Here is a 42,289-nt window from a genome sequence, read left to right on the forward strand (position 1 = left end):
TCCAACCAATATAGATCGCTCATATCACCGCTCGATTTTCGACCGGTGAATCACGCCGACATACAGAAATCAATGGGTCCTGACCCTAAGCAACCGATATTTGTAAACTCTTCTCTTCTTGTACAATATGTTGAGTAGGCATTGCGGAGAACGTTGAACTCACAACAACTCGGCAAGGCCACCAGCCGAATTTATTGCCTTTACTTAGTTTTTTGTGGTAGCACTGACCTAAGCCACGAAGTTGCATTTTCTGTCGTGTCTCTCACACTCAGGAAAGTGTCCCACCGCGTCGACCAGTTGTGACCCACCTCACATCCTCAACCCCTCCCACCTGCTATTGTTGACGCAATGGAAACACTCCTTCGGAGGCTCCAATGTCCGCGTCCATGATCCCCTTCATCGCCCTCGGATCGGCTGGTCTTTATTCCGTTGCCATGATCGCGATGAAGTTCTGGTGGAAAATCCCCGGTATCGGCCTCGGGCTGCTGATCGTCGCAGCTCTGCTGGCAGCCGCGACGCTGGAACTGGCCGCGCTGCGCGAGGAGCGGTTGGGGATCATCTATACCGGCATTCTGGGGGCCGAGGTCATCCTGATCGCCATCGCCTCGTACTTTCTGTTCGGCGAGAATTTCTCGTACCGTGAGGTTTTGGGCATCGCTCTGGTCCTTGTTGGCACCGCGCTGGCATGGGCCTGACCGCGATCTAACGCGTAGCTGAACCCAAGATGAAGTCTGCTTTAGATATGTTGTAAGCGGCTCGGTGCCTCCCGATCTGTTCAGCAGGCCAGCAAGGCCCAGACCTTTGGAGGAGAGAGCCAATGACCAGATACATGACTGCCGGAGCAGCCGCTCTGGCCGCGTCCCTCACCCTTGGAACGGCCGCGCTGGCCGATGCTTCGCCCGATCTGCGCGGCACATGGGCGGGCGCGTATACCACCGTGTCGCCCTCGAACCTGACCACCGGCGATGCGCCCCGCTTCAACAGCGCGGAATGGGTGCTTCAGATCGAAAAGCAGCAGGACAATGTGTTCTGGGGGCCCAGCATGTGGCGCCGCAATGCTGCCGATGACTGGACCGTGTACGAGGCCACCGGCACCGTCAGTCTGGACGGGTCGGGCAGCATCGGGATCGTCGAAAGCTCGCCCGAACCGGCGATCGGAGTGAACGCGCTGATCGATGCGCGGTACGAGGATGGCAAGATTTACGCCGATTTCCGTAGCCTGCGGTCCGGAACGACCTACAGCACCGTTCTGGAACGTCAGGTGAACTGAAGCGTCTCTGGCCCGACCGGCTGTAGGGGGTACAGACTGCCGTTGATCCAAGACTGCGGCAGAACGTAGTAGGTAATCCCGGTCGGGTCGGGGCGCTTCTCAAAACACAGTGTCTCCAAGGGGAGGAGACGGGCCGGGCGGCCAGTGCACCGTCCGCGAAAAGGTTCGGATGGCCTTGTGCAAGAATGCGGCGTTCCTTGGCACGGGGCATCTAGATCTCGCGAACCTTCAGCGCGGCTTCGCGCGGTGGTGTGTCTGCTGCCCGGCCCCGATTTCGACATGCGATTCGAGTCGTCAGGGGGCCGTGCAACACGTTAGTCCCGCAAATCCGGCCCAACGCACTGTTTGCACCCGCAGCATCGGTGGATTTCGAGGCGCGAAAACCGCTTTGGAACTTTTCCCTCACCAAACCCGTCTGGTGCCAGAACTTCTCGGCTTATCCACAAAGCTATCCCGGCGGATACCAACATCTTATCCCCGTCTAATTCTCATGCTGCAGTGCTATTTTCTTGCCGGTTGCCGGGCGTAATGTAACAGTCCCGTTACCGCACAGGTTCTTCGGAGCCAAAGGTGGAACGCAAAGGCCAGGGGGTCTTGGTCGAAGAGGTTGGATCTTAGGATTTTTCTTGTTCGGCAGAGGCTTACCGGTAGTTGGTTGTTCGGATAGGGGGCTGGCCCCGTGTTCGAGTGATCAGCTTCTCAGACGGCCTGAGCATGCCGCGATGACCCTCGGGTTCACAGCGGCGGCTGCAGTCCTTTCGGGGGCTGGGGCGACTGGATCGGGGTGTCCTTCGGGGCTCGTCGGCCCGGTAAGGCGTCAGGAGTGTCCGAAAGGATGCATGCAAAGACCGCGTCTGCGCACCTGACGCCTTTTCTTTTGCCGGTTCCACGGCTTCATACAGGCTACCCCTCACCCCCTTCGGAATGGGAACGGGGCTCTTCTGCGTGTGCAAAAGAGCCCCGATTTAGCGTCAGATGATGCAATGCCGCGTCTATGCACCTGTATGGATAGAATTAGCGGGTTTGCGGCCATGAAGCAACCATATATCGCGGGCTTGTTTTCTGACCCCGCAATATATGGGCTTTGATCAGATGTTTTCCTGAACGTCCGTGGCGGCGTCCTGGATCGCGTCGCCGGCTTTCTCGATATCCTTGCCGGCACCTTTTGCGGTTTCGCAGGCGGTCAGGGCAAACAGGCTCAGGCCAATCAGAATTGCGCGGATCATACTCGTCTCCTCAGTGCTCGATCTTCTTTTCGGTAGCACCTTTTTTTGCGGGGAACCAGTATTTTGGAGACGCTGCTGCCTTGGGTGAATATTGAATTGCCGGAGTGGCAGACGGGCCTGCGGTGTCCCACAGTTTGGCAGCAATCGAGGTCAAAGCCCCCGGGCCCCCAAGTCTCAGTCCTTGCCGTCGTTGCAAAACAGTTCGTAGACCACTTCCAGCATGCGGCGGGGGCGGTCGTCTGCAAGCCGGTAGTAGATCGCCTTGCCTTCGCGGCGCGGTGTGACCAGCCCTTCGAGCCTCAGGCGCGACAATTGCTGGGAAACGGCGGCCTGCCGGGCGGACAGCAGTTCCTCGAGTTCGGTTACGGATTTTTCGCCGGATACAAGGTGGCACAAGATCATCAGCCGTCCTTCATGGCTGATCGCCTTCAGGAAATTCGATGCGCGGGTTGCGTTGCCGACCATACGGTCAAGGTCGTGTTTGGACATGTCCGGGGACAACTGTGGCAGTGCCATCTTCTTCTGTTCCTTCGAGCCCGCCTTGCGCGGGCGTTGTTTCCTTAACCCAAGTCGCGTTGGACGGGCCACCTAAGTACAAGTTTCGTACATTTAATTCCATATGCATGAATCAAAATACCGTGATGAGAGAACGGAAGCTGGCTGGAACTTGCCGATGCCCGATCTTGTACAGCGGGGCTGCCGCTGCCCCCGGACCACCGATTTCAGTGCCCGGCGGGAAGGATAACCACAATAGGCAAGCGAAACCGGCGGCCCCCCTTGCAGCCCCCCGGTGGCGACACTAAGACTCGGGTAACTCTTGTTGGGGTAACGTCCCGATCCATAGCAAAGCAGGCAGGTTCCGAATGTTCGATCCAGTAGACACTTACATGAATACGCTCGTCCCCATGGTGGTCGAACAGACCAGCCGGGGCGAACGCGCCTACGACATTTTCTCGCGTCTGCTGAAAGAGCGGATCATTTTCATCAACGGTCCGATTCACGACGGGATGAGCCATCTGGTCGTCGCCCAGCTGCTGCATCTTGAGGCAGAGAATCCGAACAAGGAAATCTCGATCTACATCAACTCGCCCGGCGGGGTCGTGACCAGCGGTTTGTCGATTTACGACACAATGCAGTACATCAAGCCGAAATGTTCGACACTGGTGATCGGTCAGGCGGCCTCGATGGGGTCGGTTCTGTTGGCCGGTGGCGAAACCGGGATGCGTTTTTCGCTGCCCAACAGCCGGATCATGGTGCACCAGCCAAGCGGCGGCTATCAGGGTCAGGCCAGCGACATCATGATCCACGCGGCCGAGACGCAGAAGTTGAAAGATCGCCTGTATGACATTTACGTGCGCCATACCGGTCAGACTAAAAAGGCGGTTGAAAAAGCGCTGGACCGCGACAATTTCATGAGCCCGGAAGAGGCCAAGGAATGGGGCCACATCGACGAAATCGTCGAAAACCGTGCGAAAATCGATACGGACGAGGCCTGAGTTCAAATCCTCGCGCCACCGGCGCGAGGTGCGATTTTGAGATTGTAGCCGCCCCGGTGCTGCCCTAAGCTGCACCAACAGGCGGCAAGCGGCCCGAATTAGGGCGGCTAAGGATGGAGCCCGAAAGGTAGATCATGGCGACGAATTCAGGCGGCGACGGCAAGAACACGCTCTACTGCAGCTTCTGCGGCAAAAGCCAGCACGAGGTCCGCAAGCTGATCGCGGGACCGACCGTGTTCATCTGCGATGAGTGTGTCGAGCTGTGCATGGATATCATCCGGGAAGAGACCAAGGCCAGCGGGCTGAAATCCTCGGACGGTGTGCCGACGCCCAAGGATATCTGCGAGGTTCTGGACGACTACGTCATCGGTCAGGCCACCGCCAAGCGGGTTCTGTCGGTTGCGGTGCACAACCACTACAAACGCCTGAACCATGCGCAGAAAGCGGGCAGCGATATTGAACTGGCCAAGTCGAACATCCTGCTGATCGGTCCGACCGGCTGCGGCAAGACCCTGCTGGCCCAGACGCTGGCGCGCATACTGGATGTGCCGTTCACAATGGCGGATGCAACCACGCTGACCGAAGCTGGTTACGTGGGTGAGGATGTCGAGAACATCATTCTGAAACTTCTGCAAGCCAGCGAATATAACGTCGAACGCGCGCAGCGCGGCATCGTCTATATCGACGAGGTCGACAAGATCACGCGCAAGTCCGAAAACCCCTCGATCACGCGTGACGTATCGGGCGAGGGTGTACAGCAGGCGCTGCTGAAGCTGATGGAAGGCACCGTGGCATCGGTTCCGCCTCAGGGCGGGCGCAAGCATCCGCAGCAGGAATTCCTGCAGGTGGACACCACCAACATCCTGTTCATCTGCGGCGGCGCCTTTGCAGGTCTCGACAAGATCATCGCGCAGCGTGGCAAGGGCTCGGCCATGGGCTTCGGTGCTGACGTTCGCGACAATGACGAGCGTGGCGTGGGTGAGATCTTCAAGGATTTGGAACCCGAAGACCTGCTGAAATTCGGTCTGATCCCGGAATTTGTCGGCCGTCTGCCGGTTCTGGCAACGCTCGAAGACCTGGACGAAGACGCTCTGGTCACGATCCTGACGAAGCCCAAGAACGCTCTGGTCAAGCAATACCAGCGCCTGTTCGAACTGGAAGATGCAGAACTGGCCTTTACCGACGACGCGCTGAAAGCCATCGCCAAGAAGGCGATCGAACGCAAAACCGGCGCGCGCGGGTTGAGGTCGATCCTCGAGGATATTCTGCTGGACACGATGTTCGAACTGCCCGGCATGAAAAACGTGACCGAGGTTGTGGTGAACGAAGAGGCGGTGACGTCCGACAAGCAGCCCCTGATCATCTACGAGGACTCGGCGGAATCGGCCTCGGCGGGTTAATCCGACTGGGTTGTTTCTTAAAAATGCCCGGGTCAGGGGGGCGCTGCCCCCGCCGCGGCAAGCCGCGCCTCCCCCGGGATATTTGTGGACAGATGAAGCAGGGGATCCGGACTTCATCTGTCCACAAATATCCCGGAGCGCGAGGCAGAGCCTCGCTTTTGTACAGCCTTCTCGGCGCGGGCGAAGGGACGTAACAGAGAGAACCAGATGATCAGACGCATTCACTCCGGCGGCGAATACGAAGAGAAGGTTGGCTATTGTCGCGCGGTTGTCGCCAATGGGTTCGTTTTTGTGGCTGGAACATGCGCGCAAGGCGATGACCGGCCCCGGGATATCGTTGGTCAATGCAAATCCGCTCTGGACGCAATCGAACGCGCCCTGTCCGAGGCTGGCGCGTCGATGGCAGAGGTCGTGCGGGTGAATTACTATCTGCCGAATATGTCTGAGTTCGAGCTCTGCTGGCCTTTGCTACGGGACGCGTTCGGCTCCAATCCGCCAGCGGCAACAGTGATCGAATGCAACCTGATTACGCCCGAAGACCGGATCGAGATCGAAGTGACCGCCGCTTTGCCGGAGTGACGCAGCCGCCCCCGTTGCACTGGACCTTGGCGAGCCTTTGGTCCATACCTTCACTCAACCGAAATGCCGGAGTCAGATGATGGGAATCGTTAACACTCTTTTGCGGGCCGTGACCTGGTGGAACGGGGCCACCCTGAACACGCAGATATTCACTGCACGCAAGGGCGTCAAAGTCGGCGAAGACGATGAAGGCAATGTCTTTTATCGCACCGCCGATGACAGCAAGCGCTGGGTGATTTTCAATGGCGAGGCCGAGGCCAGCCGGATCGATCCCGATTGGCATGGCTGGCTGCACCGGACCTGGGATGAGCCGCCGACGGACAAGCCGCTAAAGCACAAAGCCTGGGAAAAACCGCATCAGGAAAACCTGACGGGCACTGCGCTGGCCTATGCGCCCGCAGGCTCGCTGCGCCGGGCCGACCCGATTGAGCGTAAAGATTACGAGGCCTGGAGCCCGGAATAAACGAGGCGAGTATGTCGACCCACAACTGGACCGAAGTCGTTGTCGGCGGTGCCGTATTGGCGTGCGCCGTCGCATTTGGCGTTTACGCCAGTCAATCCACCGGCCTGTCGCAAAGCAGCGCCGGGTATGAGCTGGGCGCGTCATTCCGTTCGCTCGAAGGGGTTGGGGTCGGCACCGATGTGCGTCTGGCCGGTGTCAAAATCGGCACCGTGACCAATGTCAGCCTGAACCCGGACACCTATCGCGCCGATACAACGTTCTCGATTGCCGACAGCATCCTTGTGCCGGACGACAGCGCCATCGTGATCTCGTCCGAAGGGCTGCTGGGCGGCAATTTCGTCGAGGTGATGCCCGGCGGATCGCCGTTCTTCTTTGAACCCGGCGACCAGATCGAGGACACGCAGGGCGCGGTCAGCCTGATTTCACTGTTGGTCAAATTTGTGGCCGGAAGCGGCGACGAATGATGCGTTGTGCGTTGATAGCTCTGGCGCTGATGGCGACCGGCGCGGCGGCGCAGCAGAAGGTGCAATCCGGCCCCGGCGCGATATTGCGGGGGCTGGACAAGGTCAATGGCCAGACCATCGATGTGGAAATGCAGAATGGCGCAACGCAGCCCATCTTTGGTCTGGATGTGGCTTTGGGCGATTGCCGGTATCCGGTGGACAACCCGACCGGTGACGCCTTTGCCTATTTGACGGTCTGGGAAACGGGCAAGGCGGATCAGCTGTTTGACGGCTGGATGATCGCAACCTCTCCGGCGCTGAACGCGCTGGATCACTCCCGTTACGATGTCTGGGTGATCCGCTGTATCACCCCGTCGGCTGACTGAGCCACGGTGGCCGAAAAGTCGGCGCCGGCGCTGATGGCCTCATCCAGTTCTTGCCGGTATTGGCTGCGCGGGATCTCGATTGCCCCGAGCGTGGCAAGATGGGCCGTCAGGAACTGGGTGTCGAACAGTTGAAAACCGGTCTGCCGCAGGCGATCGACCAGATAGGCCAAGGCGATCTTGGACGCATCCGCGCGCCGTGAAAACATGCTTTCGCCAAAGAACGCGGCACCGAGCACCACGCCATAGACGCCTCCGACCAGCCGGTCATCCTCCCACACTTCCAGAGAATGCGCATGGCCCGCGCGGTGGAGTTGTTCGTACAGGTCACGCAATTCGGTGTTGATCCAAGTATCCGCCCGGTCGGCGCAGCCATCCACGACGCCGGTGAAATCGGTATCGATGGTGATCGTGAACCCGCAGTTTCGGATGCGGCGCGCAAGGCTACGCGACATGTGGAATCCGTCCAGCGGAATGACCCCCCGAAACTTCGGGTCGACCCAGAACAGCTCGGGGTCGTCGCGATGTTCTGCCATCGGGAAGATGCCGATGGAATACCCATGCATCAACAGTTCGGGGGACAGGCTCATACGGAACGCCCAAGGACCGGCCGGGGGGCCGGTCCTGTGTTCTTAATCGGCCATATTCTCCGCAAGCCAGTGCTCCAGCCAGTGGATGTTGTAGTCGCCGCTGTGGATGTCAGGTTCCTGCAGCAGGGCATGGAACAGGGGCACGGTGGTGTCGATGCCGTCCACGATCAACTCACCCAACGCGCGTTCCAGCCGGGCCAGAGCCTCGGCCCGGTCGCGGCCCTGCACGATCAGCTTGGCAATGAGCGAGTCGTAGTAGGGCGGGATCGAATACCCGTCATACAGAGCCGAATCCATCCGCACGCCAAGACCGCCGGGCGCGTGATACGCCGTGATCTTGCCGGGGCAGGGTGAGAAGTTGGGCAGCTTTTCAGCGTTGATCCGAACCTCGATGGCGTGGCCGTTGATCTCAAGATCGTCCTGACCGAACGACATGTCCTCGCCTGCGGCGACGCGGATTTGTTCCCGCACCAGATCGACGCCGAAGATGCCTTCGGTCACCGGGTGTTCCACCTGCAGGCGGGTGTTCATCTCGATGAAGTAGAACTCGCCATTCTCATACAGGAATTCGATGGTGCCCGCGCCGATATAGTTGATCTTGGCCACGGCGTCGGCGCAGATCTTGCCGATCCTGGCGCGCTCATCGGGGGTGATGCAGGGGCCGGGGGCCTCTTCGAACACTTTCTGGTGGCGGCGCTGCAGGGAACAGTCGCGTTCGCCCAGATGCACCGCCTTGCCCTTGCCGTCGCCAAAAACCTGAATTTCGATATGGCGGGGCGTGGTCAGGTATTTCTCGATATAAACCTCGTCATTGCCAAAGGCGGCCTTGCCCTCGGCGCGCGCGGTCATGAAGGCGCTTTCCATCTCATCGGCGCTGTGCGCGACTTTCATGCCGCGACCGCCGCCACCAGCGGTGGCCTTGATGATGACGGGATAGCCGAATTCTTCGCCGATCCGCTTGGCATCGGCCAGCGTGGGAACGCCACCGTCAGAGCCCGGAACGCAAGGCACGCCCAGTTCCTTCATCGTGTCCTTGGCGGTGATCTTGTCGCCCATGACGCGGATGTGCTCGGCAGTTGGGCCGATGAAGGTGATGCCGTGATCTTCGACGATCTGCACAAACTCGGCGTTTTCGGACAGGAACCCATAGCCGGGGTGGATTGCCTGTGCGCCGGTGATCTCGCAGGCCGAGATGATGGCGGGTACGGACAGATAGCTTTGCGGGCTGGGCGGAGGGCCGATGCACACCGATTCGTCCGCCATGCGCACATGCATCGCGTCGCTGTCAGCGGTCGAATGCACGGCGACCGTCTTGATCCCCATCTCACGCGCGGCGCGGATGACGCGCAGGGCGATCTCGCCTCGGTTGGCAATCAGGATTTTATCGAACATCCGCCCGCCTTACTCGATGATGACCAGAGGGGTGCCGAATTCCACCGCATCGCCATCGCCCACGAGAATGCGCTTGATGGTGCCCGATTTGGGTGCGTGGATATGGTTCATGGTTTTCATCGCTTCGACGATCAGCAGCGTTTCACCCTCGGACACGGATGCACCGACCGAGATGAAAGCGGGCGCGCCGGGTTCGGGCTGCATGTAGACAGTTCCCACCATGGGCGAGGTCACGGCACCCGGATGGCTGGCCGGATCATCGACCGCGGCAGGGGCTTCCGCGGGGGCCGCTGGTGCGGCTGCAGGCGCAGCAACCGGTGCGGCAGTGGGAACAGCCACCTGAACCGGAGCGGCCACGGTTTGCGACATACGGCTGACGCGGACGTTCAGGCTGTCTTCCTCACCGTATTCACGCTTGACCTGCAATTCGGTCAGGTCGTTTTCGCGCAGCAGTTCGGCCAGTGCCTTGATGAACGCCACATCCGCTTCGTGTTTGGTATCTGTCATGAGTGTCCTCGACGGTTCCCCTTTGGCCCGTCTGTCCTTCGCGGGCTTTGGTCTGATTACGCGGCGTTATAAGCTATGCGCCCGGTCATGAAAAGCGCAGTCTGGACTTGGCAAACCGCGTTTCAGACAGTTTGCGGCCCGTCCCGGGCGCTACAGGGGCATGCCCGACAGTTTTGCCACCAGTTCCGGCAGTTTGCGCGCGCCGAATTTTTCCAGAAGCCGGGCGCGGTAGGCCTCGATCGTTCGGTAACTAAGCCCCAGTTCCACGCCGATTTCCTTGGCCGACAGGCCCCGGCAGGACAGGATCGCGACCTCGCGTTCGCGCACGGTCAGTTCGACCAGAGGGCGTTCTTCGGAAATGTCCGAAAAGCTCCAGATACCGTGCCGGAACGGGTCGTCGGGCGTCAGGGATCGTCCGCGCGCCCGGCACCAGAACAGATCGCCATTGCGGCGGCGCATGACCCGTTCATCGGTGTAATAACCGGTGTCGCGCATCACTTGCAGGCTGCGCTGGCCGATCCTCTCCCAATCCGCGACCGAGGGGTAGAGGTGCAGCAGCGGCATGTTGCGATAGTCGCCCTCCTCTCCGCCGAAGGTCCGGGCAAACTGTAGATTGCAGCGCCGGATGATCCGGTTTTCCAGTTCCACCAGTCCAATCGGGGCGTATTCGAATGCGGGATCGCTCATCTATTCATCGTGCCGGGAAACGGGGCGGAAATGAAGGGGCGATTGGAAACTTGTTTACTTTGGGTCGGGGTCATCGGGAACAATATGGGTGCAGGGGTGGTTCGGTTTGTGTAAACTATGTAAATCCCGATTGAAAAATTCGTCATAACCAATAGAAAAATAGGGATGGTTGTGAAAACTCTCGGGCAAACCCGGACGGGAGAAAGCGAAAATGCCAACCGCGCTGACAGGAAGCCGGATACGGGAACGCAGGCTGATCGCGGGTTTGCGGCAGGCCGAGCTTGCGCGGCAGGTTGGAATCTCGGCGTCCTATCTGAACCTGATCGAGCATAACCGCCGCCGGATCGGGGGCAAATTACTGGTCGATATCGCCGGGGCGCTATTGGTCGAGCCCTCTCTTTTGACGCAGGGGATCGAGGCGACGCTGATTTCCGCCCTGCGCGAAGCGGCGGTCGATGCGGTCGGCCAGCAGGCCGAGGTGGACGGACTGGAAGAGTTCGCGGGCCGCTTTCCGGGCTGGGCCGGTGTTCTGGCCCATATGCACCGCCGGGTCGTGTCGCTGGAGCGCACAGTTGCAACCTTGTCCAACAGGCTGACCCACGATCCGCATCTGGCGGCGTCCATGCACGAGGTCTTGTCCACCGCAGCCGCAATCCGGTCGACTGCCGCCATTCTTGCGGATACGCAGGACATCGATGCGGAATGGCAGGATCGGTTCCACAAGAACCTGCATCAGGACGCCGAACGCCTTGCCGACAGCTCCAAAGCGCTGGTCACCTATCTGGATGACAGTGACTCGGCCACCGATCCGCGCGGCGTGCCACTGGAAGAGGTCGAGGCTTTTCTGAGCGCGCAGGGGCATCACTTTCCTGAAATCGAGGCGCAAGGGGATTGGTCCTCGGTCGCGCTCGAGGCGCTGGAAACCACTGCCGCGCGCGCCGTCGCCGAGGATGCGCTTCGGACCTATGCGGCGGATGCGCGGGCGATACCCTTGGGCGCGCTTACAGACGCGCTGGACGGGGTCGACCCTGACCCGATGGCACTGGCGGCCCGCTTCTCGGTCGATCTGGCAACGGTTTTGCGGCGTCTGGCCTCTTTGCCCGAGGGGGTATTGGCGCGCCCGGTGGGGTTGGTTCTGTGCGATGCGTCCGGCAGTGTGTTGTTTTTAAAGACGATCCCCGGTTTCTCGGTTCCCCGCCACGGGGATGCCTGCCCGTTATGGCCCCTGTTCGCGGCGCTGAACCGGCCTTTGGTTCCGATTCGAAAGCGGGTGCTGCAGACCGGGCGCGCTGCTGCCGAGTTTGACTGTTTCGCGTTTGCCTGGCCCCAGCCCGTGCCGGGGCACGATCTTGAGCCGGTCTACCGTTCGATCATGATGGTGCAGGCGGTTCCGGAAGGCCGGGACGGCCCCGCCGCAGCGGCACAGGTAGGCCCCGGCTGTCGGGTGTGTCCAAGCGCGGATTGCCCATCCCGTCGCGAGCCGTCGATTCTGAGCGAAGGTTTTTGACAGTTTCCTGACAGAACGCTTAATCTGACTGCGACGGGTGGCAAGTTGCGCGATCCGTTTTGGGAGGAAGTAAACATATGAGCCGCAAGGTTCTGCTGATAGAAGATGAGCCCAACATTGCCGAGGCCATCCGTTTTCTGCTGACCCGCGAAGGGTGGCAGGTGGATACTCATGGCGACGGGGCCGACGCGGTGCAGGTCATTCAACAGGCGCAGCCCGATCTGGTCATTCTGGACGTCATGTTGCCGGGCAAAAGCGGCATGGACATTCTGCGCGACCTGCGCGAGCTGGAAGATATGCAGGGCTTGCCGGTGCTCATGCTGACGGCGCGCGGTCAGTCGCGCGACCGCCAGATGGCCGAAAGCGCCGGGGTGAGCCGGTTCATGACCAAGCCGTTTTCAAATGCCGAAGTGCTGACCGCCGTGCGCGATCTGCACGCTCAGGCCTCGCGGTTATGACCGGGGGCGGGGGCACAGGTCGCACGCCTCCGGGGTCAAGGCCGGCGCTTTTTCTGGAACGGCAGAGCTATCGCCGCAGAAGGTTGACCGATGCGGCCCGACTGTTGCCCTTTATCGGCGCGGGGTTGCTGTCGATCCCGCTGCTTTGGCCTGATCCAGCGGCCGGGGATGGCGGAGCGGTGACGCTGTCGTCGGCCATGATGTACATATTCTCCTGTTGGGCGCTGATGATCCTTGTAGGTTTGGTCTTTGGCTTCGCCGCCCGGTGGTTCGGGGCGCGCGATGACGCGGATTCGGACGCAGACTGATGGCCACGCTGAACGTCCTGATCCTGGTCTGTCTGGGCTATGTCGTTTTGCTGTTCGGGGTCGCCTTTGCCGCCGACAGATTGGCCACCGCAGGGCAGGGCAGATGGCTTCGCTCGCCCCTGATCTACACGCTGTCGCTGTCGATATACTGCACCGCCTGGACCTTTTACGGAGCGGTCGGCAGCGCTGCGCGGTCCGGGTTGGAATTTGTCACGATTTATCTGGGGCCGACACTGGTCATGGTCAGCTGGTGGTGGGGCCTGCGCAAGCTGGTGCGGGTCGGGCGCAGCCAGCGGGTGACCTCGATCGCTGACCTGCTGTCGTCGCGCTATGGCAAGTCGAACACGCTGGCGGTCTGCGTGACCATCCTGGCCGTGCTGGGCGGTACGCCCTACATCGCGCTGCAATTGCAGTCGATCACGCTGTCTTTCTCGATCTTTGCCGAGGCTGATCCAAACGGCCTTTATCGTGAAGGGTCCAGCGTTTTCTGGGTGGCAGCCGGTCTGGCCGTGTTCGCGATTCTGTTTGGCACGCGCAATCTGGACGCAAATGAACGCCACCACGGGGTCGTGACGGCCATCGCTTTGGAAGCTGTGGTCAAGCTGTTCGCCTTGCTGGCCGTCGGGATCTTTGTCGTCTGGGGCGTGGCCGGGGGCATCGGGCCGATGCTGGACCGGATCGATGCCTCGGAAATCGGGCAGTGGAATGTGGATGCCGGGCGGTGGACCACGCTCATCTTTCTGTCTGCTGCCGCCTTTGTCTGCCTGCCGCGCATGTTTCAGGTCATGGTGGTCGAGAATGACGATGAAGGGCATCTGAGAACCGCAGCCTGGGCCTTTCCGCTATACCTGCTGTTGATGAGCCTGTTCGTGGTTCCGATTGCGGTGGTCGGGCTGGACCTGCTGCCCGCAGGCTCGAACCCCGACCTGTTTGTCCTGACGGTGCCGCTGTCGCAGGGGAATGAGTGGCTGGCGATGCTGTCCTTTATCGGCGGGTTTTCGTCAGCCACATCGATGGTGATCGTGACGGCGATGGCGCTGTCGATCATGGTGTCGAACCATGTGGTCATGCCGATCTGGCTGAGCACGCAGGAAGGGTCGGGCTCGGTATCAGGGGACGTGCGCAACATCGTTCTGATGGCGCGCCGGGTGTCCATCGCGGTCATCATGGCGCTGGGCTATTTCTACTACAGCCTCTCTGGCGGTGGCGCGGCGCTGGCCTCCATCGGGCTGATCGCCTTTGCCGGGATATCGCAGATTCTGCCGGCGATGGTCGGCGGGCTGTTCTGGCGCGGGGCCACAAGAACCGGCGCACTGGTCGGCCTGACGGTTGGGTTTGTCCTTTGGATTTATACCCTGCTGCTGCCGGGTATTGGTGGCACCTGGATGCCCGATGCGGTGTTGCAGAACGGTCCCTTTGGCATTGGCTGGCTGCGCCCGCATGCGCTGTTCGGCATCGAAGGGATCGACCCGATGGTACACACAGTTCTGTGGTCGATGTCGCTGAACACCGTCGCGTTCTGTGTTGCGTCCCTGCTGAGTTTCCCCAGCCCGCTGGAGCGTTTGCAGGGCGCCCAGTTCGTCAATGTATTCGACCACTCGGTCGCGTTGCGCGGATGGACCGGATCGGTGGCGCAAAGCGAAGACCTGATGATCATGACCCAGCGGATTCTGGGTACCGCCCCCGCGCAGGAGTTCTTTCGCGCCGAGGCCGAGCAGCAGGGCGGCCGGACCCGCCTGCCGGAACCGACGCCGGGCTTTCTGGAACGGCTTGAGCGCGAGTTGAGCGGCTCGGTCGGGGCTGCCACGGCGCATGCGATGATCGGCCAGATCGTGGGCGGATCGTCTGTTTCCGTCGAAGACCTGCTGGCTGTTGCGGACGAATCCGCCCAGCTACTGGAATATTCCAGCCAGCTCGAGGTGAAGTCCGCCGAACTCAGCCGCACCGCCCGCAAGCTGCGCGAGGCGAATACCAAGCTGACGCAGATGTCGGAGCAGAAGGACAGTTTTCTCAGCCAGGTAAGCCATGAACTGCGGACGCCCATGACCTCGATCCGCGCGTTTTCCGAGATCATGCGCGACACAAAAGGGCTGAGCGGTGAGGACCAGACCCGCTATGCCGCCATTATCCATGACGAGGCCCTGCGCCTGACGCGCCTGCTGGACGATTTGCTGGACCTGAGCGTTCTGGAAAGCGGGCAGGTCAGTCTGAATGTGGGCGATGACAGCCTGCGGTCTGTTCTGGACCGGGCGGTGTCCAGCGCGCTGGCCGGGTCGGATCAGACGCTGAAGCTGCAGCGCAGCAAGGCCTCGGAACGCATCGCGCTTCATACCGATCTGGATCGGCTGGGACAGGTGTTCATCAACCTGATTTCCAACGCGCAGAAATACTGCGATGCGGATGATCCGATGCTGACCATCTCGGCCCATGATGTGGGGGGGCAGGTGGTCGTCGATTTCATGGACAACGGCAGCGGCATACCACCCGATGCGCAATCCATGGTGTTTGAAAAATTTGCCCGTGTCGGCGTAGACAAGGCAGGCGGGGCCGGGCTGGGGCTGGCGATCTGCCGAGAGATCATGCACCGCCTTGGCGGCGAGATCAGCTATTTGCCGGGGCAGGGCGGGGCCGCCTTTCGCGTCAGCCTGCCGCTGGCCTATCGGCAGGCCGCGCAGTGAGGCGCTTTAGAACTTTTGTAACCCTTTGCGGGTTAGACCAGTAGGCGATCCTGAGAACATCGAGTGAGCCGCAGATATGGCACAGCCCCTCAGCCCAGCTTTGGCCCGCAAAATCTCGGCAGGGCGGGACGACCCGACCGAGGGTGCGCATTCTGTCCCCCGCGCCCTGCGGTTGGGGTTCGCGCGGGCTGCGAGTGATCGGTTGAACCTGCCTTTGGCGGTAATAGGCGCGAAGCAGAGCCAGCGCGCGCCCTCGGATCTGACGGGGGTGATCGGAGAGGATTGGTTGTTGTTGACGCTCAGCGGTGCAGAAGGGCTTGCCGCTGTGTGCCTCGACCCGGCGTCCGTTTCATCAATCGTCCAGATGCAGACCATAGGCGAGGTGATGCCCGGCGCGATTTCCGCGCGGGCTTTCACGGATACTGACGCGGCCATGGTGGCGCCTATGATCGAAGATGCGTTAAAACGCGCGTCTTTCCTGGTTGAGCCTGCAGCAGAGCAGGCCGAATTGTCGGGTCATGAATTCTCGTCCCGCGTTGCGGATCTTCGGTCTTTGTCTCTGGCTTTAGCCGATGAGGACTACCGCGCTTTTGAGTTGACGGTCGATCTTGCGGGCGGATTGCGGCAGGGGCAGATCGCGGTTCTGCTGCCAATCCGGCCAAGCGATTCTGAACCGGGCGACGATAGTCAGATCGATACGGGGCCAAGGCTTGAACAGTCTTCAGGCGTTGTCCGGGCCGAACTGAATGCCATTCTGAGCCGGGTCACTCTGCCTTTGGGAAGCCTGTCCGGCATGGCCGTGGGCGAGGTGCTGCCGCTGACCGGGTCCCGGCTGGACCGAACCGAAATTCTGACCATCGACCGGTCACGCGCCGGGGTCGGGCGGCTTGGCCAATGCGGCGGCATGCGTGCGGTTCGCTTGAATGAACAGGCACCGGTGCCCGCGCTGACGGAAGGCCAGGAGTTTATCGAAAGCAGGGCGGGTGTGCGACAGTCGGATATTAGCGATGCACCTGAATTTATGCCGGATACCCCCGGCTATGACATTGAGGCGGTGAGCACGGATTTGAACGAACCACAAAGCGACCTCGGGCTGGCGGATTCAGATAAGCTCGCCGCCGAAATCTCGCAACTGGCAGGCTTGGCCGATCGCGAAGATTAAGTCGGATCAGTCTGTGGTATTGCGTATCTGATCCAGAGCGGGGCGCAGGTTTTCCAACTGGTAGCCCGCGTTGGTTGTCGCGGTCAGGATGTCGTCTGTGCTCATCCGGTCGCATTGCCCCAGCGCCCAGACGACCGAGCATCTGGTGCCCGAGGCGCAATAGGCCAGAACCGGCCCGCCGCAGCTTTCGGCCATGTCCCGCTGCCGCGCCACGTTTTCCGGTGTCATTGTCTGATGCGTCAGTTCCAGCACTTCGTATTCCAGACCCGCCGCGCGCACCGCGTCCCCGATCGCGTCCGACTGCATGTCCGCGGGAACCTCGACATTGGGCCGGTTGCAGATGACCTTGACGAATCCGGCTGCGGCGATGGCTGGCACATCATCCACGGTGATTTGCGGCGAAACGGCATAGCGGGGTGTTATTGGTCGAATCTCCATGACAAATCCTTATGTCGCGTTTCGGGCCCTGTCCAGCCGCGCGCCCACGGGCTGGGCCAGCAACATTCCCGCGATCATCGCGGCCAGAAACACAACGCCGCCGAGGCCGCCATAGCTCAGCGACGCAATCGCAGGCCCCGGGCACAAACCCACCAGGCCCCAGCCGATCCCGAACATCGCCGAGCCTACAATCAGCCGCCGATCCAATTCCGGCCGGGACCGTGCGGGAAACTGCCCGCCGGTCAGCGGGCTGCGCCCTGCGGTCAGGCTCCACGCCACCAGCATCGGCAGAATGGCACCTCCCATCACAAAGGCCAGGGTCGGGTCCCAATTCCCGAAAATGTCCAGCCATCCCTGAACCTTGGTGGTGTCCGTCATGCCCGAGATCAGAAGCCCCGCGCCAAATAAAGATCCGGCAATCAGTGAGATGAACAGGCGCATTAGATCAGCCCCCAGACTTGGCGCAGCAATGCCACCGTGACCGCTCCGGCACCGATATAGACGACAGTGGCGATGATCCCGCGCAGGGAAAACCGCGAGATACCGCAAACCCCATGACCCGAGGTACATCCGTTTGCAACGCGGGTGCCGATGCCGACAAACAGCCCGGCGATGATCACAAGCGCCAGATTGCCTGTCAGGTGGGTCTCAGCCTGCGGCGCAACAATAGGACGCAGCAGCAGGGGTGTCCCAACAACACCGGCCAAAAAGACCAGACGTTCCGCATGGCGCGCGGGCTCAGTTCGGTCCACAAGGCCGCCCAGAATTCCGCTGGCCCCCATGATCCGGCCATTGCCCAGCAGGTACACCGCCGCCCCAAGGCCAATCAGCAGACCGCCGAGCCCGCCCCACATCCAAGCTGCGTTCATGTCAGAGAGTTCCTTTTTTGCTGTGTCTGATTCCGTTGATGGGCTTTGGGGCAAGGGCAAAACCCGCTTGGTCCCCAACGCGCGGCGGGTATGCTCGCAGATATTTCAAAGCTTCACTGGGCAATAACATGTTCCCGTCCCGGCCTCGTGGTTCCGACGGGTGTTACATATATAAAAAAAAGAATATATTGCAACGGGCGAAGCCACTTTGACACCTGTCAAGGACAGGCATGTTAAACTTGCCTAAACTTTAGCCAAACCGCGCCAGATTGCCAAAAAAGCCGAAATGCCCGGCAATATTCCGCACAACGTATAGTGAAATACTTCGAGTCTTATTCTCGTTACTTATATCTGTCATAGTGAGACATCGTGGGAGGATGGAATATGGCACAAACAAATCTTTATTCCGAAGCCGAGCAACTGGAGCAAAAGCTGCAGAACGCCTGTCTGGATACGCGTCTGGCCTTGCAGCCGAGCGTCAGCAAGGTTGTGGATCGCATGCGTCAGCAGGGCATTCACATCCCGTCGCGTCTGCGTCGGTTGGATGCGGCGCTGTGTGAAGACGCCATGGAAGCGCAGTTCGACAACCTGCCGGTCTAAATCAAACGGTCATCCGAAGGATATCCCGAGGATGACCAGCATCAGCCCGATCACCGACAGAAACAAAGACGCCAGGTTCCAGGGCAGAACGCCCTGAACCGCAGCCCTCAGTTCATCATCCGACAATCCGGCCTTGCGCGCTTTCATCACGCGCAGAATGCACCAGATCAGACCGGCAAGCCCGGCCAGAGACAGGGCAGCCCCGCCCCAAGTGATGAATTCGAACATGGTTCCCCACATTTTCTTGCCGATTTCCCCCGCGCTTAACGGATCGGGTCGGCTGGTACAAGCCTGCCCCCAGGATTGCATGCTTGCGACCCGCGCGGCTGCGATGTATCCGGCATCTTGCCCGATGTCACAGCATCAGAATTCAGCCCTTGGGAGAGACGCACATGGAAGACATGACCGAAGATCAGGCCACCGCAAACTACCGGGTGACAGCAGGCGAACTGCGCCAGTTCATCGAACGGTTCGAGCGGCTGGACGCGGAAAAGAAAGACCTCGCCGAGCAGCAGAAAGAGGTCATGGCAGAAGCCAAGGCGCGCGGTTACGACACCAAGGTCATGCGCAAGGTCATCGCGTTGCGCAAGCGCGACAAGGACGACATCGCCGAAGAAGAAGCCGTGCTGGAAATGTATAAGGAAGCGCTGGGCATGTAAGGCCCCGGCGATCACCGGTTTAACGTTTCAAAAACCGAATATTCGGCATCGCCCGGATTTTGGCCAGATCCTGCTGGTACAGTTCCGAGAACGCGTCGACCACCTCGGCGCTCCAACCCGGAAGGTGCAGTTCTTCCTCGATTTGCTCTGGCAGGGCGTGCTCTTCAAAGATGGATTCCAGTTTTTCCCGGCGGTCGTCGGGATGCTGGGCTGTCTCTTCCCGGATAAGCTGCAGCAGCTGTTTTTTGCCCGTTTCCGTCAGAAGCGAGGCCAGCAGCGCGTGTTCGTCCTTTAGCGCGACATCGTCGGCCAGACCGGCCATGGCGCGCAGGATGTCGCCCCAGATCAGCGGCGTATCCTCGTTTTCCCACAGCGTGAGCCGGACTTCGGGGGCCAGGTCCTGTAAATCCTCGATCATGCCCAGCCAACTGAGGCAACTCAGATCCGTGCTGTGCAGGATCGCTTCGCGCTGTGTTTCGTGCAGCGACATCAGCACCTTGGGAATAAAGCTTCCCGGGTTCATCAGACCGACAAAAAGTTCAATGTCATCGCCTTCAAGCAGTTGCGCTGTGTATGCCGTCCGCTGACCCGCAAAGGGGTAAATCTGTCCCTGCTGCAAAGCCGTCCGTCTGGGGCCAAAGAATTTGTCACTGGACAGAACCACGCGCCGGATCGCCTCACCATCTGGCAGGATACGCCGCAGAGTTTCCCGGGCTTCTGAGTTCGGCCTGTTTTGCACTTGGGAATCCGACATCTCCTTGACGAACTGCCTGCAGTGACGTGGCCCCAGCACGGCAAGGCCCCGGCCCGCCAGACCGGACCGGTTCGCCAAAAGAGACCCCAGCAACTGCCCGCCATCGGTAAAAGCCGCACCGGCGTGAATAACGACCTGCATTGTAAACCCTGCGCCCTGACGTCCTGCCGCGAGTGTTACAGCCTGTTTCCCGGTCCGTAAATGCTGCGCCCCGGGCTAATGCGTTTTGCCAGTTTCTCAGGAATTTGAACAATCTCCAAGCCAGAGCGAAAAATGTGACTTGCAGTCCTGCGCCAGAGACAGTAATCGACAGCCAATGCCCCTATAGCTCAGCTGGTAGAGCAACTGATTTGTAATCAGTAGGTCCGCGGTTCGAGTCCGTGTGGGGGCACCACTTCAATCAATTTTATTTATAAAAAACAATAGATTGCGGTATTTTTTTAGTATTCCATCCACCCTTTTACCCACCCACCAGTGATTCCATACGGCGGTTGAGAATGGAGCAGCCTCAAGAACGCCTTTGACTAGCTTCAAAGCGGGATCTTGTGAGGAAAAGTAGACCGGCTCGATGCCACCAATGATGCCGTGTATTGAAATTTGCTGGGCCGTCGAAGCAGGTTTTCATCAACACACCGCGTTGCTAGCTCCCGCTTTTATGTCAATCTGAAAGCAAATCACCAAATTGACGGTCAACACCATTGGAAGTCTTGAACCCAATCTTTAAGAAGAAGAAAAAACAATTGGGGCTGGAAAAGCGTGGCAATCAAGAAAACAGAACTCTACGCGACACTATGGGCTAGCTGCGACGAACTGAGGGGAAGCATGGATGCCTCGCAGTACAAGAATTACATTTTGACTCTTTTGTTCGTCAAATATGTATCCGACAAATACGCAGGGCAGCCTTACGCGGAAATCGAGATCCCCGAGGGTGGATCGTTCTCCGACATGGTGGCAGCCAATGGGCAGACCGACATTGGCGAAAGATTGAACGTTGTAGTTGGCGCATTAGCATCTGCAAATGACATGGGCTGGCTTCAAAGCCCGGACAACGACTTCAATAATGAAGATCGCCTGGGCAAAGGCAAGGCGATGGTCGACCGGCTCTCGAAGCTGGTTCGCATCTTTGACGGGCTTGATCTCGGGAAAAACCGTGCTGATGGCGATGACCTTATGGGAGATGCCTACGAGTATCTCATGCGTCACTTCGCGACTGAGTCCGGAAAGAGCAAGGGGCAGTTTTATACCCCGTCAGAAGTTTCGACCATCCTCGCCAAGGTGCTGGAGATACCGGTCGATGCACCGCGTAGCACCACTGCCTACGACCCGACATGCGGATCTGGCTCTCTGCTGCTCAAGGTGAACGCCGAAACCCGGAACGGCCTGTCACTAAGAGGACAGGAAAAAGAACAAGCAACGTCTGCCCTTGCTAAGATGAACATGGTGCTGCACAACGCGCCGTCATCAGAGATTTGGCAGGACGATACCATCTCCGATCCCCATTGGAAAAACGCTGAAGGTAAACTCGAAACCTTCGATTTTGCTGTCGCCAACCCGCCGTTCTCTCTCAAATCTTGGGACAATGGCATCACCGTTGACGCGGATGAGTTCGACCGGTTCGAATATGGCCTACCGCCAGACAAGAACGGCGATTACGCCTTCCTTCTGCACGTCATCAAATCGCTGAAGTCCGAAGGGCGCGGGGCGGTCATTCTCCCTCATGGTGTTCTCTTCCGAGGCAACGCAGAGGCGGAGATCCGTCGTAAGCTTATCCAGCAGGGCTACATCAAGGGGATCATCGGGCTGCCCGCGAACTTGTTCTATGGCACCGGCATTCCTGCCTGCATTGTTATTATCGACAAGGGAGCCAGCGGGCATCAAAAACCGATCTTCATGATCGACGCCTCAAAGGGCTTCGTCAAAGACGGTAACAAAAACCGGCTGCGCGCTCAGGATATCCACCGGATCGTCGACACCTTCACCAACCAGATCGAGACTGACCGGTACTCGCGGCTTGTGCCCTTCGAGGAGATCGCTGCCAAAAACGAGTTCAATCTGAACATCCCTCGCTACATTGATGCCAGCGCGCAGGAGGACATCCACGATCTGAGCGCGCACCTCAAAGGTGGTATTCCGAACTCGGATATCGACGATCTACAGGCATACTGGGATGTTATGCCGGATCTGCGAGCGCAGCTTTTCGGACAGAGTGATCGAAAAGGATACTCTTCGCCACTCATCGCGCCGCGCGAAGTCAAGCAGACCATATTGAAGCATCCACAATTCTTGGCATTCAAAACCGCTGCTATGGCGCGGTTCGAGGCTTGGCGGGATCGGCAGAAACCGCGTTTGGAGCACGTCGGCTCGGATGACCATCCTAAAGAGTTGATCCACGAGATTTCAGAAGATCTGCTCGCCAGATTCCACGGGGCCGATCTGCTCGACAAGTATAACATCTACCAGATCCTCATGACCTATTGGGAAGAGGTGATGCAGGACGATGTCTATATGCTTGTTGCCGATGGCTGGGCAGCTGCAAGCACCTTACGCAAGCTGGTGCCTTACAAGGACAAGAGCGGGAATAATAAGTACCGGGAAGACGCGGACTTCGAGACCGGCACCGGAAAAAACAAGGTCAAGTGGCGCTCTGACATTGTCCGCCCGTATCTGGTCGTGGCGAAGTTCTTTGCGGCTGAGAAGGCGGCACTGGATGCTGCAACCCAAGCCAAGGACGACGCCATTGCCGCGCTGGAGGCTTTCATCGAAGACAACAGCGGAGAAGAAAGCCCGATAGAACGGGCGCAGGGTGATAACGGGAAATACGCCAAGGCGGAAGTAAAGCGGCAAATCAAAGAAGGCGGAGACCCTGAAGAGATAGCTGCGCTGCGGAAGCTGCTGGCTCTTCAGGAAGACGAAACCGCTGCGAAATCGACTGAGAAGAAGCTGAAAGAAGAGCTGGACGATCTGACCTTCGCCAAAATCCCGGCGTTGAATGAGGAAGAGTGCAAAGAGCTCACCGTTTCAAAAAAATGGCTGGCGACGGTTGAAGCGCAGATTGGAGAAGAGATTGAGCGTATGACCCAAAATCTATCCTCTCGTGTCCGCGAACTGGATGGACGTTATGCCCGGACGTTGCCGGAACTTGACGGCGAGGTGAGCAAGTTCTCTACGAAAGTGGAAGAACATCTACGCAAGATGGGGCTTTCGTGGTGACGGGCTTGAAGACACATGAAACCGAGCTTGGTTTGCTACCATGCGACTGGGAAGTTCTACCTGCCGATGACGTTTGTCACAAGGTTGTGGATTGTAAGAACAGGACTCCACCCGTTATCGATGGCGGCGATTTTGCAGTTGTGCGTACAACCAACGTGAGAAACGGACGTTTTGTAGAAGACGGCCTGCGCTTTACTGACGAAGAAAGCTTCAAGATTTGGACCAAACGGGCCATTCCTCAGACTGGCGACGTCATGATCACGCGGGAGGCTCCCTTGGGTGAAGTTTGCCTGGTGCCGGAGAACCACCGAGTTTGCCTCGGTCAACGCATGATGATGTATCGGCCTGACACCGACAAGGTCGGATCTGAGTATCTCTTGTACGCTTTGCTCTCAGAAAGAGTTCAGAGGAATCTGCGCGATAAGCTGGGTGGTTCGACCGTGGGGCACGCACGGGTCGATGACATACGTATGCTGAAGGTTCCAATTCCTCAGGATGTGCATGAGCAAGACGCTATCGCAAACGCTCTTTCAGACGTTGATGATTTGATAGCTGGGTTGGAGGCGCTGATTGCGAAAAAGCGCGATCTGAAAACCGCCACCATGCAGCAACTCCTCACCGGAAAAACCCGCTTACCGGGATTCGGCGGCGATTGGCAGGCCCTTACCCTTTTTGACGCAATGGATTGCCTCGACAATTTGCGAATTCCACTGAATTCAAATCAACGCAAAGCGATGCCGGGGGACATTCCGTACTGCGGTGCAAACGGTGTCGTGGACTACGTCGGTCGGCACACACATGAGGGAGACATAGTGCTCATTGCAGAGGATGGTGGGTACTTTGACGAGTATGCCACGAGGCCAATTGCATATAGGGTTTCCGGAAAGTCATGGGTCAACAACCACGCACATGTTTTGGTTGCGAAGCCCGGTTTTAGTCAGTCCTTCTTGTTTCATTCTCTTGTTCACAAGAACATCTTGGATTTTTTGGCCAGCGGTACTCGTGCGAAGTTGAACAAGGCTCAGATGTGGAAGATTCCGCTCTACTTGCCGGAGTGCGCCGATGAGCAGGCCGAAGTGGCCAGTGTTCTTGATGACATCGAGAATGAAATCGATGCCATCTCCACAAGGGTCAACAAAGCCAAAGCCCTCAAGCAAGGCATGATGCAGGAGCTGCTCACTGGGCGCACGCGATTGATTTAAGGACATTTTGATATGGTTGGCATTGGCGAATTAGAGCGCAAGACCCAGAATCGGGTGGTCCAGATATTCAAGGATCACTTGGGCTATGGCTATCTGGGCGATTGGCACGAGCGCAAGGGGAACAGTCATGTTGAAAAGGGACTGCTCACCGATTGGCTTAGCGCTCAAGGCCACAGCCCCACGGTTATTGCCCGCGTTCTGCGAGAAGTCGAAATCGCCTGCACGGTCGGGGGCGGCAATACGCTCTACGATGCCAACAAGGCATTTTATTCCCTGCTGCGCTATGGCGTGAAGGTCAAAGACGAAGGGCAGGATCAAAACCAAACCGTTTGGCTGATCAACTGGACCGAGGTCGACAAGAACAGCTTCGCCATCGCCGAAGAGGTCTCGATTAAAGGCGAGAACACCAAGCGTCCTGACGTGGTGATCTACGTCAACGGGCTGGCGCTGGCGGTGATCGAACTTAAGCGTTCCAGTGTGTCGGTAGGTGAAGGCATCCGCCAAAACATCACCAACCAAGAGGGCCAGTTCATCCGCGACTTCTTTACGTCGATGCAGTTCTGTTTCGCTGGAAATGACACAGAAGGCCTGCGCTACGGCACCATCGGCACGCCCGAGAAGCACTACTATCGCTGGAAGGAAGACGTCGAAAACACCTTCGACAGCCCGCTGGATTACGAATTAAGCCTGATGTGCGGCAAGGCACGGCTGCTGGCGCTGATCCACGACTTCATCGTTTTCGACAAGGGCATCAAGAAGCTCGCCCGTCACAATCAGTACCGGGGAGTAACCAAAGCACATGAGTACATCCATGGCAGGCGGAACGGGATCATCTGGCACACGCAGGGCTCAGGTAAGAGCCTTACGATGGTCTGGTTAGCTAAGTGGATCAGAGAGAATGTCCAGAACCCGCGTGTGGTGGTGATCACTGACCGAACAGAGCTGGATGATCAGATCGAGAAGGTCTTCAAAGGCGTGGATGAGGAGATCTATCGGACCAAAAGCGGTGATGATCTGATCTCTGCCCTGAACAGCAAAGAGGAGTGGCTGATCGGCTCGCTGGTCCACAAGTTCGGACGACAAGGCGAGGCGAGCGAAGAAATGGCAATGGACGCGTATCTGAGCGACCTTAAAAGTGCCTTGCCGTCTGACTTTGAGGCGAAAGGCGAGATCTTTGTCTTTGTCGATGAGTGCCACCGGACACAATCTGGCAAGCTCCACGAGGCAATGAAGGCCATTCTTCCGAAAGCAACCTTCATCGGTTTCACGGGCACACCGCTACTCCACACGGATAAGCGCACCACGATGGAAGTGTTTGGCACGTTCATCGACGAGTATCGTTTCGACGAGGCCATTGAAGACGAAGTCGTGTTGGACCTGCATTATGACCCTCGGGACATCGATCAAAACGTGTCGTCTCAGGACAAAGTCGATCAGTGGTTTGAGGCAAAGACGCAAGGCCTTACAGCCTCTGCGAAGGCGCAGATCAAGCTTCGTTGGGGTACGATGCAGAAGCTGCTTTCCAGTCAAGGACGCTTGGAAGAGATCGTCAAAGACATCGTTTTGGATATGAACACCAAACCCCGCTTGGTGAACGGTCGCGGCAACGCCATGCTTGTGTGTTCGAGCATTTACGAAGCCTGCAAAGTTTACGAAATTGCGCAAAATGCGAGCGAGCTGAAAGGGAAATGTGCGGTCATTTCAAGCTATGCTCCGCAGACCAGCGACATCGCCAATGAACATACAGGACAAGGCGATACTGAGACGATTTTCAAGTACAACACCTACCGCCGAATGTTGGCTGAGTTCTTCGAAGAGAGCGAAGACACTGCTATGAGCAAGGTCGAGGAGTTCGAAGCGAAAGTGAAGCAAAGGTTTCTTGAAGAACCGGCGCAAATGCGCTTGCTGATCGTCGTGGACAAACTTCTCACCGGATTTGACGCTCCGTCGGCGACATATCTTTATATCGACAAGAAGATGGAGAACCATGGCCTCTTCCAGGCTATTTGCCGGGTGAATCGACTAGATGGCGAGGACAAGGACAAAGGCCATATCGTCGATTACAAGGATCTTTTTAACTCGCTAGGCTCAGCGATTGTCGACTACACAAGCGAAGCTTTTTCTGGCTACGAAGAAAGAGACATCACTGGGCTTTTGGCTGATCGATTGGAGCGCGGCAAGGAACGCTTAGACGATGCAAGGGAAGCAATTAAGGCGCTTTGTGAGCAAGTCGCTCAACCGAAAGAATTTGAGAATTATAGAGATTATTTCGTCGGCGATCTTTTGGACAAAGCAGCAGTCGCACTCAACGAAAACAAACGTATAGCACTTTATAGGTGTACCGCTACATATACGCGCGCTTTTGCCAATCTAGCGAACGAGATGATCAGCGCTGGTTACACGTCTCCGCAAGAAGCCGCGATTAAAGCTGAGGTTTACGAGTTCAGTCACCTTAGTGGTCAGATCAAGCTGGCTAGTGGCGATTTTGTCGATATGAAGCAATTTGAGCCTGCCATGCGTCAGTTGCTCGACATGTATGTTCGAGCAGAAGACAGCGAAAAGCTAACAGATTTTGAGGACATGGGTCTTATCGAACTTGTCGTAAAGTCTGACATTGAAACCCTCTTGGACACCAAGGAAACGCCTTTCGAATCCGAAGACGCTATGGCTGAGGCAATCGCGACAAATGTCAGCCGAAGGATTATCGATGAGCGACCCGTCAATCCTGCATACTATGATAGAATGTCTGACGTCTTGGTATCGTTGGTTGAGGAGCGTCGACAGGACGCAATAGACTACAAGACCTTTCTCGAAGCGGTGAAACAGCTTGCGGAACAGTTTAGCAGTTCCGGTGGAGCAGGGTTTGCAGATTACCCTGAATGTGTCGACACAGCAGGTAAAAAAGCTTTGTTCGACAATTTTGGGAAAGACCCAGATTGGGTGCTTAAGGTCGTGCAAGCGGTCATGACCGCAAAAACTGCTGGTTGGGTTGATTCACCGATGCCGCAACCCAAACGAGCGGTCATGAAGGCGATCTATGACGCTGTCGGCGAACTACATGATCCAAAAGAAGTTCTTGATATCGTGATGGCTCAAAATGAGTTCAAGTAAAACCAATCTGAACGTCTCTGACATGAGGGTCGAGTTTATCAGGAAGGACATCAAGAACGTTCATTTGTCGGTTTTACCACCAGACGGGAAAGTACGGCTTTCAGCTCCCATGAATATGACGGAGGACAGCGCACGCCTTGCAATAGTTACCCGCTGGAGTTGGATCAAGAAAAAGCAAAAGCAGTTCGCTTCCCAAAGACGCGAGACACAGCGTGAATTTGTTGATGGAGAAACCCACTATTTCGACGGGAATAGGTATCTCTTGAAAGTGGTGGAAACCACCAGTCGCGCCTCAGTGAAGATCAAAGGAAACGGGCGCATTGAATTGAGTTGCCCCAAGGGAGCCAGTCGGCAAGCTCGCCAAAAGGCATTTGATTTCTTTTATCGATCCTACCTTCAGGCTCTTATCGAGAGAAAGCTCAATCAATACTGTTCCGCTCTGTCGGTAGAGCGTCCAAAAGTGCAGATCCGTCGAATGAGGACCAAGTGGGGGAGCTGCACTGCCGTTTCGAGGCGGGTTCTTGTCAATCTTGAGTTGGCAAAGAAACCCGCAGCTTGTTTTGAGTATATTCTGGCTCATGAGCTGGTGCATCTTCGGGTCAGACGCCACAACGACCAGTTTAAATCACTATTGGAAGACGTTATGCCTGATTGGAGGCAGCGTCGGGACTTATTGAATTCCTTGCCTCTAGCGTATGACGAATGGGATTACTAAAAGTGAGTTTTTGCTGAAAGACTGAGTTTTCGTGCTCCATATTGGTCGTGAATTCTGCCAGCTCGCTCGTTCTCGACAGGTCCGAAGTATTTCGCTGTCAACTAGTCGCGTCCACCAGCACGCCATGCTATCGGCTTGAGGTGTCGAACTTTAGTTCCTCATTTACGAATGCCTGGAGGTGAACGGTTGTCAGGTTGCAGACCAGGTTTTTGAGGTTCGCTTTCTGTTTTAAGAGATTTGCGCAACATCGCTGAAAGCTTCATCATTAAATTTGGGTCAGCAATATCAGGTGGGGCGTCAATGTTTGAACCAGTCAGGTTGTTGTTGAGGTTGCACGCAAGCTTTCGCGCCAATGGCTCCAGATCGGCAGCAGCAAGATCCAGCTCAGCCTCCTCTCCCTTTAACTCTTGGCGATCACCGATAGGATTCGCAGAAGCGCATTCATTCGCATGATCAACTCGTTGTTGTTCAGGTGAATCTGTTCTTGCCCGTTGATGATCTCCAAAAGTAAATCTCGGATTGGGATCTCGTTCGAGATCTGGTTTTGGTTCGCTGGATCTGAGGTCATGTAAAATCTCCTGTGCTTCCTCAATAAATTTAGGCACTTCTGCGGCTCTTACTCGCAAAGTGCGGTTTGCGTTTTGGGGCTTGATGCCCTCGCCAAGCTCGATGTTTATCCGGCTGCGGCCCCTGCCTTCCTGAACAGCAGGAGCCAGCTCTAAGGCCTGATCATGGATCAACTCAGCCAGTGCGCGGGCCTGCTGATCACGTGGAAGCTCGGCCAGCTCTTTGAGCTGCTGGCGTAGTCCCGGCAGGTCAAAATTCTGACGCTTGGCTTGCTGATGTTCATTGTGGCTGAAAGCGGCCCAACTGGCGTGTTCCAGTTTTGCCACCTGCTGCGCGTAATCGGCGCGGTCCATCTCCTCAAAACGTTGAGCCACAAAATTATTGTGTGCGCCGCTTACCAGTTTGTGACCGAAATCCAGCTCAAGGAAACGGCTGACCACTTCGTCTCGGCATTTGGACTTGTACATTTTGTACGTCTTACCCGTGTCGCTATCGGCAGCTGGTCGCACCCAATGCCCGTGCTGCTGAATTGTGCCATCAGATCGGCGGCTTTCATGGATCACGAAAGATTCAGGATCGTCAGGATTAATGCCGTATTCATTCCTGATAGCTTCAAGCGTCTGTTCCCACTCGGCTGGCGTCAGTTCCTGGCTCGGTGATATGATGATGTGCAGCAAGCCGTTCTTACGGTTTTTAAGCTGCGCAAAATCGTCAGCGACCAAGAGCTGATCGCTGCTGTCCTTCAAAACATGGACATTCTCATTGTCACCCTTTCTCGTGACATAGGAGCAAATGCGGGGGCCATCCCCCGCTTTTATTGTGCCGGTTTTGATGATCATTTTGCGGCTGGCCTCAGCTTCGCAAACTCGGCCTTCAGCTCGTCCAGAGGCTCGGCCCATGCTTCAAGGCCATCCCTTACGGCCTTGTGCATTGCGCCGATTTGAGTGGCGTTGAGGATGCCGCTTTTCTCGGCTCGATTGATCGCGGCCTGACACTGATTGATGTTGGTGCCGATCCCGACTAACTGCCGGACGATTGCCTCCAGTTTGCTGGCATCAGGCAAGCTGTGATCAGTCTCACCGAGTATTCTAAGCCGTCCGTATTCCGACTTAGAAAGCTCGTGCTGGTGCGCCATGGATTTCACTCGCGCATCCTGTTCAGGCGTCAAGTGAATCTTAAGCGTCTTGGTTTTCGGGGCAACCGGGGCCAATGGGGTCTCTGGTGCAATCGGGGCCATTAAAAAAGTCCTTATTTTTTTATGCGGCCTGTTGGGGGTGAAGGGGGAGCAATGCTCCCCTTTCCAAGTGTTCGGATGGCCCTTTAGGGTCAGACGATCCCACTTGCTTCCCTTATTCGGGCCTCTGAATATTAAGTTGTCGGGAATCCGAAAAATGCAAATACGTCATGGGGATAGAGGGACCAAAGGGGCAAACGAGGCCATTCGTGCCAAAGAGACAAGGCATGACAAAGAATGATCAGATTCAACGGTGGTTAATCAGGCTGGTAATTGGTGAATAAGGATTGCGCCAGCTCGATGATTTGGCAGCTCTTGAGGCGATGAGAGAGGCGCGTATTGCCTATCGACGGTTCAAGGAACTGGAAGACCAGAAGGACGCAGCAGAGGCCGCTATGAAGGCCCAAGGATCGGTGCAGGCCCGCGCATTAATGAGACACGGTGAGGTCACTAATCTACTGTGGCCTGGTCCTGAGTATCGTGCAAGGTTTCGGAAAGATTAACACCGGGTTGCTCTGTACCTCCTGCTGCGCACCTGAATTGGAGGCAAAGGAGGCCAAAAATGATAAAGAAATCAGACGTAGAGCATGAAGATTATTTTGCGTTTAAACGGGCGTATGAAATCTTTTTTCGTGAGCAAGTTGGATTGCTGGAAAAGCTCATTGATCAGGAGGCCATAAACGGACGCAAACTGGATGCGTTGCTTGCTGTTTTTGGTGCCGCTTCTGAAAAGCTGGGGGCGAAAAAATGAGGGCGCTTTTGATTGGAATGTTTGGTATGGGCATTATACTAACCATGAAGCTGAAAACGCATATGAGAGAGGCTGTCCGGGCGTCTGCTGGCCGGAATATCCCGGCCAACACTGCCGTTAATCGTGCCACTGCTGCCGGGATGCTTGCCGCGTTTGCCATGCTTTCCAGAGCAAAGCGCGATGTGGCCTTTTACAGTCGATTGAACATGTGAAGAGTTTTGAGGCGGGCCATGTGACCCGCCTTGCTGCCTATACGGCAGTGAAAAATAGCCATCCCGAGAATGGCTGAAAGCCTCGGACACCAGCTTAGGAGCAAAAACAGCTTTTGTTTCCTTAGTAATCACGTCCGAAAACATAGCTTAAGTCCAATAAACACGCATATAGAATTCAGGTGTTTTGTCTTCAACAAGAAAACCACTTAAGTATATGTTTTTATTAAATTGTTACCCATGTGGATAACAATCAACTTAGGGCTTCATGGCGTCGTTGATGATCTTGTCAATGTCGATGCCATCTGAGCCTAACCCGGTGTCGTCGGGGTTCCAGCGGTCGCCCATCTCTTCGAGTAGTTCAACCATGCGTTTCCCTGTTACCGCTTGGGCCGCTTTCCACCAGTCGGATGAGCAGCGGCCAAGGTGAGCAATGGAATCTTCGATTTCCGACAAGGGTTTTTGATAGGTCATTTTGCGGGCCTCCTTTTTTACCCGTCAAGCAAATGTGCGGGCGCGTGCAAGGAACCGTAAAAAAGGGGCGCTGACTGCCCCATGAATATTCTCGAAGAATTGCCGTATGAACCCCAATAAACCTGCCGCCCAACCCCGTTAAGATCTTGCATCCAGACCGATGGCCCCTATCACCGTGCCACCGGTTTCCTAGCAGGAAAGGCCCTCATTGCTGACGTTCGGCGCGGGTTTGAAAGTTGGCAACTTATGCACTTAGGCTTGGCTTGACTTGGACGAAACCGATCACGCGGCATGTGAGCCCGTGGCGAATGCTTCCGCTGTGCAGAACGCCTCAATTTTGCTAACGGCGCGCCTCTATGACGATTCAGACTCTTTCAATCTTATGACATTTGGTTTCGAAGTCAGATCAATCGCGACATCTAACGGTATCGGGATTATCCCATGCATCTCGCGCAATGCTGCTGGAGACCGCCAAGTACATTAGGTACAGTGTATCCTCATTTTTAGGGAACTTCTTGATTTCCCCATCCTGATTTTCGAACCCAACTTCCATAAGCGTTTTGATGGCTTCGGCCATTAGGATTGAGCTGTCGTCGAACGTAAAGTCAGTGTCCGGTTCAACATTGCACTTACGTGCGACAAAGAACCAATCATGAACAATAAATACCGGGCCGTACGCCCAAGGCGAGAAACGGTTGATAGCGTGAAGGGGAAGCGGAATGCTCCCGCCATCTGTGTCCATCGGGCCTGGTGTAATACGTCTTCCTTCCGAGGTGATGTAGCTAAAACCTGATCCGGCATAAACAAATGTTGGGCGACCTTTCACATCGTCATAGGTATCCCAAGTCACGGTTGGAGCGCCTACAAATTGCCCAGTGCCTAACTTGTTGTAAAATCGATCAGCCAAGAAAAGTGTTGCTAGGGATTCATCATTGCTGATGTCGACTTCAGGCTCCGCTTGGATAGCTCTTTCAAGTTCCTCCTGAACCGCTGCTGCTAGGTCCTCTGGGAACATATCAATTGCTTGTGCCGTTAATTGATATGGATTTGAAAACTGCTCGGCATTTGCAGCGCCCACCGGGGCAAGATGGATTGCTAACATGGCCGTCAAAAGTGTTCGGCCAAACGCGTAAAGTATGTGTCTCATGAAAAATGCCCTCTGGTAAAAATGTCTGCGACTAGTGTCTCATATCCGACTAGATTTTCAAGTGCAGGTTGCGCATACTTGGAGCACATTTGATACCCAACGACTTGTAAGCATCCTTTACACTAGGAGGGATGAATGTTCCATTTTTTCAATAGATTATATGCGCTCTCTGGGTTCGCCATAATTGCGCTTTCGGTGTCGTCAGTGCGGGCCGAGGCACAGCAATACTCCATACAGTCTATGATCGATTGCCTTGCGCCCAGCCAGATCGACATCGTCCCTAGGTATGACTTTTATAAACCCAACATTGGAACATCACCGCGTGTCGATTGGTGGAGCCTAGGCAACCAGTTCGAACCAGTCAGGCCAGAAACCGTAAGGCCAGGGATCGAGTATTTCGAACCTGGAAAGTGGTATCAACCCCAGCCGGATGCCATCATTGACTATAACGACATCACTCAAGGCTATCAGGGTGGAATTACCCAATACGATTGGGAAGGTCCGACGGTTAGAAACCCGGCGCTAGAGTACTTTCAGAACCGCAGTATTTATCCTGAAATCGAAATCCAACCAGGTGCGGGGATTTGGAATCGTAGATATGATATCGAAAGCCCTTACGAGAATTTTAATCAGAATTTCAATAACTATAATGATGTGCCAGAACTGGGCGCAGGCAATAGACAGCGAACGAATGAGATTTTTGCAGACCTTCAAAGGGAATGGAATTTCTCTCTGGAGGAGTGGAATGAGCAGCCAATTGAAGCTTATGTCGAAGACGTTTTGCCTAAGTTTCCGTGTCCTGACGTTCCCGCAGAGCCCCAGCGACCTCAGTTCTTGCCCGGTGAAGGTGAAGGGTGCCCGACATGTGCGACTACAGAGCCCGGCACTGTTGCAACGGGCGTGACATCCGGAGCCGTCGCATCGTTGCCTTCTAGTGCATCTGCTGCCGTTGTCGGGTACGCAGAAAGTGATGAGGGTAGGAAATGCTCGCAGTCCTACATTGATGGTCGAAAACCTTTCATGTTTGCGGTTTCTACTGCCGTTTGGCAGGAACAATATAAAGCTATCGAAGACTTTCTTGAGCATTGCCTTACGGTCACGGAAACGTCATCACTTATCGATCTCGTTGATCCAGGTGTACTGGGTGAACTATCGCAAGTGGTTCTGCGTGATCGTGGTGAGATTTATAATCAGGTTGTGCAGTACAATTTCGTTCCGGGCGCACCTGGAAACTGTCATGGCCTCTTAACAAGAAATGGTCAGGGAAGCCTCGTATTTCTCACAGCCCGTCACTGCCTAGTCAAACCAAAAGAGCTGGAAACCGCGCCATTTGATAGCTTCGAAGTGCGTAACTTAGCCGGAACATCGTTGCGGTTCGTCGCTTGCGCCCAATGGGAAATGTTGGAGGAAAAAGACTTTTCCAGCGCAGAAGATCAACTTGTCTTGCCAGTCTGTTCAGTGATCAGATTGAGTGATGGTGCGGATATCGCTAACAGCGTAGGTAGAGTTGCCATGGATGCTGAGGTTTCCAACGGTGATCGATTGCTCATTGCCAACCGCATTCGATTTATCGACAAACAATCTGACCTGGCTCGGTTAATACCTTCTTTGGCTTCAGAGGAACGCTTTCTGTTTGCAGAGGATGATACACCGCTATGCATGGTGTTTGAAACTCAATCTCCATATTTGATGCACAATTGCCAAACGGAACGTGGATCAAGCGGAGCTCCAATTTTCAAGATCATTGAGATCGAAGGAAAGGTCACGCTAGCGCTCGTCGGCATCCATGCGGGCTTCACGGCAGAGTTGGGTAATCAGACCACAATCGATCCGCAATACATCCGGAATTATGGTCTGGTTGTAAATCGTAGTTAGTGACGTATCCGTGCGTTTCAGTGAGAGTAAATCGGAAAACAAAAGTCAAAAAAATCGGCGGCCGGCGGGGATGGCTCAATGCTGCCTTTCTTTGCTGTAGGCATAGGCTGGTTGTGAGCCCTGACCAAACTTTCATCAGCGGCCCGAGCTCCGCTCATGCAGCATTACGCGGACCACCTTAGGGACGCAAGTTTAAGAAGCAGGTTGATAGAAATGCATGGACAATTCCTAAATCTGAGTGAAGCCGACCTCGATAAGAACATCTACCGCATCATGAAACAGGACTATGTGTTTGATCTGTTCAACAAGAAAACCAACGTTCTGAGCCAGGTTCACAATTGGAAGGACAAGTTTGAGAACTTTCAGATGCGGCTGGGTGGAACACTTAATGGTGAGCGGTTCACATACGGATTTAAAGATGATTTTGTCGGTCAATGTTGGACGACATCCTATCTATCAGAAGCCATGTGGGGTATCTATGCCAATGACCCTAAACAGCGGTTTCTTCGGATACGTACTACGCCGAGAAAACTGCTGTCCGCGCTAGAATCTGCTCACCCAGAAATGCCGCAAGACACATGCTTTGTCGGAAAAGTCTCATATGCGAGGGAAAATGAGCTTCGGAAATTCGCGGAGAACGAGGGTTCACTCGAAGTAAACTCAAAGCGCTTTGCGAGCGCCCTGCTTTTGAAGAGAAAAGCGTTCAGACACGAAAGTGAAGTCCGCATTTTGTATTTTGGATCGTCTAAGGACTACGATTCAAAGGGGCTCTATCGCTATGAAGTGGACCCGCATTCAATGATCACTCAGATCATGGCGGACCCCAACCGTGATCGTTCAGTTTGGATTTCTGACAAACAAACCATTCGTAGCAAGACTGGTTTCTTAGGATCGATCAAGCGTTCGAAGATCTACGATCCACCGGAATGGAATCCCCCCAATTACATACGGTAAGATTTGCCTAGAACTTAGCTACAATCAGAACAACGGGGGAAGACCTTTGATGGCGGTGGCAAGCCACTTCACGGCCAGAATGCCAACTGTGGTCACACCGGCAATAATCGCCGCAGCTAGAGCCTTGCTTCCCTGACTTTTCACCTGATTTTTGGTCATCACCAAGAAATCCGTGATTTCTTCTTTCACGGTTTGGAAGACACCGGCAGATTCAACCACTGCTTCAATATCGGGTTCTTCGGATTCCAATTCATTCTGAAGAATCGTTATGTTGTTTGTGACCACTACCGAAATGTTTGCTGGTAAAACCATTTCATTTGGTGGGTGGTTGTGGCCGATGCCTCCGTGAGCAGGAGTTGGTGACGCCCTGGCAACCAGTGGCTTTAATTCCTCAAGAACGGCCAAAAGGTCTGCTTTGGCGCTGGTTTCGTCGTCGCTACCAAACTTTGGTCTCGCACCCTCTGAAATCAGTTTTCTTAGGTCGCCGAGCGAAGGCTGCTCAGCTTCTCTTTCGGTCGATGCATCATCATCTCTGCGCCGCATGTCAGGATGATTTCTACTTGGTGCCCATTCGATGATTCCGTCTTTATCCTGTACAATTTTAACAGCGGCCTCAATTTCATCGTCAGAAGCCACATAGGAAAAGTTGTCCCCTATCTGCTCGGAGGCGTCATAGGGTCCGCCCCAAATGTACTCGTAGTTGTAAGGACTTTCCTTATCTATGGCATATGGCGTTTGGTTTTGCGGGTCTTCGAACATCGACAAGAACCACTCGACCATGTGGTTAATCCGGTCTTCGCGATCAAGTCGTTTTAGATCTTCCTCTTCCTCATCGGCGCTAGCGCCCTCGAAATCGAAGTTGCCGTCGTCTCGCGTCTCTTCGTGCTCCAAGCCGTAAGTAAAGTCTTGAACTAAAGTGTTGGCGCCAACATCCGTGGACTGCATGTTTTCGATACCCACAGGGTACTCCCACAAGTTCCATGTCAGAGTGCCCAAGCTTTCGTGTTCGATGCTCGCTTGATAGTGCGTTTCAGGTCCCATCAAACGATCACTACCGCCGACGGCATCCCATACCAGTTCATCCGCTTCAATATCAAATTCTTCGCCCGTCTCAGGGTCAGCAACAACTGCTGTTCCGCTACACTCAATAGTCATAGGAGAATTCCGAATTTCAGTTTCAAGACTTCTAGTCGAAAGATACGCACAATCTGGGTTCTACATCTGCCCGCCAAAATTTCCCAAGTAAGAAAATTCTTGGGTTACGAGCTTTCAGACACACGAGCCATTGACAACTTAGTTGGGACAGAACCCCACCTCTGCTTATGGGAAGCCGCAACGCGGCGTGCAAGAACACATAAAATTTTCGCATTAAGGGGCGGGTGTTCGCAGATTGCCGGGTGAGCAGGACACTTGACCCGGACTCAAGAATGCCCCCAGCAAAAAGCCAAAGCTGGGGGTATTTTCTGTCTCAGGTTTCGCGGCCATGGCGTTCAGCCCAGATCATATCAAGCTCACGCCAGTGCGGGTTTTTGCGGCGATACTCAACAATCCTTTCTTGCTCGCGTTTCCAGCGGTGTGATTGAAGTGCAAGCTTTTCATCAAGAGTTAGATGAAATTCTGGGTGCGTCGGCTGCTTCTTGGGGTCGAGCTGATCAAGTAAGCTTTCAAGAGCGTCATCTGTGAATGTCCTCGCCATTACTCTACCTTCGCCAGCCGCTTGAAATAGATAGAAAGCTGCTCGTGCGCTTCGCCCCACATATTGAGTTTATAGAGGTACTGTCGTTGCTGGTCGGTCAGATTGTCTGTCGGCACCTGTTGCGACATTTCTTCAAGCTCATTCATCAGTTCGTCTGCTTGTCGTTCGTAGAAGTCGATCCGCTCCATCTCTTCGAACATCTTGTCGAAAACGGTCGCCGTCGTTTTTGTGGTCATTGGTAGTTTCCTGTTTTTGTTTTTTTGAAGTCTTACGTTCAGCAGGTTGACAGCGAGTTTGCTGTTCTTTTCGATAAGCTGCTCTAATCTGATCTGCTTTGCATCGGCGGTAGCGGTGTCACCACTTTGGATACCCTACATTTTGAAAGTATGATCGTAGTGCTCGGACCCGTCGGCCAACGGCTCTAAAAGGCTGCATTTCTTGGCATACAGAAAGCGCAAATGGCGCTCACTGTAATACAAGTCAGTCCACCCGGAGGCTTCTTCGGCGGCGTCGAATGCTTTGGCAATCTCGTCGTCGATATTGTCGAGGTCGAGTAGATCGTATTGATATTCAGACATATTTTCTCCTTGTTCTGTGGGTATGACGCGTGCTGCAAATGATGATTTTGTAGTCTCAGGAAAGACCGCGGGAGATTGTGAATCTCCCCTTGCGCGCGTGGTTGCCTTCGATTGTGCCTTGGGGGGCATCGTAGTTTCGGCGTGCAAGGCGACCACCGAATTCCCGCCCTCTCTCGGGTTTTCGAACGTTGTCCACAAGCTGACCACGGAAAACTCTCTGGGAAGGCTCGGATTTTCCGCAGTACGCAGCTATCCAATAACCGGGGAAAGGGGCGTTCCCCTTTCCGTCATCGATGGCAACGTGCCAAGATTCAAGCTCACCAACCGCGATCTCTCCTCTTGTTTTTTTGTGGCTATTGCGACCACCACCTTTTTTTGCCTCTCCAGTCGCCCTCTCAAGAAAAGCAAGAAATCCACCTAGATATTGGTTTGGAAGGTGAAGGCCTATGTGAAGGTGCTCGCCTTCCGCATCGGTGCTTTCTCGGGTCCAGAAATATGCAGTGGGAAATCGACGAGTTGGTCGTTTCGACCAGCGCCTTAGTTGACCGATGAAAAGCTTGACCCCTTCATATCCCCCCGGAGAAACAAGCGGGCAGTTTCCGTATTGGAGAGTGGAAGCACGAATGGTTGCTAGCGTGTTTATTTCGTGGCCCTTTTTGAAGCCGACCCAAGCTGCATCCATCAGCTTATCTTGAGTGCCAACTTCAAGGGCGTTCGAAACCTTGGGCCCTGCGATTGAGCTAGAATTCAATTGCTTCGAGCTATAAGCTTTCAGCCTATTAGAATTGGATTCCAAACAACGGTTGTACGTCCAATGAAGCGCGCGATCTTCTATATATAGGGGGGGTGTTCGCAATTCGGCGTTTTCGTTGGGTGCCCCGGTTCTAACGCTGGCACTATGGTGACTCTTTTCGGTTGAATTTAGAGCGGGTTGTGCTGTCTCAGGTTGTTGGTTCGTGTTCATTTTCATTTCGCAGCAAGAAGCCAGCCGCCCAAAACGGGCGAGCTTAGCTGTGGATTTCGGATAAGGTGAAAACGCTCAGTGTGACGTCTCATAGAGACCGACACTGCTGTTGCAGGTGGCTACCGAGGTTAGGTTGAGCGGATCGAGCTTAGAACTGCACTACAGGGTGCAGTTAACCATCGCCTCGTCAATCTGGCTTTCGAGCCAGTACAGCCGTCCACCTAGTTTGGTTGGCTTAGGCAGCCGACCAAACTCGATGTCGAGGTAAATGGCCGAGCGAGAACGGCCACCTAGTTTGCTACGAAGTTCAGAAAAGTTAAGATAACGCATGATACCATCCTTTTTTTGTTAGGGTCGCGACTGCTTGCCGAAGCTCGCAAACCCATATTCAAGATCGCCTCGGATGGTTCGATGATGTCCAACTTTGCCACTTGTGTCGTTTGTTATAAATTCAGGCGTATTTTTTCACAAAGTTCCGAACGCCAGTTTTCGTCGATTTGAAGTTTCGCTTTGCCCCTGGAAACACTCTCTTCAAGTGAGGTCATTTGCACGTTTCTTGTGAAAACGGGTTTGTTACTAAAGATTTTTGGATTGAAGTTTTCAGCAGTGATCGCTTTTTCAATCACGAAGCGGTTTGTTGCAGTAACACCAACGCTGGGATCGAAATCCATTTCGAACCCGCTTGCGACGGCCACCCGCAAAAGATGCCAGCAATGAAAGGCACGTTGGCTATCTTTGTCTGCCAAAGCGTGTCGTCCGTTTTTAGGCCTTCCCCGGCTCTTTTTTTTCTGCTTTGCAATGGCCTCATCTGCATTTAGAACCAATTGCATTTCATAAAGAAGGCCATTGAGAACCAGCTGATATGCCCGTTCTGATCCTTCCACACTCTTCAGGATTTCACCCATTGAGTCCGGTCCTACCTGCCCATCATCACGGATCAAAAGAGATGCATAAGCTCGGGTAGCAAGGTCAGCGCGATACCCGATAAACGCCCAGCGCGTGGCCTCCTCTGTAGCTCCGTGCCCTAGTCCGGGAACAAATTCCGGACTTGGGTCAGGAAAAGACCAGTCGAACCCAGACATTTCGGCGAGCGCGGCTTCAACCCACGTATTTACTACAATTTTTTTATTGTCCTTCTTTGACAATTCTAAGTACCTTTCCTTCATTTTCCACAACATGCAACGCCCAACGATCCATTATGACACGCCGTTGTTCCAAGTAGTCTGTACGCCTGTATGCTCGCTCTACAGTTGACCCAACAACGTGCGCAAGGACTGCCTCAGCAATATCCTGAGGAGTGTCCGTAGTCTCCGCGATCCAAGTACGCAAACTAGACCGGAAGCCGTGTGGTTTTTCCGTCATTCCGCGCCGCTTCATAAGGCCCGACATCGTACCGTCCGAGATCACTCCTTTACGCTGGGAAGGAAAAAGAAAACCTTCGCGTTCGAATGGTCTAGCCAGTTCGATTACCTTTAAAGCTTCTCTGGAAAGCGGAACGCGAAAGTCATCTGTCTTCCCTTTAAGGCCCTTCATCGATTCAGCGGGAATTGTCCAAACGTCTCCGACAATCTGGTCTGCGTGAATGTAGCGAAGGGGATAGGATCGCACTCCAGTCAAAATAAGTAGGCGTAAGGCAAGGTTTGAAACCGAAAGCTCTGTCAGCGTTGAATAGAACGCTGGGACGTCAGACCAAGGCATCGCTTCAACGCGCTTGGGTTTATGACGAGATTTCCCGAGTAAAGCTTGAGCTTTCTTGGCGGCACCTACATCGACATCGAGCCCAAGCGCAGCCCCGTGCTGCAAAACTAATCCTATTCTGTTTAGGGCTTTACGAGCGGTTTCAGCCTTCGTGTGCCAAATAGGAGCTAGAACGTCTTTAATGTCACGTTGGTCGATTTCCTCAATGGGAACCTTCCCGAGTTTTGGAAGCACGTGCAGCTCAAGCGGTGAAAACCATCGGCCCGCTTTGCCATCGCCCTTTAGCTCCGCCTTTTTGGCCTCAAAGGTTTCTTCAGAAATTATCCGAAGTGTCGTATCGGCGCGGCTCGCTTCTCGTACCTTACGCTCCCTTTCTTTGATTGGATCAACACCAGTTTTGGCCAGAGCACGCCAATGGTCTGCAAGCTCACGTGCCATCTTAAGTGAAACGTGTTGAACTCCCCCAAGTCCCATTTCTCTTCGACGGCCATGGATAGCTACGCGAAGTATCCATTGGGCACCACCATCTTCTCTCTTGTGAAGCCATAACCCACCTCCGTCACAATGCTTGCCGACTGGAGCTGACTTGACAAATGCCGCAGAAAGCCTGTGTTTGCCAGCCATATCTATCCCCCTTTTTATCCACCCTTTAGTATTGGATAGAGTTGGACAGAGCAAGACAATCTAGGACAGTTAAGGTGCTGTAAAATAGCATTTTTTGAGATCGCTTGGCAAGCTTGGTCAGCCATGAACAACAGTTCGTTGCCGTGTGGGGGCACCACTCATAAATCAATTACTTACGCGACTTATCCGCTCACCCGTTGCTCCACTCACGATGTGCTGGGGGACATATGGGGGACAAAAGCACCATTTTTGCGGCATTTGACCAAGCTCACAGGAATCGAAGCCCTGGCTCTGCCCAGCGCCTTTTGCTGCATAACCTTCCCGCCCGTCAGGCTTAACCGTTATTTCCCGTTAAAATATCGGTCAAACATGAAACAACCGGCCCAAATTAGGACCGACTGCAGGCGTTGGGAGCTCGGTGTCTTTGCCAAAAAAATTCGCCAGACCCAGCATCCCGTCAAGCCTGGCTTGGGTCAATTCTAAATTCCGTTCTAAGGTATTGTTAGGTCGCGATAAAACTCTTTCCGTGCTTTAGTGATGTAATCCGGAGAGAGTCATCATGATCAATTGGGAAATCTCTTCGCTCCAATAATACCCTTAAATCAGTCCAGTCTGCCAGGCCAAAGTGTCGAGACTTTTCCCTAGCGCTAAAAGCCAAGATTTCCAAAGCGCGCTCCATTACAAGCTTGCGTTTATCCAAAGCAAACAGATCAATGTCTTTTGGAGACAAACCAAAGGTTCTGAAAGCAAGAGAAAGCGGCACTTTTAAAGAGTACCTTGGTGCATCAATAAAGAGTCGGCTCTTCAGAAAAGGAGGAACGGGAACTTTTCCTTTTCTTACGACCAAAACGTTGTTTTTTTCACCGTCGATGGCATTTGAAAGAGCTTCAGACAGTTCCTCTCTACACCATCGGGAGTTCTGAGAGTTGGTGCTAAGTACAATGCAAAATAAACCCGCAGAATTTATGGCTTGCCCGATGCGGTCGAACAGCGAGTCTCCAACCTGCAATTCCCAGTCAGAAAACCACGGCTTAACTCCCATAGCTTCGAGGTCTTGGGCAAGTCTTCGCACATACTCTTTATCCTTGCTGCTATGACAAAGAAATATGTCGCGAAGTGATAAATCAATTTGCATCTTGCCAACTCCCAAAGCCAAAACCACCAGTAAGTGTTATTCAGAACAGGATTACTTTCAGTATGAACTAGAAATATGTGTATCGCGTTGAAGATGTGCAAGTTCGAACCCGGAATTGCCACTGGCCTATTTCAAAAATTCTATGAATGATTTTTTTTGTTTTTTGGCGCGGGCTGACTGTTCACCCTCGCGCCACCACCAACGGCGGTTCCTTTGGAAACGACCGAATATCAAACCACTTGAAGCACGTGCCATCAGCGTTGCGCTTGTCACCCA

Annotated in this window: 47 protein-coding genes and 1 tRNA gene; 24 read left to right on the forward strand and 24 right to left on the reverse strand. The window is 55.1% G+C overall.

The annotated features are described in order from the left end of the window. Positions 1-374 precede the first annotated feature (374 nt). Entirely contained in the window at positions 375-695 is a 321-nt protein-coding gene (locus ACR0EZ_RS23520) for a hypothetical protein (protein ID WP_480617210.1), read from the forward strand. Between the two features lie 122 nt (positions 696-817). After that, a complete protein-coding gene (locus ACR0EZ_RS23525) occupies positions 818-1,270 on the forward strand; it encodes a hypothetical protein (RefSeq protein ID WP_480617211.1) in 453 nt (150 codons plus the stop codon). 1,088 nt (positions 1,271-2,358) lie between these two features. Here the strand turns inward: ACR0EZ_RS23525 and ACR0EZ_RS23530 are convergent. Both ACR0EZ_RS23530 and ACR0EZ_RS23535 read right to left on the reverse strand, forming a co-directional pair. Then, positions 2,359-2,496 (reverse strand): entericidin A/B family lipoprotein, encoded by a 138-nt coding sequence (locus ACR0EZ_RS23530; protein ID WP_480617212.1) that lies wholly within the window; start codon positions 2,494-2,496, stop codon positions 2,359-2,361. Positions 2,497-2,670: 174 nt separating this feature from the next. Beyond that, positions 2,671-3,012 carry an ArsR/SmtB family transcription factor gene (locus ACR0EZ_RS23535; protein ID WP_480617213.1) on the reverse strand — a complete coding sequence of 114 codons (342 nt, stop codon included), beginning with the start codon at positions 3,010-3,012 and terminating at the stop codon, positions 2,671-2,673. A 347-nt stretch (positions 3,013-3,359) separates the two neighbouring features. On the opposite strand from ACR0EZ_RS23535, the gene ACR0EZ_RS23540 reads away from it, so the two are divergent. The 6 genes from ACR0EZ_RS23540 (at position 3,360) to ACR0EZ_RS23565 (ending at position 7,263) form a co-directional block, all read left to right on the forward strand. Beyond that, positions 3,360-3,992 carry an ATP-dependent Clp protease proteolytic subunit gene (locus tag ACR0EZ_RS23540; protein WP_480617214.1) on the forward strand — a complete coding sequence of 211 codons (633 nt, stop codon included), beginning with the start codon at positions 3,360-3,362 and terminating at the stop codon, positions 3,990-3,992. A 134-nt stretch (positions 3,993-4,126) separates the two neighbouring features. After that, entirely contained in the window at positions 4,127-5,392 is a 1,266-nt protein-coding gene (gene clpX, locus ACR0EZ_RS23545; RefSeq protein ID WP_480617215.1) for an ATP-dependent Clp protease ATP-binding subunit ClpX, read from the forward strand. A 207-nt stretch (positions 5,393-5,599) separates the two neighbouring features. Further along, entirely contained in the window at positions 5,600-5,971 is a 372-nt protein-coding gene (locus ACR0EZ_RS23550; RefSeq protein ID WP_480617216.1) for a Rid family hydrolase, read from the forward strand. Between the two features lie 79 nt (positions 5,972-6,050). Next, the gene (locus ACR0EZ_RS23555; protein WP_480617217.1) at positions 6,051-6,434 is read left to right on the forward strand and encodes an NADH:ubiquinone oxidoreductase subunit NDUFA12; all 384 of its coding nucleotides are present in this window, start codon (positions 6,051-6,053) and stop codon (positions 6,432-6,434) included. Between the two features lie 11 nt (positions 6,435-6,445). Further along, entirely contained in the window at positions 6,446-6,898 is a 453-nt protein-coding gene (gene mlaD / locus ACR0EZ_RS23560; protein ID WP_480617218.1) for an outer membrane lipid asymmetry maintenance protein MlaD, read from the forward strand. Continuing rightward, the gene (locus ACR0EZ_RS23565; RefSeq protein ID WP_480617220.1) at positions 6,895-7,263 is read left to right on the forward strand and encodes a DUF2155 domain-containing protein; all 369 of its coding nucleotides are present in this window, start codon (positions 6,895-6,897) and stop codon (positions 7,261-7,263) included. The genes mlaD and ACR0EZ_RS23565 overlap by 4 nt, the downstream gene beginning before the upstream one ends. Here the strand turns inward: ACR0EZ_RS23565 and aat are convergent. From aat to ACR0EZ_RS23585, 4 genes are all read right to left on the reverse strand, one after another. Beyond that, positions 7,218-7,850 carry a leucyl/phenylalanyl-tRNA--protein transferase gene (gene aat / locus ACR0EZ_RS23570; protein WP_480617221.1) on the reverse strand — a complete coding sequence of 211 codons (633 nt, stop codon included), beginning with the start codon at positions 7,848-7,850 and terminating at the stop codon, positions 7,218-7,220. The two genes, ACR0EZ_RS23565 and aat, sit on opposite strands and share 46 nt — an antisense overlap. Before the next feature lie 42 nt (positions 7,851-7,892). Further along, positions 7,893-9,242 carry an acetyl-CoA carboxylase biotin carboxylase subunit gene (gene accC, locus ACR0EZ_RS23575; protein WP_480617222.1) on the reverse strand — a complete coding sequence of 450 codons (1,350 nt, stop codon included), beginning with the start codon at positions 9,240-9,242 and terminating at the stop codon, positions 7,893-7,895. Between the two features lie 9 nt (positions 9,243-9,251). Then, positions 9,252-9,749, reverse strand: coding sequence for an acetyl-CoA carboxylase biotin carboxyl carrier protein (accB, locus tag ACR0EZ_RS23580; protein WP_480617223.1), 498 nt, complete (start codon positions 9,747-9,749; stop codon positions 9,252-9,254). A 150-nt stretch (positions 9,750-9,899) separates the two neighbouring features. After that, the gene (locus tag ACR0EZ_RS23585; RefSeq protein ID WP_480617225.1) at positions 9,900-10,436 is read right to left on the reverse strand and encodes a LuxR C-terminal-related transcriptional regulator; all 537 of its coding nucleotides are present in this window, start codon (positions 10,434-10,436) and stop codon (positions 9,900-9,902) included. A gap of 211 nt (positions 10,437-10,647) precedes the next feature. On the opposite strand from ACR0EZ_RS23585, the gene ACR0EZ_RS23590 reads away from it, so the two are divergent. The 5 genes from ACR0EZ_RS23590 to ACR0EZ_RS23610 all read left to right on the forward strand — a co-directional run bounded on the left by ACR0EZ_RS23590 (position 10,648) and on the right by ACR0EZ_RS23610 (position 16,549). Further along, positions 10,648-11,943, forward strand: coding sequence for a helix-turn-helix domain-containing protein (locus ACR0EZ_RS23590; RefSeq protein ID WP_480617227.1), 1,296 nt, complete (start codon positions 10,648-10,650; stop codon positions 11,941-11,943). A 77-nt stretch (positions 11,944-12,020) separates the two neighbouring features. After that, on the forward strand, positions 12,021-12,401 hold the full coding sequence (locus ACR0EZ_RS23595) for a response regulator transcription factor (RefSeq protein WP_480617229.1): 381 nt from the start codon (positions 12,021-12,023) through the stop codon (positions 12,399-12,401). A gap of 83 nt (positions 12,402-12,484) precedes the next feature. Beyond that, positions 12,485-12,709: a hypothetical protein gene (locus ACR0EZ_RS23600; RefSeq protein ID WP_480617230.1), complete on the forward strand. Its 225-nt coding sequence runs from the start codon at positions 12,485-12,487 to the stop codon at positions 12,707-12,709. After that, positions 12,709-15,387 carry an ATP-binding protein gene (locus ACR0EZ_RS23605; RefSeq protein WP_480617231.1) on the forward strand — a complete coding sequence of 893 codons (2,679 nt, stop codon included), beginning with the start codon at positions 12,709-12,711 and terminating at the stop codon, positions 15,385-15,387. Before ACR0EZ_RS23600 ends, ACR0EZ_RS23605 begins: the two co-directional genes overlap by 1 nt. A gap of 76 nt (positions 15,388-15,463) precedes the next feature. Further along, on the forward strand, positions 15,464-16,549 hold the full coding sequence (locus tag ACR0EZ_RS23610; RefSeq protein ID WP_480617232.1) for a FliM/FliN family flagellar motor switch protein: 1,086 nt from the start codon (positions 15,464-15,466) through the stop codon (positions 16,547-16,549). A 6-nt stretch (positions 16,550-16,555) separates the two neighbouring features. Here the strand turns inward: ACR0EZ_RS23610 and ACR0EZ_RS23615 are convergent, their stop codons facing one another. From ACR0EZ_RS23615 to ACR0EZ_RS23625, 3 genes are read right to left on the reverse strand one after another with little or no spacing between them, the layout of a single operon-like run. Continuing rightward, positions 16,556-16,987 (reverse strand): protein tyrosine phosphatase family protein, encoded by a 432-nt coding sequence (locus ACR0EZ_RS23615; RefSeq protein ID WP_480617233.1) that lies wholly within the window; start codon positions 16,985-16,987, stop codon positions 16,556-16,558. 9 nt (positions 16,988-16,996) lie between these two features. After that, complete coding sequence (locus ACR0EZ_RS23620; protein ID WP_480617234.1) at positions 16,997-17,428, reverse strand: DUF6691 family protein; 432 nt, start codon at positions 17,426-17,428, stop codon at positions 16,997-16,999. Beyond that, a complete protein-coding gene (locus ACR0EZ_RS23625; protein ID WP_480617235.1) occupies positions 17,428-17,856 on the reverse strand; it encodes a YeeE/YedE family protein in 429 nt (142 codons plus the stop codon). Before ACR0EZ_RS23625 ends, ACR0EZ_RS23620 begins: the two co-directional genes overlap by 1 nt. 384 nt (positions 17,857-18,240) lie before the next feature. Here ACR0EZ_RS23625 and ACR0EZ_RS23630 point away from each other — a divergent pair, with 384 nt between their 5' ends. Next, complete coding sequence (locus ACR0EZ_RS23630; RefSeq protein WP_480617236.1) at positions 18,241-18,456, forward strand: hypothetical protein; 216 nt, start codon at positions 18,241-18,243, stop codon at positions 18,454-18,456. A 9-nt stretch (positions 18,457-18,465) separates the two neighbouring features. Here the strand turns inward: ACR0EZ_RS23630 and ACR0EZ_RS23635 are convergent, their stop codons facing one another. After that, entirely contained in the window at positions 18,466-18,684 is a 219-nt protein-coding gene (locus ACR0EZ_RS23635) for a hypothetical protein (protein WP_480617237.1), read from the reverse strand. Positions 18,685-18,848: 164 nt separating this feature from the next. Here ACR0EZ_RS23635 and ACR0EZ_RS23640 point away from each other — a divergent pair, with 164 nt between their 5' ends. Beyond that, positions 18,849-19,115 carry a DUF2312 domain-containing protein gene (locus tag ACR0EZ_RS23640; RefSeq protein ID WP_170530827.1) on the forward strand — a complete coding sequence of 89 codons (267 nt, stop codon included), beginning with the start codon at positions 18,849-18,851 and terminating at the stop codon, positions 19,113-19,115. A 19-nt stretch (positions 19,116-19,134) separates the two neighbouring features. On the opposite strand, the gene ACR0EZ_RS23645 is transcribed toward ACR0EZ_RS23640, so the two are convergent. Then, positions 19,135-20,010, reverse strand: coding sequence for a hypothetical protein (locus ACR0EZ_RS23645; RefSeq protein ID WP_480617238.1), 876 nt, complete (start codon positions 20,008-20,010; stop codon positions 19,135-19,137). Positions 20,011-20,187: 177 nt separating this feature from the next. Between ACR0EZ_RS23645 and ACR0EZ_RS23650 the strand changes: the two genes are divergently transcribed. The 5 genes from ACR0EZ_RS23650 (at position 20,188) to ACR0EZ_RS23670 (ending at position 28,107) form a co-directional block, all read left to right on the forward strand. Further along, positions 20,188-20,263 (forward strand) — tRNA-Thr (locus ACR0EZ_RS23650). A gap of 362 nt (positions 20,264-20,625) precedes the next feature. Beyond that, positions 20,626-23,079: a type I restriction-modification system subunit M gene (locus ACR0EZ_RS23655; protein ID WP_480617239.1), complete on the forward strand. Its 2,454-nt coding sequence runs from the start codon at positions 20,626-20,628 to the stop codon at positions 23,077-23,079. A 5-nt stretch (positions 23,080-23,084) separates the two neighbouring features. Continuing rightward, positions 23,085-24,281: a restriction endonuclease subunit S gene (locus tag ACR0EZ_RS23660; protein ID WP_480617240.1), complete on the forward strand. Its 1,197-nt coding sequence runs from the start codon at positions 23,085-23,087 to the stop codon at positions 24,279-24,281. 12 nt (positions 24,282-24,293) lie between these two features. Then, a complete protein-coding gene (locus ACR0EZ_RS23665) occupies positions 24,294-27,392 on the forward strand; it encodes a type I restriction endonuclease subunit R (protein ID WP_480617241.1) in 3,099 nt (1,032 codons plus the stop codon). Between the two features lie 22 nt (positions 27,393-27,414). Next, positions 27,415-28,107, forward strand: a complete 693-nt coding sequence (locus ACR0EZ_RS23670; RefSeq protein ID WP_480617259.1) for a M48 family metallopeptidase — start codon at positions 27,415-27,417, stop codon at positions 28,105-28,107. A gap of 158 nt (positions 28,108-28,265) precedes the next feature. Here the strand turns inward: ACR0EZ_RS23670 and ACR0EZ_RS23675 are convergent, their stop codons facing one another. Both ACR0EZ_RS23675 and ACR0EZ_RS23680 read right to left on the reverse strand, forming a co-directional pair. After that, positions 28,266-29,513: a hypothetical protein gene (locus tag ACR0EZ_RS23675; RefSeq protein WP_480617242.1), complete on the reverse strand. Its 1,248-nt coding sequence runs from the start codon at positions 29,511-29,513 to the stop codon at positions 28,266-28,268. Continuing rightward, positions 29,510-29,884, reverse strand: a complete 375-nt coding sequence (locus tag ACR0EZ_RS23680) for a plasmid mobilization protein (protein WP_480617243.1) — start codon at positions 29,882-29,884, stop codon at positions 29,510-29,512. Before ACR0EZ_RS23680 ends, ACR0EZ_RS23675 begins: the two co-directional genes overlap by 4 nt. 586 nt (positions 29,885-30,470) lie before the next feature. Here ACR0EZ_RS23680 and ACR0EZ_RS23685 point away from each other — a divergent pair. Together ACR0EZ_RS23685 and ACR0EZ_RS23690 are read left to right on the forward strand one after the other, a co-directional pair. After that, complete coding sequence (locus ACR0EZ_RS23685; RefSeq protein WP_480617244.1) at positions 30,471-30,659, forward strand: hypothetical protein; 189 nt, start codon at positions 30,471-30,473, stop codon at positions 30,657-30,659. A gap of 44 nt (positions 30,660-30,703) precedes the next feature. Further along, positions 30,704-30,871: a hypothetical protein gene (locus ACR0EZ_RS23690; protein ID WP_480617245.1), complete on the forward strand. Its 168-nt coding sequence runs from the start codon at positions 30,704-30,706 to the stop codon at positions 30,869-30,871. Positions 30,872-31,126: 255 nt separating this feature from the next. Here ACR0EZ_RS23690 and ACR0EZ_RS23695 read toward each other — a convergent pair whose 3' ends face one another. Together ACR0EZ_RS23695 and ACR0EZ_RS23700 are read right to left on the reverse strand one after the other, a co-directional pair. Then, positions 31,127-31,342: a hypothetical protein gene (locus ACR0EZ_RS23695; RefSeq protein ID WP_480617246.1), complete on the reverse strand. Its 216-nt coding sequence runs from the start codon at positions 31,340-31,342 to the stop codon at positions 31,127-31,129. A 406-nt stretch (positions 31,343-31,748) separates the two neighbouring features. Next, the gene (locus ACR0EZ_RS23700; RefSeq protein ID WP_480617247.1) at positions 31,749-32,489 is read right to left on the reverse strand and encodes a hypothetical protein; all 741 of its coding nucleotides are present in this window, start codon (positions 32,487-32,489) and stop codon (positions 31,749-31,751) included. A 135-nt stretch (positions 32,490-32,624) separates the two neighbouring features. On the opposite strand from ACR0EZ_RS23700, the gene ACR0EZ_RS23705 reads away from it, so the two are divergent. Together ACR0EZ_RS23705 and ACR0EZ_RS23710 are read left to right on the forward strand one after the other, a co-directional pair. Then, the gene (locus tag ACR0EZ_RS23705) at positions 32,625-34,364 is read left to right on the forward strand and encodes a trypsin-like serine peptidase (protein WP_480617248.1); all 1,740 of its coding nucleotides are present in this window, start codon (positions 32,625-32,627) and stop codon (positions 34,362-34,364) included. Between the two features lie 213 nt (positions 34,365-34,577). Continuing rightward, positions 34,578-35,318: a hypothetical protein gene (locus tag ACR0EZ_RS23710; RefSeq protein WP_480617249.1), complete on the forward strand. Its 741-nt coding sequence runs from the start codon at positions 34,578-34,580 to the stop codon at positions 35,316-35,318. A gap of 24 nt (positions 35,319-35,342) precedes the next feature. Here the strand turns inward: ACR0EZ_RS23710 and ACR0EZ_RS23715 are convergent, their stop codons facing one another. From ACR0EZ_RS23715 to ACR0EZ_RS23755, 9 genes are all read right to left on the reverse strand, one after another. Next, a complete protein-coding gene (locus ACR0EZ_RS23715; protein WP_480617250.1) occupies positions 35,343-36,473 on the reverse strand; it encodes a hypothetical protein in 1,131 nt (376 codons plus the stop codon). Positions 36,474-36,786: 313 nt separating this feature from the next. After that, positions 36,787-37,014, reverse strand: a complete 228-nt coding sequence (locus tag ACR0EZ_RS23720) for a hypothetical protein (protein ID WP_480617251.1) — start codon at positions 37,012-37,014, stop codon at positions 36,787-36,789. Beyond that, entirely contained in the window at positions 37,014-37,250 is a 237-nt protein-coding gene (locus ACR0EZ_RS23725) for a hypothetical protein (protein WP_480617252.1), read from the reverse strand. Before ACR0EZ_RS23725 ends, ACR0EZ_RS23720 begins: the two co-directional genes overlap by 1 nt. 135 nt (positions 37,251-37,385) lie before the next feature. After that, positions 37,386-37,592 carry a hypothetical protein gene (locus tag ACR0EZ_RS23730; protein WP_480617253.1) on the reverse strand — a complete coding sequence of 69 codons (207 nt, stop codon included), beginning with the start codon at positions 37,590-37,592 and terminating at the stop codon, positions 37,386-37,388. A gap of 55 nt (positions 37,593-37,647) precedes the next feature. Continuing rightward, positions 37,648-38,274, reverse strand: coding sequence for a hypothetical protein (locus ACR0EZ_RS23735; RefSeq protein ID WP_480617254.1), 627 nt, complete (start codon positions 38,272-38,274; stop codon positions 37,648-37,650). Between the two features lie 441 nt (positions 38,275-38,715). Beyond that, positions 38,716-38,886, reverse strand: coding sequence for a helix-turn-helix transcriptional regulator (locus tag ACR0EZ_RS23740; protein ID WP_480617255.1), 171 nt, complete (start codon positions 38,884-38,886; stop codon positions 38,716-38,718). Between the two features lie 113 nt (positions 38,887-38,999). Further along, a complete protein-coding gene (locus ACR0EZ_RS23745; RefSeq protein ID WP_480617256.1) occupies positions 39,000-39,701 on the reverse strand; it encodes a hypothetical protein in 702 nt (233 codons plus the stop codon). Continuing rightward, positions 39,682-40,878, reverse strand: coding sequence for a tyrosine-type recombinase/integrase (locus ACR0EZ_RS23750; protein WP_480617257.1), 1,197 nt, complete (start codon positions 40,876-40,878; stop codon positions 39,682-39,684). Before ACR0EZ_RS23750 ends, ACR0EZ_RS23745 begins: the two co-directional genes overlap by 20 nt. Positions 40,879-41,380: 502 nt before the next feature. Beyond that, positions 41,381-42,013, reverse strand: a complete 633-nt coding sequence (locus tag ACR0EZ_RS23755; protein ID WP_480617258.1) for a toll/interleukin-1 receptor domain-containing protein — start codon at positions 42,011-42,013, stop codon at positions 41,381-41,383. Positions 42,014-42,289 lie beyond the last annotated feature (276 nt).

It is taken from the genome of Ruegeria sp. AK4 (assembly GCF_056541025.1).

Excerpts from the sequence above, each read along its gene's own strand:
- ACR0EZ_RS23635 (WP_480617237.1), bottom strand. The coding sequence starts at position 18,684 with ATGTTCGAATTCATCACTTGGGGCGGGGCTGCCCTGTCTCTGGCCGGG.
- ACR0EZ_RS23735 (WP_480617254.1), bottom strand. The coding sequence starts at position 38,274 with ATGGATGCAGCTTGGGTCGGCTTCAAAAAGGGCCACGAAATAAACACG.
- ACR0EZ_RS23720 (WP_480617251.1), bottom strand. The coding sequence starts at position 37,014 with ATGGCGAGGACATTCACAGATGACGCTCTTGAAAGCTTACTTGATCAG.
- accB (WP_480617223.1), bottom strand. The coding sequence starts at position 9,749 with ATGACAGATACCAAACACGAAGCGGATGTGGCGTTCATCAAGGCACTG.
- ACR0EZ_RS23700 (WP_480617247.1), bottom strand. The coding sequence starts at position 32,489 with ATGAGACACATACTTTACGCGTTTGGCCGAACACTTTTGACGGCCATG.
- ACR0EZ_RS23710 (WP_480617249.1), top strand. The coding sequence starts at position 34,578 with ATGCATGGACAATTCCTAAATCTGAGTGAAGCCGACCTCGATAAGAAC.
- ACR0EZ_RS23555 (WP_480617217.1), top strand. The coding sequence starts at position 6,051 with ATGGGAATCGTTAACACTCTTTTGCGGGCCGTGACCTGGTGGAACGGG.
- ACR0EZ_RS23550 (WP_480617216.1), top strand. The coding sequence starts at position 5,600 with ATGATCAGACGCATTCACTCCGGCGGCGAATACGAAGAGAAGGTTGGC.
- ACR0EZ_RS23755 (WP_480617258.1), bottom strand. The coding sequence starts at position 42,013 with ATGCAAATTGATTTATCACTTCGCGACATATTTCTTTGTCATAGCAGC.
- ACR0EZ_RS23540 (WP_480617214.1), top strand. The coding sequence starts at position 3,360 with ATGTTCGATCCAGTAGACACTTACATGAATACGCTCGTCCCCATGGTG.
- accC (WP_480617222.1), bottom strand. The coding sequence starts at position 9,242 with ATGTTCGATAAAATCCTGATTGCCAACCGAGGCGAGATCGCCCTGCGC.
- ACR0EZ_RS23595 (WP_480617229.1), top strand. The coding sequence starts at position 12,021 with ATGAGCCGCAAGGTTCTGCTGATAGAAGATGAGCCCAACATTGCCGAG.
- ACR0EZ_RS23565 (WP_480617220.1), top strand. The coding sequence starts at position 6,895 with ATGATGCGTTGTGCGTTGATAGCTCTGGCGCTGATGGCGACCGGCGCG.
- clpX (WP_480617215.1), top strand. The coding sequence starts at position 4,127 with ATGGCGACGAATTCAGGCGGCGACGGCAAGAACACGCTCTACTGCAGC.
- ACR0EZ_RS23520 (WP_480617210.1), top strand. The coding sequence starts at position 375 with ATGTCCGCGTCCATGATCCCCTTCATCGCCCTCGGATCGGCTGGTCTT.
- ACR0EZ_RS23670 (WP_480617259.1), top strand. The coding sequence starts at position 27,415 with ATGAGGGTCGAGTTTATCAGGAAGGACATCAAGAACGTTCATTTGTCG.
- ACR0EZ_RS23740 (WP_480617255.1), bottom strand. The coding sequence starts at position 38,886 with ATGCGTTATCTTAACTTTTCTGAACTTCGTAGCAAACTAGGTGGCCGT.
- ACR0EZ_RS23630 (WP_480617236.1), top strand. The coding sequence starts at position 18,241 with ATGGCACAAACAAATCTTTATTCCGAAGCCGAGCAACTGGAGCAAAAG.
- ACR0EZ_RS23645 (WP_480617238.1), bottom strand. The coding sequence starts at position 20,010 with ATGCAGGTCGTTATTCACGCCGGTGCGGCTTTTACCGATGGCGGGCAG.
- ACR0EZ_RS23750 (WP_480617257.1), bottom strand. The coding sequence starts at position 40,878 with ATGGCTGGCAAACACAGGCTTTCTGCGGCATTTGTCAAGTCAGCTCCA.
- ACR0EZ_RS23695 (WP_480617246.1), bottom strand. The coding sequence starts at position 31,342 with ATGACCTATCAAAAACCCTTGTCGGAAATCGAAGATTCCATTGCTCAC.
- ACR0EZ_RS23625 (WP_480617235.1), bottom strand. The coding sequence starts at position 17,856 with ATGAACGCAGCTTGGATGTGGGGCGGGCTCGGCGGTCTGCTGATTGGC.
- ACR0EZ_RS23725 (WP_480617252.1), bottom strand. The coding sequence starts at position 37,250 with ATGACCACAAAAACGACGGCGACCGTTTTCGACAAGATGTTCGAAGAG.
- aat (WP_480617221.1), bottom strand. The coding sequence starts at position 7,850 with ATGAGCCTGTCCCCCGAACTGTTGATGCATGGGTATTCCATCGGCATC.
- ACR0EZ_RS23530 (WP_480617212.1), bottom strand. The coding sequence starts at position 2,496 with ATGATCCGCGCAATTCTGATTGGCCTGAGCCTGTTTGCCCTGACCGCC.
- ACR0EZ_RS23615 (WP_480617233.1), bottom strand. The coding sequence starts at position 16,987 with ATGGAGATTCGACCAATAACACCCCGCTATGCCGTTTCGCCGCAAATC.
- ACR0EZ_RS23730 (WP_480617253.1), bottom strand. The coding sequence starts at position 37,592 with ATGTCTGAATATCAATACGATCTACTCGACCTCGACAATATCGACGAC.
- ACR0EZ_RS23535 (WP_480617213.1), bottom strand. The coding sequence starts at position 3,012 with ATGGCACTGCCACAGTTGTCCCCGGACATGTCCAAACACGACCTTGAC.
- mlaD (WP_480617218.1), top strand. The coding sequence starts at position 6,446 with ATGTCGACCCACAACTGGACCGAAGTCGTTGTCGGCGGTGCCGTATTG.
- ACR0EZ_RS23585 (WP_480617225.1), bottom strand. The coding sequence starts at position 10,436 with ATGAGCGATCCCGCATTCGAATACGCCCCGATTGGACTGGTGGAACTG.
- ACR0EZ_RS23610 (WP_480617232.1), top strand. The coding sequence starts at position 15,464 with ATGGCACAGCCCCTCAGCCCAGCTTTGGCCCGCAAAATCTCGGCAGGG.
- ACR0EZ_RS23640 (WP_170530827.1), top strand. The coding sequence starts at position 18,849 with ATGGAAGACATGACCGAAGATCAGGCCACCGCAAACTACCGGGTGACA.
- ACR0EZ_RS23705 (WP_480617248.1), top strand. The coding sequence starts at position 32,625 with ATGTTCCATTTTTTCAATAGATTATATGCGCTCTCTGGGTTCGCCATA.
- ACR0EZ_RS23685 (WP_480617244.1), top strand. The coding sequence starts at position 30,471 with ATGATAAAGAAATCAGACGTAGAGCATGAAGATTATTTTGCGTTTAAA.
- ACR0EZ_RS23665 (WP_480617241.1), top strand. The coding sequence starts at position 24,294 with ATGGTTGGCATTGGCGAATTAGAGCGCAAGACCCAGAATCGGGTGGTC.
- ACR0EZ_RS23525 (WP_480617211.1), top strand. The coding sequence starts at position 818 with ATGACCAGATACATGACTGCCGGAGCAGCCGCTCTGGCCGCGTCCCTC.
- ACR0EZ_RS23675 (WP_480617242.1), bottom strand. The coding sequence starts at position 29,513 with ATGATCATCAAAACCGGCACAATAAAAGCGGGGGATGGCCCCCGCATT.
- ACR0EZ_RS23715 (WP_480617250.1), bottom strand. The coding sequence starts at position 36,473 with ATGACTATTGAGTGTAGCGGAACAGCAGTTGTTGCTGACCCTGAGACG.
- ACR0EZ_RS23620 (WP_480617234.1), bottom strand. The coding sequence starts at position 17,428 with ATGCGCCTGTTCATCTCACTGATTGCCGGATCTTTATTTGGCGCGGGG.
- ACR0EZ_RS23605 (WP_480617231.1), top strand. The coding sequence starts at position 12,709 with ATGGCCACGCTGAACGTCCTGATCCTGGTCTGTCTGGGCTATGTCGTT.
- ACR0EZ_RS23590 (WP_480617227.1), top strand. The coding sequence starts at position 10,648 with ATGCCAACCGCGCTGACAGGAAGCCGGATACGGGAACGCAGGCTGATC.
- ACR0EZ_RS23690 (WP_480617245.1), top strand. The coding sequence starts at position 30,704 with ATGAAGCTGAAAACGCATATGAGAGAGGCTGTCCGGGCGTCTGCTGGC.